The following is a 56,577-nucleotide window of genomic DNA, read 5'->3' on the forward strand; positions in this document are numbered from 1 at the left end:
TCCGGCAACTGGAGGATCGGCGTCTCGGACGTCAGGGGCGCGGTGAGGTCGACGACCTCGATCGCGCCGTTGCGCACACTGTCCACGAAGCTCTGCAACACCGACATGGCATCCTCCTTGGTGGGCTGAGCGCATCCTCCTACGCCCGGATGACCAGTGCAAACGGCTCAGCCTTTGAGCCCGCTGAAACTCATCGTGGCCACGAAATGGCGCTGCGCCAGGACGAAGGCGGCCACGAGGGGCAGCACGGCGACGACGTTCCCGGCCATCAGCGCCGACCACTCCGTGTGCCGGGCTCCGGCGAACGTGGCCAGGCCGAGCTGCAGCGTGTAGCTGCCTTCGGAGGAGATGGCGATGAGCGGCCAGATGAGGTCGTTCCAGGAGCCGAGCAGCGTGAACACCACCAGGGTCGCCAGCGCGGGCCTGGCCAGCGGCAGCACCACCCTGAAGAACACGCCGAGCCGGGAGCAGCCGTCGATGGTGGCGGCCTCCTCCAGCTCCTTGGGCAGGGACAGGAAGAACTGCCGCATGAGGAAGACGCCGAACGCCGACGCCAGCCACGGCACGATGGCCGCGCCCAGCGTGTCGATCAGCCCCATGTTCTTGAACAGCAGGAACGTGGGGATCATGAGCACCTGGGCGGGCACCATGATGGTGGCCATGACCGCGGCGAAGGCCACGGCGCGCCCGCGGAAGCGCAGCCGGGCGAAGCCGTACCCGGCCAGGGAGCAGAGCACGACGTGGCCGAGGACGGCGGCGCCGGCCACGATCAGCGTGTTCGCCAGCCAGAGGGGATAGTCGTCCTCGGTGAGGATGCGGGTGAAGCCGGCGAGACTGACGTGCTCGGGCCAGAGTTTGGGCGGGTAGGTGTTGATGTCGCGGTCCGGCATGAACGCGGTCAGCACCATCCACACCAGCGGCGCCACGAACAGCAGCGCGGCCGGCATCAGGACCAGGTGGGCGAGGTGACGGCGCTTCATCCGGCGCTCCCGGACGAGATCACGCGGCACCCGCGCGAGAGCGACGCCGGCCGGCGTCTCAGTGAGAGCGAGGTCATCTGGCGCTCCTCCACAGGACGGCGCCCGACACGGCGAGCGTCACCAGGAACAGGACGTAGGCGATGGCCGTGCCGTAGCCGGAGTGGAAGAGCTGGAAGGCCTGCCGGTAGAGGTAGAACACGATCGTCGTCGTCGAGTCCAGCGGCTGGCCCTTCGTGGTGGTGTAGACGAGGTCGAAGAGCTGCAGCGCGGTGATCGTCTGCCAGATCAGCAGGAACACCGTGGCGGGCCGCAGTTGCGGCAGCACGACGTGGCGCAGCACGTGCCGGCCCGCGCCGCCGTCCACCTTGGCCGCCTCGACCAGCTCGCGCGGGATGTCCTGCACCGCGGCCAGGTACACCACGGCGGGCATGCCCACGCCGCCCCAGAGCGAGATCAGGACCAGCGTGAGCATCGCCTGGCCGGGGTCCTGCAGGAATCCCATGGCGGGCAGGCCGAGCACCTTGAGCCCGGCGTTGACGATGCCGAAGTCGGGGTCGAAGACGAAGTTGGCCAGGATGCCGGTGGCGGCGGCGGAGACGACGTACGGGACGAAGAAGCAGGTGCGGTAGAACCCGATGAGCCGGATCCGCAGGTTCAGCGCCAGGGCGAGGACCAGCCCGAGCGCCACCGAGCCGGGCACGAAGAGCACGCTGTAGAGCAGCGTGTGCCCGGCCGCCGCGGCCAGCTCGGTGTCGCCGAGCAGGTCGGCGTAGTTGCCCAGGCCGACGAAGTCGCCGCCGGTGAGCAGGTCGCCGTCCCGCAGCGAGAGCAGCAGCGCCCAGACCGCGGGAAAGAGGCTCAGTCCGACGATCACCAGCGTCGCGGGCAGGACGAAGCCCCACCCGGTCAGCTCGATCAGCCGGCGCCGCCGCGCCGGCGGGCGGCCCACCCGGGCCGCCGCCAGGGTCATCGCGCGCGCCCGAGGACGGTGTCCGCATCGGTGGCGGCCTTGGCCAGGGCCTCCCCCGCGGGTGTGCCGCCGACCATGGCCTGCCCGATCGCGTTGCCGACCTTCTCCGAGAACTCCGGGTAGGCGGGCACGTGCGGCCTGGCCTGCTTGGCGTTGTCCAGGTTCGCGGTGAAGACGTCGATGCCGGGGATGTCCTTGACGAACTTCTGGTACGCCGGCAGCGCGGTCGTCGCCTTGCGGATCGGCAGGTTCCCCAGGCCGAGCGTCCACCGGGCGTCCTGTTCGGGCCGGGTGAGCCAGGTGAGGAAGCCGGCGGCGGCCTTGGCCCGGCGCGAGCCGTTGTCGAAGACGACCCAGTTGTCCGGCCCGGCGATGGTCTCGTGGTTGCCTTGGTAGCCGGGCAGCACCTGCACGCCGTACGTCACCTTGTGGGCGATGATGTCCAGCAGCGCGTACGGCCCGGCGACGATCATGCCGATCTTGCCGCTCTGGAACAGGGGCAGGAACTTCTCCCCGTTCTGATCCAGATAGACGGATTTATCCTGACGAGCCATGGCGCTCCACAGGTCGAGCGCCTGCGTCGCCTGCGGCGTGTTGAAGGCCGACTTCTTGCCGTCGGCCGTCAGGATCGAGCCGCCCTGCTGCCAGATCATCGGCCAGAACCGCCAGACGGTGTCCTCGGTGCCGGTCACCGGGTACGCGGTGCCGTACACGCCGTCCTTGGTCAGCTTCGCCGCCGCCGCCCGGAAGTCGTCCCAGGTCCAGTCCTCGGCCGGGTAGGCCAGCCCCACGTCGTCGAACAACTTCTTGTTGTAGATCACGGCCAGGTTGTCGACCAGGGCCGGGATGCCGACGACCTTGCCGTTCACCTCGGACACGGCCCGCTCCGACGGCCAGAAGTCGTCCCAGCCGAACTCCGGGGCCCGCACGGTGGCGGTCAGGTCGTAGACCTTCGGGTTCTGGGCCAGATGCGGCATCCACGTGCCGTACATGTAGGCGATGTCGGGCGCCTTGCCGCCGGCCAGGACCGCCTGCACCTTCTGCAGCATGTCGTCCACGTTCGTGGTGCCGACGGCGGGCACGATCTTCACATCGGGGTGGGCCTTGCCGTACTCGGCGGCCAGCTCCTCGATGACCTTGGCCTGGGTCTCGACCTGGCCGTGCCACCAGGTGACCTCGACCGGGCCGCTCGCGGGCTCCTCCGAGGAGCCGCAGGCGGTCAGCAGGCCCGCGACCAGGAGCAGCGCCACCGCGCGGTGCGTCCTCACGGCCGCCTCCTCGCGCCGCCCGGGCTGCGCAGGGAGACGGGGAGCAGGTCGCCGTGAGCCTCGAAGAGGGCGTCGCACAGGGCGTCGATCCGCTCCACGGTGAGGCTGGCGGCGGTGTTCGGGTCGGCCATCATCGCGTGCCGCACGTGCTCGGGGCGGCCTTCGGTGACGGCGCGGACGGTGAGCTCGTTGACGCCCACGTAGGCGCGGTTGAGCGCCGCGCACTGCGCGGGCAGGTCGTCGACCGCCAGGGGGCGGACGCCGAGCGCGTCGGCGACGCACGGCACCTCCACCACGCAGCCCTCGGGCAGGTTGCCGATCAGGCCGCTGTTGCGGACGTTGCCGTAGACGACCCGGCTCGTGCCGGTGGCGATGCTGTGGATGATCTGCGGGGCGTACTCCATCGTGCCCTCCACGGTGATCGGCTCGCCCGCTCTCAGTGCGTCGCGGGTGGCCTCGTACTGACGGACGTTCTCCTCGCTGATGCCGAGGTAGGCGCCGACGGGGATCCGCAGGCGCTCGATCTCGGCCTCGTCGTGCAGGTACCAGGGCACGTACTCGGAGGAGTGCTCGCTGGTCTCGGTCGGGTAGTAGCCGAGCCTGCGGTACATGTCCACGCGTACCCGGCGCAGCAGGCCGGGATCGCGGGCGATGGCCTCGTCCAGGCGCGGGTACAGGTCCTCGCCGCCGGCCTCGAACCGCAACATCCAGGACTGGTGGTTGACGCCCGCCGCGAGGTACGACACCTCCTCCTGCGGCACTCCGACCAGCTCGGCCAGGTCGTGGGCGGTCCAGTAGACGGAGTGGCAGAGCCCGACGACGTTGCGCACGGGGGTGGCCGCGGCCAGGTACCAGACGTTCATGGCCATCGGGTTGGTGTAGTTGAGCAGCCACGCCTCCGGGCACACCTCGGCCATGGCCCGCCCGATGCGGTCCAGGGCCGGGAACGTGCGCAGCGCGCGGAAGATGCCGCCGACCCCGATGGTGTCGGCGATGGTCTGGCGCAGCCCGAAGCGGGCGGGCACCTCGAAGTCGACGCGGGTGGCGTCGATCATGCCGACCTGGATCATGTTGATCGCGAAGTCCGCCCCTTCGAGGGCGCGGCGCAGGCCGGGGTGGGCGGAGACGGTGACCTTGCGGCCGGCGGCGATGACGTGGGCGGCGGCTTCCGCCGTGGCGAGCCGTTCCGGGTGGATGTCGTGCAGCGCCACCTCGAACGGCCCCAGGCCGGGCAGGGCGACCAGGTCGGCCAGCAGGCCCTGGGTGAACTCGACGCTGCCCGCGCCGAGGAAGACGATTTTCATAGCTCCTTCCACGTGGGTTGGGCGGCGGTGCCGCCGCCCGCCTGGGTCGAGCGGGATCCGCAGGTCACGGCCACGCGCAGGCATTCGGCCAGGCTCAGGCCGCGCAGCCGGGCGGCGATGAGGCCGGCGTTGAAGCCGTCACCGGCGCCGACCGTGTCGACGGGCCGCACGGCCTCGGCCGCGTTCGGGAGGAACACGTCCACCTCGGGCAGCCCGGCGGCGAGCGCCGGCTACAGGAAGGAGGCGTGGGCGGGGGCATGAGTGCGGCTGGACGCATGGACACTCCTCGCGAACGGATTAAGTTCGGATTTGTGGCGATGCGCGCTGTTCCGCACTCTCCGCTTGGCGCCCGCGCCAGGGACGCCGGAGTGGCGTGGCCCATAACCGCAGGGCCTCACGCCAGCACGCTCAGGCGTGCCTCCCTTCCTTGCCGCATACAATTGCGCGCTTCTGCTCCGTTGTCCAGACTTTGACGCACGAAAAGATCACGCTTTACCCCATTCCGCGCATCCGGCGGTCAGGAACGCCTTGTCCGTGCTCGCGATCGTGACCGTGGCGGCCCCCGTCGGCATGCCCGTGGCGATCTCACCACCGGTGACGGACCGCAGCCGGGCCCAGTAACAGGCAGGAGAGTTGTCGATGGGACCGGCCGTGCGGTAGGTGCCCGGCTGGATGTCCGTGCCGACGATCAGCGTGCGCATCGAGGCCAGGTTGATGCTGGGGAAACCACTGGGGACACCGCCGACCGCCCCGGTCTGACCTGGCGGGGTCTGCGTAGGCGCACCCTGGCCGGGCGGGCTCTGGACGGGCGCGCTCTGACCCGGCGGAGTCTGCACGGGCGCCGACGCGGCGGGGCCCGACTGGGTGGGCCCCGTCTGCGAAGGCCCCGTCTCCGCGGGCACGGCGGACTGCGCGGGCCCGGTCTCCTCGATCGTCACCGTGGTTCTGGGCGCGGCCTCCTCCGGCGTGGTCGTGCCCGCCCCGAAGCCCACGAACACGCCCAGGAGGAACCCGAGCAGCGCCGCGAGCCCGGAGACGAGCAGGATGATCGTCGGACTGCTCGTCGCGCGCGGAAACTCAGGAGCACGCGGATAGTCAGGTGGTGGCCCGTACATCACGGACCAAGCGTCCCATCACTGTCAACGGTGGAGGTAGTCGACGAGCGACGCCTTCTCCGTCTCCAGCTCTCCGATCGCGCTCTTGACCACGTCGCCGATGCTGACGATGCCCACGAGCCGGCCGTTCTCGACCACGGGCATGTGCCGGAACCGGTGTGTGGTCATGATCTGCCGCAGCGCGTCGACGTTCTCCGCCGGCCCGGCCGTGCGGACCTCGGTGGTCATGATCGCGGACACCGGGTCGTCGAGGACGGCGGCGCCGCGGTCGTGCAGGCGGCGCACCACGTCACGCTCGGAGACGATGCCCTGAATCGTGACGCCGTCGGTGGAGACCACCACGGCACCGATGTTGTGCTCCGCAAGCTCGGCCAGCAGCTCCCGCACGGTCGCCTCCGGCGCCACGGTCGTCACGTCGCTGCCCTTGTTGCGAAGGATCGTCCCGATGAGCATATGCACCACCTCTGCCCTCAGTCTTCCAGGCCACGTGTTCCGGCAAACAACCCTAGCGGGACGTAGTCGGCCGGTCCCGTAGGCTGCTTGCGGTACGGGATCCCGTACATACCCCAAAATGGCACAGGATGCATTGATGACCGAGTCGCTCAACACCGGAAGCCACGATCTGCCCATCACCGGCGAGCTGGCCGCGTTCATGCGGACCGGATGGGCGGGCACCCGCGCGACCGAGGTGAGCGCGCGGCCGATCGCGCCGTGGGCGGCCAAGCGCCGGGCCGCGCTGGCGGCCAGGTTCCCCGGTGAGCGGCTGGTGATCCCGTCGGGACGGCTCAAGGTGCGCAGCAACGACAGCGACTACCGGTTCAGGCCGCACAGCGCGTACTCGTATCTGACCGGGGCCGCCGAGTCGGACGACGTGCTGGTCATCGAGCCGTCCGGCGAGGCGGTGCTGTACGTCAGGCCGCGCGCGCCGCGCACCGAGGGCCAGGAGTTCTACCGCGACCGCCGCTACGGCGAGTTCTGGGCGGGGGCCCGGCCGGATCTGGCGGAGGCGGAGGAGCTGTACCAGGTGCGGTGCGCGCACATCCGCGACCTCGATCTCAAGGGCCCGGCGCGGGTGCTGCGCGGGGTGGACGCCGCGGTGGACGCGCGGGTGCCGCTGGGCGAGGGGGACGCCGGGCTGGAGACGTTCCTGGCCGAGATGCGGCTGGTCAAGGACGAGTGGGAGGTCGGCGAGCTGCAGTCGGCCGTGGACGCCACCGTGCGCGGCTTCGAGGACGTCGTGCGGGCGCTGCCCCAGGCGTTCGGGCAGCCGCGCGGCGAGCGGTATCTGGAGGGCGTGTTCGGGTTGCGCTCGCGGCTGGAGGGCAACGCGGCCGGCTACGACAGCATCGTGGCCTCCGGGGCGCACGCCTGCGTCCTGCACTGGATCCGCAACGACGGCGCCCTGAACCCCGATGATCTGCTGCTGCTGGACGCGGGCGTGGAGTCGGACACGCTCTACACCGCCGACGTCACGCGTACCTTCCCGCTGTCGGGGCGGTTCAGCGCCGTGCAGCGGCAGGCGTACGAGCTGGTCTACGAGGCCCAGACGGCGGCCATCGCCGCCCTGAGGCCGGGCGCCCGCTTCCGCGACTTCCACCAGACCGCCATGCGCGTCATCTGTGACGGCCTGCGCGACTGGGGCCTGCTGACGGACTCGACCGACACGCTCATGGAGACGGGCCTGTACCGGCGCTACACGCTGTGCAGCAGCGGCCACATGCTCGGCCTGGACGTGCACGACTGCGCGAAGTCGCGGTCGGAGGTCTACCTGGACGGCGTCCTGGAGGAGGGCCACGTCCTGACCGTGGAGCCGGGGCTCTACTTCCAGCCCGACGACCTGACGCTGCCCGAGGAGCTGCGCGGCATCGGCATCCGCATCGAGGACGACCTGGTCGTCACCGCCGACGGCGCCCGCCTGCTCTCCGCCGGGCTGCCCCGTCACCCGGACGAGATCGAGTCCTGGATGGGCGCTCTGGCGTAACGGCGCGGCCACGTTTCGTACCGGGCTGACAAGGTGTGACGGGCGTCTCATCCCTTTCGCGCAAATTCCCACCGAAGCGTCGACTACTGGACAGGCCGTCAGTAGGGTGACTCATCCGTAGGCGGCGGAGGTGGTCAGCTCATGGCCTGGTCCGGATACGTCGGACGCAGGGCCGGGTCGATGCTCGGTCAGGTCGGTGATCTGTTCGTCATCGTCCTGGAGGGGTTACGCCGGAGCTGGGACGTCAGGCACTGGTGGTGGGAGTTCGTCGGCCAGTGCTGGTTTCTCGCCCGCGTCACCAGCGTGCCCGTCCTGCTCGTCTCCCTGCCGCTCGGCGCGACCGTGGCGCTGCAGGTGGGCGAGCTGGCCTGGCAGCTCGGCGCCGGCTCGGCCACCGGCAGCGCGGTCTTCGTCGGCCTCATCCGCGAGGTGGCGCCGCTGGCCAGCGCGCTGCTGATCGCCGGGGCCGGCGGCAGCGCGATGACCTCCGACATCGGCGCGCGCCACATCCGCGACGAGCTGAGCGCGATGGAGGTCATGTCGGTCAACCCGATCCATCGCCTGGTCACGCCGCGCATGTGGGCGGCCAGCACGATCGCGGTGTGCCTGTGCCCGCTGGTCATCCTGGCGGGCGCGAGCGGCGGTTACTTCTTCAACGTGGTCGTCCAGGGCGTCACGCCCGGCGCGTACTTCGACGGGGCGCTGTCCCTGGTCGTCTCCTCCGACCTGTACGTCACGCTCTTCAAGGCCTGGATCTTCGGGTTCATCGCGGCGGCGGTCGCCTGCTACAAGGGCATGACCTGCGCGACCAGCCCCGTCGGCGTCGGACGGGCGGTCAACCAGGCGACCGTGGTGACGTTCATGCTGGTGTTCACCTTCAACTACGTGATCTCGGCCGTCTACTTCCTCGCCTATCCGCCGAGGTCGCTGTGATGGTGACGCGGACGGCCGGTCTCCGGCTCGCCCTGCGGGGGCGGGACGTCGCCGAGCGGTTCGCGACGCTGGCGGACTGGCCGCTGTTCGTGTGGAAGGTGCTGTTCTACTCCGTCCGCGACGTCGTGCTCAGGCTGCGCTACCTCAAGGTCGTGCTGCGGCAGGTCAGCGACGTCGTGGTGGGCGTCGGTGCGACGGTCATCGGCGGCGGCATGATCTTCGTGGTGTTCACGATGGCGTTCGTCGTCGGGGCGACCGTGGGCCTGCAGGGCTACCAGGGGCTGCAGGCGATCGGCGCGGAGTCGTTCATGGGGCTGGTGGGCAGCTTCGCCAACGTCCGCGAGATCACCCCGATCATCGCGGCCACGGCGCTGGCCGCGCAGGTCGGCTCGTCGTTCACGGCGGAGCTCGGCGCGATGCGCATCTCCGAGGAGATCGACGCGCTGGAGGTGATGGGCATCAACGCCTTCACCTACCTGATCTGCACCCGGGTGGTGGCGGCGCTGCTGGCGCTGATGCCGATCTACCTGATCGCGCTGTTCGCCAGTTTCTTCGCCACCCGGCTGATGTGCACGGTGCTGTTCGGCCTGGCGCCCGGCGTCTACGACTACTACTTCTACCTCTACCTGCCGATCAGCGACATCCTGTTCAGCGTCGCCAAGGTCGGCGTCTTCGCCTTCGCCGTCATCGTGATCCACTGCTACCACGGCTTCCACGCCACCGGCGGGCCGGTGGGCGTGGGCGTGGCGGCCGGGCGGGCCATCCGGCAGTCGATCGTCACGATCGTGCTGCTCAACCTGCTGCTGTCGTACCTGTTCTGGGGCGGCGGGGGCAACATCCACCTGGCGGTGTGAGCTGTGGCCCGATTCGAGCTCCCTCTCGCCGCCCGGGTCGGCATCGCGTTCGCCGTGCTCGCGGTGTTCGCGGCGGCGACGGTCTTCGTCGTACGCACGGCGAACGAGATCCGCGGCACCCGGATCGACGCGGTGTTCGGCCGGGCCGGGCAGGGCATGGACACCAACTCCCCGGTCAAGATCCGCGGCATCACGGTCGGCGACGTGACGAACGTGTCGCTCGACGCCAAGGGCCGGGCCGTGGTCACCATGCACATCGACCCCGGTGTCAGGGTGCCGCGCTCGGCGTCCGCCGTGGTCGAGCCGGCGTCGGTGTTCGGCCCCAAGTTCGTCAACCTGGAGCCCGGCTCCGGCGAGGCCACCGGCCCCTACCTGAGCAGCGGCGCCGTCATCACCGACACCAAGGATCCGCTCGACCTGTCCGACACGCTCGGCGACGCCTACCGGGGTCTGGACGCCGTCGACCCGCGCGAGGTCACGGTCATCGTGCACACCCTGGCCAAGGGGCTGGACGGCCAGGGTGAGACCCTGCGCGAGCTGATCGGCGACGCCGGGACCGTCGCCGGCGTGGCGCACCGCCGGCGGGGGCGGGCCCGGCAGTTCCTGCACGACGCCGCCCTGCTCGGCACGGCGTTGTCGGACAAGGGCGACGAGCTCGTCTCGGTCGCGTCCGACGTCAACGTCATCACCCCTGACCTGCTGAAACGCGCGGACAAGGTGCGCGTCCTGCTTCAGGAGATCACCTCGGTCTCCGGGCAGACCGCGCACGGCCTGGCCGCGCACCGGCGGGATCTGCGGGCGGGCGTGCACTCCGGCGAGCGGGTGGCCGCCCTCATCTACGCCCAGCTCGGCCTGGCCGGCGACGGCGTACGCGGCCTGAGCCGGCTGGTGAACCTGCTCAACGAGCTCATCGAGGCGCAGGGTCCGGGCGGCACCCGCCAGCTCCAGGTCGAGGCGTTCGTCGCGACCGACGTCTGCGAGCTGATCGTCGGCGCCTGCGGCCCCACCGACGGGAGGCGCTGACATGCGGCACGGATGGACCTTCGTGCGGGTCGCGCTCTTCGTCGGCCTGACCGTGACGCTGATCGTGGTGATCGCCGTGCAGGTCGCCCGGGTCGGCGCGGGGGGCGGCTACCGCCTCGTGGCCCGGTTCGACGACGTGTCGGGGCTGGTCGAGGGCGACCATGTGAAGATCGCCGGTGCGCCCGTCGGCCAGGTGGAGACGATCAGGGTCGTGGCCGGCCGGGCGGAGGTCACCCTGGAGGTACGGGAGGCGGTCCGGGTGCCGGCCGACACCGAGGCCGCGATCCGCTGGCGCAACGCGGTCGGCCAGCGGGTGGTCTACCTGCTGCCCGGCACCGCGCCCGGCCTGCTGCCGCCCGGGGCGCGCATCGAGCGCACCTCCTCCGTCGTCGACATCGGCGAGCTGGTCGGCGATCTCGGCCCGCTGACCAGGAGCCTGGACCCCGACCAGATCAACCAGCTCCTCACCGCCGCCGCCAAGTCGCTCAAGGGCAACGACCGCAACATCCCGAGGCTGCTCGACAACGTCAACGCCATCACCACCACGGTCGCCGAGCGCAGGCAGACCATCGAGCGGCTCCTGAAGGACTACGCCACCGTCACCGGCGTGGTCGCCAAGCGCGACAAGCAGCTTGAACAGCTCGTCGACAACCTCGTCACGCTGTCGGAGGCGTTCGCCGACAACCGGAAGCTCGTCGACGAGGCGCTGGTGGAGCTGTCGGCCACGTTCCGCACCTCCAACGAGGTGCTCGGCAAGAACGCCGGGGAGCTCGGCGCCCTGGTGGACAACCTGTCGGGGCTGACCGGCGGCATCAGGCGGCGGGTGAGCTCGATCGACAAGACGGTCAGCACCTTCCAGCCGCTGCTCGCCCGCGCCTACTCCTCGGTCAACCGCGGCCACTACTTCATCACCGCGGTGCCCTGCGTGGCCCTGGGCCCCCCGCCCTGCCCGTACGGCATGCAGGTGCCGCCGCCGCTGCGCAACACCAGGGTGCAGAGCACCGAGGACCTGCGCAAGCTCATGGTGGGCCGGTGATGGCGCTCAAATCCTTCCGCGACCGCAACAAGATCGCCGTCGGCCTGGTGTCGATGGCCGTGCTCGCCGCGATCCTCGCCACCACCTTCCTGGTCGGCAACCTGGGCCTGCTGGAGGGCGGCTACACCGTGTCCGGCGTCTTCGCGGACTCCGGCGGCCTGCGCACCGGCAACGACGTCAGGGTCGCCGGGGTGCGCGTCGGCGAGGTGACCGAGGTGCGGGCCGACTACGCGCAGGGCCACGTGGTCGTCACCTGGAGGGTGGCGGACGACGTGCGCCTGGGCCGCGGCACCCGGGCCGACGTCGCCCTGTCGAACCTGCTCGGCGGCCGCTACCTCAAGCTCACCGGCGCCGTGTCGGCCCCCTACCTGGACCAGCTTCCCGAGGCCCAGCGGCACATCCCCGTCGCGCGGACCGGTGTGCCGACCCTCGTCAACGACGCCGTCAAGGACGCGACCCGCCTGGTCGAGCGGCTGGACACCGGCGCGGTCGACGATCTGCTCACCGAGGCCGGCAAGATCGACCTCTCCCAGCGCGGCCGGGTCACCAGGCTGCTGAAGAACATCGGCGACCTGTCCGACACGATCAGCAAGAGCGAGCCGCAACTTCAGAAGCTGCTCGCCAACGGCACCAAGATCATGGACGTCCTGGAGAAGAAGGACCAGCAGCTCACCCGGCTCATCGACGCCATCGAGGTGATGCTGAGCGAGCTGCGCAGGCGCAGGACGGAGTTGCGCACCCTGCTCGGCGACGGCAGCGACCTGGTGCGGAGCACCACCCGGCTGATCAACGAGCACGAGAGGTCACTGGTCAGGGTGCTCGACGACACCTCGGCCATCACCACCCGGCTCAGCGGCAGCAACGGTGAGCTCAACTCCCTCCTGGCGTGGGCGGGGCCGACGTTCTCCGGGTTGTCCACGATGGGCGGCCAGGGCCCGTGGCTGGAGGCCATCGCCACGGGCCTTGGACCCATCAACCCCGAGGTGCTGGCGGCCATCGCCAAGGACACGGCGGACCGGAAGGAGGACCGATGAGGCGGCTTGTGGCGGTTCTGCTGGTCTGGGCGTCGCTGGCGTCGGGGTGCTCGGTGGTGGGGGCGGAGCCGTACCGGCTGGTCGCGTTCTTCAGCAAGGCGCCGTCCTTGTACGAGGAGGCGCGGATCAAGGTGATGGGGCTGGACGCCGGATATGTCTCAAATATCAGCATTGATGGTGACAAAGTGCGCGTTGACCTGCTGGTGGATCGGCAGGTGCCGCTGCCGGACGACGTACGGGCCGTGGTCGCGCCGCAGAACACGCTCGGCGAGCGGAACGTCGTCCTCTATCCCCCGTGGCAGCCGGGCCGGCGGCGGATCGCCCCCGGAACGACCATCCCGCTGGAGCGGACCGACCTGCCCGTGGAGATCGACGACGCGCTCGACGCGTTCACCAAGCTGACCGACGCGCTCGACGACGACAAGCTCGGCGACATGGCGGGCGACCTGGCCGACGGCGTCAGGGGACGCGGCAAGACGATCAACAACGCGATCGCGGACACCTCCGAGCTCACCGGCACCCTGGCCAAGCAGGATCAGCAGCTCATCGACCTGGCCCAGGGGCTGAACAAGCTGGCCACCCGCCTCAACGGCCGCGAGCGCCAGGTGAAGGAGACGATCGACGCCTTCTCCGAGGCGAGCGCGGTGCTGGCGGAGGAGCGGCAGCGGCTGCGCGGCTTCATCTCCGGCATGGCGGACTTCGTGCGGCGCGGCGACGTGCTCATCGAGCAGTACGCCGAACGGCTCCCCCAGGCCACGGCCACACTGGCCGAGCTGGTGCTGACGCTGCGGGCCAACAGCGACTCCGTCGCGCGGGCGGTCAAGGGCGCGGCCGACTTCGCGGACGTGATCGTCGACGCCTGGGACCGCAAGCAGCACGTGCTGAAGATCCGCGTGGTGCTGAACGCGATGACGCGGGCCTGGCTGACCCCGCTGTTCGACTCGCTGGGCCTGGGCCGGGTCCCGTGCCTGCCGGGCGGGCTGAGCAACTGCCCCTTCGAGCAGCAGGGACGGCGGCGATGAGGCCCCGCGCGCTGGCCGCGCTGCTCGCGCTGGGCGTCACCGCGTCGTGCTCGCTGCAGACGCTCGGCTCCACCACCGGCGACATGACGCTGTACGCGGTCTTCGACGACGTCCAGAGCCTGGTGGCCGGGCACAGCGTGCAGATCTCCGACGTACGGGTGGGCAGCGTCACCGGCATCCGGCTGGAGGGCTACCGGGCCCGGGTGACGATGTCGCTCCCGTCCGAGCACCGCCTGCCCGAGGGCACGTCGGCCACCGTGGCCAAGACGTCGGTCCTGGGCGAGAACTATGTGCTGCTCACCCCGCCCCCGGGCAAGGACCTGTCGGCGGGGCCGTACCTGAACAACGGCGCCACCATCGCCGAGACGTCGGTCGAGGCCGACATCGAGCAGGTCACCGCGAAGGCGGGGCCGCTGATCGAGGCGCTCGGCGCGCAGGACGTCAACGCCATCCTCGACGCGGCCTCGACCGCGTTCGCCGGGCAGGGCGACGACGTCAACAAGCTGATCAGGCAGACGGCCGAGGTCACCGACGCCTACAGCGCGGCCAGGCGGGATCTGGGCGCCAGCATCGACGCGCTGGCCAGGCTGGGCGACGACCTCGCCGAGGGCGGCGCCGAGCTGGACCGGCTGCCCGGCACGCTGGCGGCGGCCACCGCGCGGATCGCGCACGGGCGGGGGCACGTCAAGAAGGCCGTCGTGGCGCTGACGAGGCTGGCCAAGGAGGCCAACCTGACCGTCTACCCGAGGCACGCCGCCCGGCTGCGCACGCTGCTGCGCGAGCTGTCGGCGATCTCGACGGCGATGCGGCGGGGCAAGGAGGACCTCAAGCGCCTGGTGGCGGACATCCAGGCGTTCATCGACACGCCGCCGATCACCGTCAACGGGCAGGTGCTGATCTACGTGTGGCTCAAGGGCGTGCTGCTGCCCCAGCGGGCGGACACCCCGTCGCCGAACCGGGCGGAGGACTTCCGCATGTTGCTGGAGCCGCCGCGATGAGAAACCGCATCCCGCTGAACCTGGGCTTCTTCGCCGTCCTGGGCATCGCCATGACGATCTGGGCGTTCAGCACGATCATCAAGCTCGACGTGATCGAACGGCCGTACCGGGTGTCGGCGGAGTTCGTCTCCTCCCCCGGCCTGATCCCCGGGTTCGACGTGGCCTACCTGGGCGTCCGGGTCGGCAAGGTCGGCGACGTGCGGCTGGCCCCCGGCAAGATCGTGGTGGGGCTGGACCTCGACAGAGGGGTGCGGCTGCCGAAGGGCAGCACGGCCGAGGTGCGCCGCAAGTCGGCGGTCGGGGAGCCGTACGTCGAGCTCTCACCGCCCGCCACCGGCGTCACCGGGCCCTCGCTCGCGGCCGGCGACACGATCCCGCTGGCCAGGACGACCGTGCCGCTGGACTACAAGAAGCTCTTCGAGGGCGTCGGCAAGCTGCTGAACGCGGTGCCGCCCCAGGACGCCAGGACGATCACCCACGAGCTGGCGGCCGGGCTGGACGGGCGGGCCCCGGCGATCAGGAACATCATCGACGACGCCCACGACCTGACCGGCACGCTGGCCGACAACGCCGAGCTGCTCGACGACCTGTCGGTGCAGCTCACCCGGCTCACCCACACCCTGGCAGGCAAGCGCGGCGAGCTGGCCGCCGGGATCACGGACCTGAGCACGGTGACGGGAGCGCTGCGGGCCTCGCGCACCGACCTGAACGCCTTCCTCGACCAGGGGCCGGGGGTGTTCGGGCAGATCGACGACCTCGTCAGGACGTCCAGGCCGGGCTTCTCGTGCCTGCTGACGGCGGCCGGGCTGCCGCACCGGCCGGCCTTCTCGGCGGCGACCGAGCGGAACGCGCACCACCTGCTGAGCGTCATGCCGACCGCGCTGAGCCTGGCCGGCGACATCAGCGACCGGCGTGACGGCACCGTCTACGGCAAGGCGGCGTTCGTCTTCAGCGTGCCGGGCGGGCCTGGGCCCGCCGAGGAGTACGCGGGGCCGATCGGCCCGCCGGTCGTGCCCGAAGTACGCGCCTGTCCCGACCGCGCGCCCGCCCGCGACACCTCCTCCTCCGACGAGGGTGGCGACGGCCGTGGCGGCCGGGAAGCGGACGCCGCAGGGCAGCCGGAGAAGTCCGGGCGGCCGGTCGCGACCGGCACCGGGCAACCCGAGAAGAACCAGGAGGTCACCGAGTCGCCCAGTGACGCGGCAGCCACCGGCGCCGCGTCCCGTACCCCGGTGAACACCACGCCGCTGATTGTCGCGATTTTCCTCGCCGTAGTGGCAAGTGGTGGCATCGTGGGCTGGACCGCTGCGGGCCGGGCCGCCCGCCGCCGTGAGGAGTCACCATGACCGCCAAGCAGGAGCTCGCCGAGGAGACCCGCACCGAGAAGGCCCATCCGGCGGCCGTCTCCGACCCGGCCACCCCAGACACAGACATCCCGGACACGGGCACCCCAGACCCGGCCACCCCAGACCCGGCCACCCCGAACACGGCCACCACCCCCGGAACCTCGGAGACCTCTCCCGAGGCCGCCGCCACCGGGAGCGTCGCCGCCCAAGACACCGCCATTGAGGATGCCGCCGGGGACGAGCGGTCGTCTGCGGAGGGCAAGGGCGGGCGGGTCACCCGGTCCCGGATCGTGGGCACGCTGGCGGCGATGCTCGTGGCCACGATCGCCGCCACCGCCGTACTCCAGTGGATCTCCGCCGCTCAGGCCCAGGACACCGCCGCCAGACTGGAGACCGAGCGCGCCCTGCGCCTGGAGGTGTCGGGTGCGGCCACCGCGTTCAGCAAGGCGCTGCTCAGCTACGACTACCAGAGTCTCCAGGCCACCCGCGCCACCGTGGCCGGCCAGGCCACGGGCGACTTCCTGGCGACCTACGACACGGCCTTCACCGGCGCGATGGCGCAGGTCATCGTCAAGCTCAAGGCCACCTCGCTGGCCACGGTACGCGAGGTCTACCTGGCCGACGTGGACGAGGCCACCGCGCACGCCATCGTCGTCGTCGATCAGCAGGTGAACACTTCGGAAGCGATCCGCTCCGTCCAGGATTCGCACCTTAAGATCAGTCTGGTGAAGGAGAAGGGCACCTGGAAGGTCCACGACGTGACCGTGCTGGGCGCGGCCTCCGAGGACCAGTACGACCTCAACGGCGACGACGAGAAGAAGGACTGACGATCGGCCCTCTGGCGATGGGCGGCCACCCCGACGAGGTGCGCGCCCCGGAAGACTGGCTCACCGAGGTGGAGCGGGAGCGGGCAGGGCGGTTCAGGTTCGAAGCCGACCGCGCCTGCTTCGTCGCCGCCCACCTCCTCGTCCGGCTGTGCGCCGCCGCCGTCCTGGACGCGGAGCCGGGCGAGCTGACGCTCCTGCAACACTGCGACCTGCACGGCCCCGGCCACGGCAGGCCGTCCATCAAGGAGGCCCCCGGCCTCGGCGTCAGCTTCAGCCACACGCGCGGCTACGTGTGCGCGGCGGCCGGGCCCGGCAAGGTCGGCGTGGACGCCGAGCACGTGCCGCCGGGACCGCTGGACACGATGCTGGCCGACCGGGTGCTCACCGCGCGCGAACGCGCCATGGTCACCGGCAACGACGAGCTGATGCGGCACTGGACGCGCAAGGAGGCGCTGATCAAGCGCGGCGAGCTGACGCTCGACAAGCTGGGCTCCGGGGGCGACGACCTGACCGGCCGCCATCTGCTGGAGTGGAGCGCGGGCCCGGACATCAGAGTGGCCGTCGTCACGGACACCCCCGCCAGCAGGGCGCCCCTTCCCGGATAAAATGAACTCATGTTCTACCGGAAGTCCGTCGAAGAGCGCATCGCCGACCGCGTGGCCCAGCGCAAGCCGCTCGAAGAGGGCAAGACCTTCGAGCATGGACCGGCCAAGTTCGTCTTCCTGTCCCTGCTCGTCGCCGTCGTGCTGATGCACGTGGTCGGGCTCGCCATCGTCATGCACTTCTCCTGAGGCTAGCGACGGGTCGTGGGGGTGGGATCGAGGAAGACCTGGCGCACGCCGGGGAACCGCTCGCGCAACCGGCGGTCCACCTCCTCGCAGGCGATCTCGACCCCCGCCGCGCTCGCCTCGTCCCTGAAGTCGATCTTCGCGGCGACCAGGATCTCGCCGGGCCCGAGCATCATGGTGAGCAGCTCGACCACGTCCTCGACCTCAGGCTGCGCCACCAGCACCGCCCGGATGCCGGTCTCGATCTGCTGGGGCGCGGCCTGCCCGATGAGCAGCGACAGGTTCGACCGGATCAGGATGAGCGCGACGACCAGCAGGAGCAGGCCGATCGCGACCGACGCGGCGCCGTCCCAGAACGCGGAGCCGGTGAGCTGCGAGCCGGCCAGCCCGAGGCCCGCGATGAGCAGGCCCACCAGGGCGGCCGCGTCCTCGAACAGCACGGCCTTCAACGCGGTGTCGGACGTCATCCGCACCAGGCGCACCGGATTGACCCGGTATTTCGCGGCCTGGCCGCGCAACTGCGACAACGCCTTCCCGAACGAGACGGCCTCGATGACGAAGGACACGGCCAGCACGATGTAGGACGGGGTGAGGTTCGCCAGCTCCTCCCCGTGGCTGATCTCGTGCACGCCGTGGGTGATCGAGAACCCGGCCCCGCCCACCAGCGTCGCGACCGCCGCCATCATCGCCCAGAAGAACCCGGACTTGCCATGCCCGAAGGGATGGCGCCGGTCGGCGGGCCGGCCGGAGCGGCGGACGGCGACCAGCAGCAGGAGCTCGGTCACGGTGTCGGCGGCCGAGTGCGCCGCCTCCGACAACATCGCGGCCGAGCCGCCGATCACGCCCGCGACGAGCTTGGCCAGTGCGATGATCAGGTTCGCGGCACCGGCCACGAGCACCGTGCCGAGGCTCTCCCCCGACTTCTCCTCCATACCGGATCACTCTATGGCGGGCCGGCGTCAGCGCTCCGTCATGGGTCGTGGAGTCCGGGCCTCCGTGCGCTAGATTGGAGATCATGAGCGCGCCTCGCTGGCTTTCACCCGCCGAACAGCGTGCCTGGCGCACGCATCTGGCGCTGCACAAGCTGCTCATGCACCGGCTCGACCGCGAGCTGCAGGAGCATCAGCTCTCGTTGAACGACTACGAGATCCTGGTCAACCTCTCGGAGAGCCCGGAGCGCCGGATGCGGATGAGCGACCTGGCCGACGCCACCATCCAGTCGCGCAGCCGCCTGTCGCACCAGATCTCCCGGATGGAGGCCAAGGGCCTGGTCACCAGGGAGGACTGCCGGGATGACCGGCGGGGCACGTTCGCGGTGCTGACCGACGACGGCTGGGAGACGATCCAGCGGGTGGCGCCGTTCCACGTGGCCGGCGTGCGCGAGCACTTCGTCGACAAGCTGACCGACGATCAGCTCGACGCGATCGAGGCGGCGTACGCGCCGCTGGTGGAGCAGCTCAAGAAGCTGCGCTGACACCCAACCGATATCGGCGACGGCTCACGGACGTCCCAGGCGCTCGCTACCATCCGCACATGCTCAGAAAGCTACTGATCGTGGCCGCGCTCACGCTGGCGTCGGCGTGCTCGTCCGGTGGCGGGGACGCGTTGCCGGCGGGGCCCGGCCTGATGAAGAAGGCCGCCGAAGCGATGAAGGGCGTCACCTCGGCCTCCTTCTCGATCTCCACCGAGGGCAAGCCGCAGGTGCCGGTGAAGAAGGCCGACGGCCGGCTCACCGCCGGGGGCGACGCCGACGGCACGATCACGCTCGACGTGCTGGGCACCCTGCAGGAGATCACGTTCGCCGTGGTCGGCGAGACCGTGCACTTCAAGGGGCCCACCGGCGGCTTCCAGACGATGACCCGTGACCAGCTCGCGCAGTTCTACGACCCGTCGGTGATCCTGGAGCCGACCAAGGGCGTCGCGCAGTTGCTCTCCTCGGCCACCGACCCCAAGGTCGAAGCGGTGGAAAGCGGCTCCTACCGGGTCGCCACCACCTTCTCCGGCCAGGTCGTCGGCCAGATCATCCCCGGTGTCACGCAGGGCGTGAACGGCAAGGTCTGGATCGACCAGGCCACCAGCCGGCTCACCAAGGCCAGCCTGCCGCTGAAGGACGGCACCGTGACGGTGTCCATCAGCGACTACGACGCCCCGGTCACGATCACGCCGCCCGCCGCCGGATGAGCCGCGCCCGCCGGGTCGCGCTCGGCGCGGGGGGCGCGGTGGTGCTGCTGGCCGCGCTCGACGCGTACGTGGTGGTGACCGTCCTCATCGACGTCGCCGAGGACGTCGACATCCCCCTCAACCACCTGGAGCGGGCCACCCCGATCGTCACCGGGTTCCTGCTGGGCTACATCGCCGCCATGCCACTGCTCGGGCAGCTCTCCGACCGGTACGGCCGGCGGCCGCTGATCCACGTGTGCCTGGCGGCGTTCGCGGCCGGGTCCGTGCTGACGGCGCTGGCGGGCGGCGTGGTGATGGTGGTCGCGGGCCGTACCCTGCAGGGCGTGGCCGGCGGGGCGCTGCTGCCGATCACGATGGCGCTCATCGGCGACCTCTGGGACGAACGCGAGCGCCCGCTCGCCCTGGGCGCCGTGGGGGCGGCGCAGGAGCTGGGCAGCGCGCTCGGGCCGCTGTACGGCGGGCTGCTGGCGCTGATCCCCCGCACCACCGTGGCGGGAGTGGAGCTCGGGGGCTGGCACGCCATCTTCTGGATCAACCTTCCCCTGGCCGCGCTGGCGGCGGTGGCCGTCCAGCTCACCGTCCCCGGCCGCACCGGCACCGGCACCAGCACCAGCGGCGGCGGCGGCGGCGGCACACTACGGCGGATCGACGTCGTCGGGGGCGGCCTGCTGGCCCTGGCGCTCGCGCTTCTGGTCGTGGGCCTCTACAACCCCGACCCGGCGGCGGCGATCCTGCCGCCGTGGGGCCTGCCCGTGCTGGCGGCCGGCGTGGTGGTGGCCGCGATCTTCGTCTGGTGGGAGATCCGCTCCCCCGTCCGCCTCCTCGACCTCTCCGGCACCCGCAGGGGCCCGCTGCTCGCCACCTTGGCCGTGAGCCTCCTGGCCGGGGCGGCGCTGCTGGTGACCATGGTGTTCGTCCAGTTCACCGCCCAGACGCTGCTGGGCCAGGACGCGCTGGGGGCCTCGCTGACGCTGGCCAGGTTCCTGGCGGCGCTGACCGCAGGCGCCCTGCTCGGCGGCCTTCTGGCGCGCCGGCTCGGCGACCGGGTGGTGGCGGTGGCGGGCATGGCGGTGGCGGCGGCCGGCTACTGGCTGATGAGCCGCTGGCCGCTGGCCCTGGCCGAGGCGGGGCTCGTGGTGGACGTCGACCTGGTCGTCGCCGGTCTGGGCCTCGGCCTGGTCATCGCCCCCGTGTCGTCGGCGGTGCTGCGCGTGGTCCCGGCGGCCCAGCACGGCGTGGCGTCGGCCGCGGTCGTGGTGGCCAGGATGATGGGCATGCTGATCGGCATCGCGGCCGTGTCGGCGTGGGGTTTCTACCGGTTCCAGTCGTTGACGGCCGAGCTGGACACACCGCTTCCCTTCGGGGTGGATCCGGTGATCTACCAGAAGCGGCTGGCCGACTACACGGCGCAGGTGCAGGCGGCGTTGCACACCGAGTACACGGAGATGTTCCTGGTCACCGCGGGCATCTGCGTCCTGGGCACGGCGGCGGCACTGCTCATGCCGCGCCGCGCCCAGACAGCTTGAACACCGTCATGCGCGCTCAAGAGGTCCGCACCGCTCTGCGGGCCTGAGCGGGCGGTGCGCCGTTACGGTGACAGGCGGTGCAGGTCGCGGGGGAAGGCGGTGGTCTGGCGGATGTTGGCGGCGCCGGTCAGCCGCGCCGTCCACCGCTCCAGCCCCAGCGCGAACCCGCCGTGCGGCGGCATCCCGTACCGGAAGGCCTGCAGATACCCCTCGTACGCCGCCGCCCCCTCACCACGCTCGGCCAGCGCCCGCAGGTAGTCGTCGTACCGGTGCAGCCGCTGCCCGCCGGTCACCAACTCCAGCCCGCGGAACAGCAGGTCGAACCCGTTGGTGTAGCCGGGGCGGGCGGGGTCGGGATGGGTGTAGAACGGCCGCTTCACCATCGGGTAGCCGGTGACGAAGAGGAACTCCGAGCAGTGCTCCCGCATCGCCCAGTCCGACAACCACCGCTCCTGCGCGGGCGACAGGTCGGGCTCCGACTCCCCGGTCAGCCGCTGGGCCTCGGTGAAGTGCACGGCCGGGATCTCGGCGGGTACCTCGGGCAGCACGGCGCCGAGGAGTTCGACGGCGGAGGCGGCGCGCCGCCGTACCGACTCCAGCATGCCCGCCACGGCCTCCCGCAACACCGCCATCACGTCCCGGTGGTCGCGGATGAAGCCCAGCTCGGCGTCGAGGCTGGTGTACTGGGCCAGATGCCGCACGGTGTCGTGCGGCTCGGCGCGGAAGACCGGCCCCACCTCGTAGACGCGCTCGAACACCCCGACCATCGCCTGTTTGTAGAACTGCGGCGACTGCGCGAGGTAGGCGGGACGGCCGAAGTAGTCGATGCCGAAGACGTTCGCGCCCGACTCGGTGGCCGAGGCGACGATCTTCGGGGTGTGGATCTCGGTGAAGCCGAGCCGGTCCAGCGCCTCACGGAACCCGGCCACGCTCGCCGCCGAGATCTCCAGCGGCGCCTTGAGCAGCGGGTGCCGCAGCGTGACCGGCGCGTGGTCGAGGATCGTCGGCAGCGACGCCGGGATCACCGGCCGATAGAGGTCGAACGGCGGCGCGGAGCCGGGCGCGGCGAGCACCTCGATCTCCGGCTCGACCAGCTCGAACCCGCCTGGAGCCTGCGCGCCGGGCGTCACGGTGCCGGTGACCTGGACGACGCTCTCCTCTCCCGGCAGGCCGGGCGCGGCCACCACCACCTGGGCGAGGCCGGCGCGGTCCCTGACGACGAGGAAGGACACGGATTTCAGTTGCCGCCGGCGATGGACCCAACCGGCGATCGTCACTCGTTGGCCGGCGTGCTCAGCGAGCTCCGCCGACAAGACACGAGAGATCATCACAGCTCCTCAGGAGGAAATGCATGACCCCTTGGAAGTGCGGGGGAGAAGGGAGCTCCCGGTGCCACCGCACTTTTGCCACCCCGCTGGGACGGCCTCGGCGACCCGATGACGGGGGTCAGGCCGGCGGGGCATTTCCTCCCCGCACTCGGGAGTGTCTTCACCACCGGGGCACGGGACCGCCTTCACAACTTCCGGCGGCTCTCTCGGCCCGTGCGGGCCTGGTGGCTACTCGTCTCCGTCTACGTGTTGCCGTAGATCATAGAGCCGGGCCCGCCGGAACGCCAAGGCGTTTGCCGCCCGCCCACTGATCGTGGGCGGGCGGGGACGCGGTTACTTGTCCTTCTTGGCGCCGCGCTTCTCGCGGATCTTCATCGTCACCTCGATCGGCGACCCGGCGAAGCCGAACTCCTCCCGGATGCGCCGTTCGATGAAGCGCCGGTAGGTGTCCTCCAGCCAGCCGGAGGTGAACAACACGAACTTGGGCGGTTCCACCGACGCCTGCGTGGCGAAGAGGATCTTGGGCTGCTTGCCGCCCCGCACCGGCGGCGGCGTCTGCTGCACCAGCTCGGTCAGGAACGCGTTGAGCCGGGCCGTCGGCACCCGCGTGGACCACGAGTCGAGCGCCTTCTCCAGCGCCGGGACCAGCCGGTCGACGTGCCGCCCCGTCTTGGCGGAGATGTTGACCCGCAGCGCCCACGGAGTGCGGACGAGCTGCCGGTCGATCTCCTTCTCCAGGTAGTAGCGGCGATCCTCGTCGACCAGGTCCCACTTGTTGAAAGCGACCACCATGGCCCGCCCCGACTCGATGACCAGCCCGATGATGCGCAGGTCCTGCTCGGTGAGCGGCTCGCCCGCGTCGATCAGCACGACCGCGACCTCGGTGCGCTCCAGCGCGGCCCGGGTGCGCACGGAGGCGTAGAAGTCGGCCCCCTGCAGCTCGCGGTCACGCCGCCGGATGCCGGCCGTGTCGACGAAGCGCCAGGTGCGCCCGCCCAGCTCGATCAGCTCGTCGACCGGGTCGCGCGTGGTGCCCGCCATGGGGTCGACCAGCACCCGCTCCTCCCCCGCCAGCTTGTTGAGCAGGGAGGACTTGCCGACGTTGGGCTTGCCGAGCAGGGCCACGCGCGCGGGCCCGCGCTCGCCGCCGAACGTGACCGCCGGCGTCTCCGGCAGCGCGTCGAGCACCACGTCGAGCAGGTCGCCGCTGGAGCGCCCGTGGAGCGCCGAGACGGGGTAGGGCTCGCCGAGCCCGAGCGACCACAGCCCGGCGGCCTCCAGCTCCACCTGCTGGTTGTCGGCCTTGTTGGCGGTCAGGATGACCGGCTTGCCCGACTGCCGCAACACCGCGCCCACGACCTCGTCGGCGTCGGTGGCGCCCACGGTGGCGTCCACGACGAACACGATCACGTCGGCCAGCTCGACGGCGACCTGGGCCTGCTCGGCGATGCGCAGGTTCATGCCGGTGGCCTCGGGGTCCCAGCCGCCGGTGTCGACGACGGTGAAGCGGCGGCCGCGCCAGTTGGCGTCGTAGGTGACGCGGTCACGGGTGACGCCCGGCACATCCTCCACGACCGCCTCCCGGCGGCCGATGATGCGGTTGACCAGCGTGGACTTGCCCACGTTGGGCCGGCCCACGATGGCGACGACCGGCAGCGGCGTGGTGTCGCCGTGCTCGGTGATCTCAAGCTCGTCGAGGCTTGCCTCGACCCAATCCCCCGTTGACACGATATTTCGTCCTTAGTGTGAGTACCGCACCGTCAGGTGCGCTCTTTGACCAGCCTCAGCACCTCGGCGATGACCTCGTCGAGGCTCAGCGCTGTGGTGTCGAGCTCGACGGCGCCATCCGCCATCGAGAGTGGGTCCGTCTTACGTGTTGAGTCCAGCTTGTCACGCGTGGCCATGGAGGCTTGCTGCGCCTCCACCGTCGAGCCGGCCACCTCGGCGCTGCGCCGACGGGCACGGGCCTCCGCGCTGGCCGTCAGGTAGATCTTGAGGGCGGCGGACGGCCAGACCACGGTGCCGATGTCGCGGCCCTCGACCACGATGTCACCGGCGCCGATGATCTCCCGCTGGAGCGCGACCAGGCGCGCCCTGACCTCGGGAACGGCGGCGACCGCGGAGACCGCGCCGGTGACCCTGGCCTCCCTGATCGGCCCCGCCACGTCGACGCCGTCGACGTGGATCGCGGGGCCGTCGGGGTCGGTGCCGGACTCGAGGCGCGGCTCGGCGCAGCGGGCCGCGACCACGGCGGGATCGGCCACGTCGACGCCCTGATGGAGCATCCACCAGGTCATCGCGCGGTACATCGCTCCGGTGTCGAGATAACGCAGGCCCAGCGCGCGGGCCGCTCCGCGCGACACGCTCGACTTGCCCGACCCCGAAGGACCGTCCATCGCGACGACCAGACCGGTCACGGTCTCTCCCTCTTCACGTGTGCTACCCCAACCTGAAGAGGCTACCGCGTCGTACTCAGTCGGCGATCCAGCTCCCGTGGAAGCCCAGCGGCACCCTGGCGGGCAGGTGCACGGTGGCGACCGGCTCGCCGGTGAAATCCTGCCCCGGCAGGATGACCAGATCGGCGGCGCCTCTGTCCGGATTGTTGACGTAGCAGAGCACGTAGCCGTCGTCCTCGGCCTCCCCGGAGCCGACGAAGACCGGCTCGCCGACGTAGGCGCCCCGCCCGAACTGCCGCGACTCCTGTGTGCCGCGCTCCAGGTCGTGCTTGATCAGGGTGTTGTCGAACGCCTCATCCGGCAGGTCCTCCAGCTCGGTGTCAGCGGGGTAGACGACGTCCAGCAGGTCGCGGGCGGCGGCGGTGTAGCCGTAACGGTAGGGCAGGCCGGTGCGGCGCTCGTCCATGCGCGGGAACTCCTGCGCCCGGTCGTCCAGCCGCGTCTGGGTCACCCGGCCCGTGGTCAGGTCGATCCGCCACCGGTCGAGCGTGGGCATGCCGCCGAGGTCGAGGCGCGCGTCCACGAACCGCTGGGGGTAGCGGACCGCGTCCACGACCACCTCGTCGCCCTCCTCGTAGGCGTTGAGCGTGTGGAAGATCCAGCACGGCTCCACCTCCACCCAGCGCACCTCGCCGCTCGTCCGCGACATGAGGCCGATCCTGGCGCCGTGGGCGTCGTTCCACGCGTACGGCAGATTGTGCCCCCGCTCGGCGTGGGCCAGGCTGAACGTCACGGGCAGGTCGTAGATCACCACGAATCGCTCGGTGAGCGCGAAGTCGTGCACCATCGGGGCGTCGGCGATGGCGATGTCCCTGGTCTGCGTGACCGTGCCCTTGGGGTCGATGACGATGTGCTGGTGGTGGTCCCAGCCGAAGAAGTAGGCCAGCGCGTGCAGGTCGCCGCTGACCGGGTCGACGTGGCTGTGCGCGGCGAACCCGCCCGGCAGCCCGCCGTCGAAGTCGCACGAGCCGATGGTGTCGAGCTCGTAGCCCAGCTCGTACGGGAGCGCTCCCGCCTCCACGGTGGCGAACGTGCGCCCGGCCAGCCCGATGATGTGGGTGTTGGCCGCGAAGTCCATATTGGCGTGCACGGGCCCCGGCCTGGCCGGCTCGCCCAGCCGCTCGGCGACGGCGGCGCTGCGTACCCAGCGGTTGCGGTACCACTCGGCGCGGCCCTCACGCAGCCGCACGCCGTGCACCATGCCCTCGCCGAAGAACAGGTGGGAGGCGGAGGGGTCGTCGAGGCTGAGCGGGTTGGGGCCGTTACGCAGGTAGCGGCCGTTGAGCTCGGCCGGGATACGGCCGGTGACCTCCAGGTCGAAGGCGGTGATCTCCTCGGTGGCCGGCGTGAAACCGCCGGTGTACGGGCTGGTCATGATGCGTTCCCTCCGTCGGAGGCCAAAAATGGCGTGAGCACCGAGGTGTAGAGCAGCCGATAACGCTCCGCCGCCCCGGCCTGAACGAAATAGCCCGAAATTTCAAGACTTACCGCGCCGTGGACGGCCATCCACAACACGTCCGCGATCTCCTCGGCGGCGGCCCCGCGCAGCACACCCGCCTCCAAGCAGCGCTCCACCACCCGCACCAGCAGGTTGAGCGTGCGCCTGGCTGCCGTCACGGCCTCCGCGTCCGGCCGGAACCCGGGCACCGCTCCTTGGAACATGACCCGGTAGTAGTCGCGCTCGGCCAGCGCGTACTCACGGTAGGTTTCCAGGCCCGCGCGAAGATCGGCCAGCGGATCGGCCAGGCGCGGCATCGCCAGCAACCGCCGCTCGAACCTGGCGAACCCCTCCAGCCACAACGCCTCGATGAGGCCGTCCTTCCCGCCGAAGAGCGTGTAGATCACCTTGGTGGAACAGCCCGCCTCGCCGGAGATCCGCCGCACGGTCAGCACCGCGGGGCCTTCGGTGACGAGCAGGTGGGTGGCGGCGTCGAGGATCGCGGCCCTGACGACGCTCTGGCCCTCCTGCTGGGCCTGCTGATACGCGGTGACCAAGGTAACGCCGTTTCTGGTAGGTAACGTTGTTACCGCATTTGTACGCTTTTGCCGGGCCGCCGTCAACGGGCGGAGGAATAAGAACCGCCCGCACGGTAAGTGGCCTGGTGTGACAGAGGTCGGCGGAGCGCGGGTCACGGTCGTGGTGGCCAGCAGGGACAGGCTGCGCGCGCTGGCGCGGTCGCTGCCCCTCCACCCGCGCCCGGTGATCCTCGTCGACAACGGCTCATCCGACGGGACGGCCGGCTTCGTCCGCCGCCACTTCCCCGACGTCCGTCTGATCGAGCCGGGCGCGAACCTGGGCGCGCCCGGCCGCAACCTCGGCGTCGAGGCGGCCGGGACACCGTACGTGGCCTTCGCCGACGACGACTCCTGGTGGGCGCCCGGAGCCCTGGAACGCGCCGCCGACGTGCTCGACGCCCATCCGCGCCTGGCCCTGCTGGGGGCACGGGTGCTGGTGGGGCCGGGCCGGCGGCTGGACACGGTGTCGGAGCGGATGCGCGACTCGCCGCTCGGCGTGGAACGGGACCTGCCGGGGCCGAGCGTGCTGGGGTTCCTGGCGTGCGGCGCCGTGGTGCGCAGGCAGGCGTTCCTGGAGGCGGGCGGGTTCGACGACGTGATCTTCTTCTTCGGCGAGGAGGAGCGACTGGCCGTGGACCTGGCCGCGCGGGGATGGGGGCTGGCCTACGTGGACGACGTCGTGGCCCACCACCACCCGGCGCCCGTCAGGGACCCGCGCGGACGCCGGGTGCTGGCCGCGCGCAACGCCGTGCTGACGGCGGTGCTGCGCCGCCCGTGGGGGGTGGTGGCGCGGCGGTCGCTGGACGCGCTGCGCGGCGGGCCGGCGGGCTGGGAGGGGCTGCGCGCCGCCGTACGGCGGCTGCCGCGGGCGCTGGCCGAGCGGCGGGGGCTGCCGGTGGCGGTGGAGCGGGCGCGGCGCAGGCTGGACCGGGGCGGTGGCTGATCCCCGCGTGAGAGCCGCCCCGATCACCTGAAGCCGGCGGAAGGCCCGCCTGGGCCCGCCGCCGCTTGTCACGAGCGCGTGGGGCGCGGCGGGTGGGGTCGCGGCCCCGCCCGCCGTGTGCGTCCTCAGGCGCGCCCGGCGGTCAGCGCGAAGGCCCACACGGGCACCAGGCCCCGCTTGAGCAGCCGGTACGTCTGGATCGGGCTGCCGCTCACCACTTCCTTGTACACGACGGCCGCCCGGCCCTTCAGATACCACCGGCGCGGGCTGTCGTCGGGCCGGGTGAACTGGATGACCGCGTCCCGGCGCCCCAGGCTGACGGGCTGATGCACGTAGCCGAACCTGAACGGCTTCGGCTCCCCGCCGCGCAACGTGGCGACGAGGGAGTCGGCGGCGTGCAGGCCCGTCGGGATGCCGCCCTGGCAGGTGCCGTGCAGCACCCCGAAGGGCTGGGTGACCGCGGCGGCGTCGCCGACGGCGTACACGTCGGGGTGCGACACCGAGCGCAGCGCGGCGTCCACGACGATCCGGCCGCCGGCGTCCACGCTCAGCCCGGATGCGGCCGCCAGGGGCAGGCCGCGGGTTCCTGAGGTCCAGAGCGTGGCGTCGGACTGGACGAACTCGCCGCCGGCCGTCTCGACCCCGTCCGGCAGGACCTTGGTGATCTCCACGCCGGCGCGTACCTCGACGCCCAGGCGGGCCAGCGCCGCGTCGAGGTGGGCGCGAGCCTGCTCACCCATCAGCGCGCCGGGCCGGCTCCTGGTCAGGAGCACGACACGCAGGTCCGGGCGGGCCTCGGCGATCTCCGTGGCCGACTCGACGCCGGTCAGCCCGCCGCCGGCCACGACGACCGTGCCGCCGGCCAGGGTGTCCAGGTGCGTACGCAGCCGTACGGTGCCGGCGTAGTCGTCGTAGACGTGGGCGTGCTCGGCGACCCCTGGCACCGAGACGTCGGTGCGGGCGCCGAGCGCGTAGATCAGCTTGTCGTAGCCGAGCACGCGCCCGTCGTCGAGCCGCACCTCGCGGCGGCCGGCGTCGATCGCGGCCACCCGGCCCTGGACGAAGCCGACGCCCGTTCCGGCGAGCACCTCGGCCAGCGGATGATCGGCCAGCTTCGCGCCCGCCGCGGTCTGGTGCAGGCGCAGGCGCTCGGTGAACCTCGGCGAGGCGTTCACCAACGTCACCCTGCCGCCCGTGCGGCGAGTCCTGACGGCGGTCCTGATGGCCGCCGCGACGCCGGTGTAGCCCGCACCCAAGATCAGAATGTCGGTCATTTCCTGCCTCCTCGATTCGCTCTGAAGACGGATCGAGGAGGCCCGGATGTGACATCGGCCGGCTAGGGAACCTGCCAGCCGCGTTCGCGCAGGGCCTCGGTGAACTTGAGGGCCGCGTCAGGCTGCACCGACAACTCGGCGATGCCCAGGGGCAGCCCGGGGGCGTGCTCCAGGCGCACGTCCTCGACGTTGACCCCGACCTCGTCGCACACCTGGAACAACCGGGCGAGCTGCCCGGGACGGTCGCCGATGACGACCTGGACGACGGCGTAGGAGGAGGCCGGGCCGCCGTGTTTGCCGGGGATGCGGTCGTGGCCGGCCACGCCGCGCTTGAGCAACTGGGTGATCTCGTGGGTGGCGGTGCCGTCGCCGTCCGCCAGCGCGCGCAGCGCGCTCGCGGCGTCGGCCAGGTCGTGGGCCACGGCCTCGAGCACCTCGGCGACCGGGGAGGCGTTGCCCGACAGGATGCCGAGCCACAGGCCGGGGTCGCTGCCGGCGATCCGCGTGACGTCGCGCACGCCCTGCCCGGCCAGCCCGAGCGCGACATCCGTGGCGTCGGCCAGGCGGGCGGCCACGGCGGAGGCGGCCACGTGGGGGGCGTGCGAGACCACCGCGACCGCGCGGTCGTGGTCGGACGCGCTCACCTCGACCGGGTTGGCCCCGCACAACTCGATCAGCCGCAGCACGCTGGCCTTGGCCTCGGGCCCGGACTCGTCGGTCGGGCACAGCGCCCACGGCCGGCCCAGGAACAGGTCCTCGCGCGCCGCGCCGGGCCCGGACTTCTCACGACCGGCCAGCGGATGGGAGGCGACGTAGGAGGCCAGATCGCAGCCGAGCTGCGCGGCCCGGTGGATGGGCTCGGCCTTGACGCTGGCGACGTCGGTGTAGAACCGGGCCGCGCCGTGCCGCTGCAGGTGCAGCAGCTCGGTCGCCACATGGGCCGGGGGCACCGCGATGATCGCCAGGTCCACCTCGCCCTGGGACGCGTCGCCCGGCACCCACTCGGTGCCCGCGCCGAGCTCCCGTGCCAGCCGGACGGCGCCCGCGTCGCGGTCCGCGAGCAGCACGCGCACGCCGCGCTTGCGCAGCGCCAGCGCCGCTGAGGTGCCGATGAGACCGGTGCCGACGACCAGCACGGTACGAAGTTCCATCTCGATGTCCTGATCTAGCGGGCCATTGGGAGTGCGATTGTCTCGTGACGCGCTTGCCAGGCGCTTGCCCCACGCTCTCTACTGCCTCTGCGAGGCGATGTCCTGCCGCAGCACCGCCCTCTACTGGGCGATGTCCTGCCGCAGCGCCACCGCGCCACGCAGATAGACGTGCTGAATCTCGGAGCGGGGACGGTCGACCTCGGCGTGGGCCAGGAGACGCACGACACGCGGCAGCGCGCCCGGCACGTCGATCTCGACACAGCAGATCAGCGGCACGTCGTGGAAGCCCAGCTTGCGCGCCGCCAGCGCGGGAAACTCGGCCGTCAGGTCGGGTGTGGCCGTGAACAGCACGCTGATCACGTCGTCCGTCGTGAGCTCGTTGCGCTCCATGAGGGCGCTGACCAGCTCCGTCGTGCCCCCGATGATCGCGTCGCGGTCGTTGGCGTCCACTTGGATCGCCCCGCGGATCGCCCGCACCATGCGGCTTGTCCCCTTCTGATAAGCGGGAGAGCCCGTGCGTAGATGCGCACGGGCTCCTGCGTCCGGCCAGATTACAGCTTCACGGCGGCGTAAAGTTCACCGACCTCTTTCAGCGACAGCGTCCGGATGGTTCCCGCCTTCGTCCGGCCCAGCTTCACCGGCCCGAACTCGATCCTGGCCAGGTCGATCACCCGGTGACCGGCCTCTTCCAGCATGCGCCTGACGACGTGCTTGCGCCCCTCGTGCAGCACCACCTCGACCAGCGCCTGCTGGCCGTGCTCCTGCACGATGGCGAAGCTGTCGGCCTTGGCGAGGCCGTCCTCCAGCTCGATGCCCTGCTTGAGCCGGCGACCGAGGTCACGCGGGATCGGCCCCGGCACCTTGGCCCAGTATTTCTTCTGCACGCCGTAGCTCGGGTGCGTCAGCCTGTTGGCCAGCTCGCCGTCGTTGGTGAGCAGCAGCAGGCCCTCGGTCTCGGTGTCGAGCCTGCCCACGTGGAACAGCCTCGGCGCCAGCTCCTCGACGTAGTCGGCCAGGCACGGGCGGCCCTGCGGGTCGTCCATGGTGGACACGACGCCGATCGGCTTGTTCATGGCGTAGTAGACCAGGTCGGGAGCGGTCGGGATACGCTTGCCGTCCACGTGGATGACCTGCGCCGCCGGGTCGACCTTGGCGCCGAACCTCCGTACGACCTGGTTGTTCACCGTGACCCGGCCCTCGCCGATCATCTCCTCGCAGGCCCTGCGGCTGGCCACGCCCGCCTGCGCGAGCACCTTCTGCAGCCGTATGCCACCGGGGACCTCGGTGGTGTCGCGCTCGTCGGTGTAGCCCTCGGGATAGAAGGCGTGGTCACGAAGGGGCTGGCGGGCCGCCTTGACGCGGTCGTTCTGCGGGCTGCCCGGGGTCACGCGCCGCCCGGTGCCGCCCACCGTCTGCACGTCGTCCCGCCTCGGGGCGCGCGCGGGACGGGCGTCGCCGTCGCGCTTGCCGTACCGGGAACGAGTCGAGGACGTGGCGCCCTTGGGAGCGGCGTCCTCCCTGCGCCCGCTACGGCCGGCGCGCAATCCGCCACGGTCGCCACCCTCACGGGAGCCCTGGTAGCCACCCTCGCGAGAGCCACCCTGGTAACCGCCCTCACGGGAGCGGGAGCCCTGGTAACCGCCCTCGCGAGAGCCACCCTGGTAACCGCCCTCACGGGAGCGGGAGCCCTGGTAACCACCCTCACGAGAGCCACCCTGGTAACCGCCCTCACGGGAGCGGGAGCCCTGGTAGCCGCCCTCACGGGAGCCGCCCTGGTAACCGCCGCGGGAGTTTCCACCCTCACGGCCACCGCCCTGGTAACCGCCCTGGCCACCGCGCGAGTATCCGCCCTCACGGTCGCCGCGCTGGAAGCCCCCCTCGCGGTCACCGCGAGGGGACCGCTCGTCACGGGCGGGGCGTTCATCGCTGGCGGGGCCGCGCGAGTAACGGCCTTCGCGGTCGCCGTCGCGTCCGCCGCTGTAGCGGGCACGGGCTCCGCCGCTGCCGGCGCGCAGAGAGTCACGGGCGGACCCCCCGCTCACCGGGCCGCGCCCGAACCCACGGTCACCGCCACGATCGTCGCGGCGCGCGTCACTGCGGAAGCCGCCGTCACGCGATTCACCACGGGAACCCCGGTCACGGGATTCACTACGGGGTCCGCTGTCGCGGGATCCGCCACGGAAACCACCCTCACGGGGGCCACCGTCACGGGTACCGCCGTCACGCGATCCCCCACGGAAACCACCCTCGCGGGAGCCCCCACGGAAGCCGCCCTCACGGGGGCCACCGTCACGGGAACCACCCTCGCGGGAGCCCCCGCGGAAACCACCCTCACGGGGGCCGCTGTCACGGGCACCGCCGCGGAAGCCGCCATCGCTGGAGCCGCCACGGGGACCACCTTCGCGGGAACCGCCACGGAAACCACCCTCACGGGGGCCACCCTCGCGCGATCCGCCACGGAAACCACTGTCGCGGGAACCACTGTCACGGGGACCGCCGCGGGAAGCACCCTCGCGGGAACCGCCACGGAAGCCGCCCTCACGGGGGCCGCTGTCACGGGCACCGCCGCGGAAGCCGCCGTCGCTGGAGCCGCTGCTACGCGACTCTCCACGATCACGGTCGGACCTGCCGCGGGAGTCGCCATCGCGGCTCGATCCGCCGCGGGTGTCGTCGGAGCGGAAGGCGGGACGCCCGCCGCGGCCGGAGCCGCCGGTACGTCCACCACCGCGTCCATCACCGGACGGGGTGCTGCGCCTGTTGATCACTTTGTTGTCTCCTCGAGATTTTCCACGTCGTCGGGGAGGAGGGGAGCGAGCTCGGGGAGTTCGCTGAGATCCCGCATTCCCAGACGTTCAAGGAAGTATGAGCTTGTCCGGTAGAGCACCGCTTGGCTCTCCGGGTCGGTGCCGGCCTCTTCGACCAGCCCCCTGGCGACGAGCGTCCGCATGACGCCGTCGCTGTTCACACCGCGCACGGCGGCGACGCGGGCCCGGCTCACCGGTTGCCGGTAAGCCACGACCGCGAGTGTCTCCAGCGCGGCCTGGGTCAGCCGCGTCTGCTGGCCGTCGCGGACGAACCGCTCGACCAGGGACGCGCAGTCGGCACGCGTGTAAAACCGCCAGCCGCCCGCGACCTCTCGCAGATCAAAACCCCGCCCGGCGGCGGTATATTCCGCCGCCAGCCCCCGCAATGCCGCGGTGACCTCATGGGTGGGCCGTTCCAGAACCTGCGCCAAGGTGATCTCGGCGACGGGTTCGTCTACGACAAGAAGGATAGCCTCCAACGCCGCCTCAAGCGTCGGCCCCCGGGTTTCCGTGGGTTGCGCACTCGGCTCAGGGTCAGGACCCGCCCCGTGCTCGCCAGACACGCCCTGCGCGCTCTCCGGCGCGTCCTGCGCCTCCGCAGCAGCGCTCTGCCCCTCCACGGGCCCCTGCTCTGCCACGGACGCGCCCCGCGCCTCACCCGCCGGCACCTCGGCCGCCGAAGCAGCGTCGGGCAGTGTGCGCTCGCCCAGAGCATCATCGACCGAAGCCACACCCACCGGCACCACCGGCATCACCGGCCCCTCCGACGCCACCGGCTCCTCCGGCCCCTCCGACACCACCGGTGTCAGAGGGTTCGGCGCCGGTGCGTCGTCAGCGCTCTCGTCGGCCGCGTCCTCGACCGCCGGCGCCCCAGGCTGAGCGAGAGAGCCGGGCAGCGTCATCCAGGCAGGCAACACGGCCGGCTCGGAGTCCGGGGACTGGCGAGGGGTGGGCAACGGGTTGGGCTTGTCAGTCATTGGGTGCTTTCTCCGCGGATTCCTCGTAGTCGTCCCCCACCGCGACGTCGCCGTCGTCGGAGCCGGTCCAGGTGACGTGCAGGTCTCCCAGCGGCTCGATCTGCTCGAAAGTCACCGCCGACTCCCGGAACAGCTCCAGCACCGCCAGAAACCGGGCGATGACCTCGATCGTCCCGTCACAGTCGGCCACCAGCGCGCGGAAGGTGGCCCGCCGCATCCGGCGCAGGTGCATGACGAGGATGGCCGCCTGCTCCTTGACGCTCGCCAGCGGCTGGTAGACGTGCCCCAGGTTGACGGTGGGCGGGAGCTTGGGGGTGAAGGCCTTGGCGGCGATCCTGGCGAGCTGCTCGGGCCCGATCCCGAGGATGAGCTCCGGCAGCAGGTTGGCGAACTGCTCCTCCATCGGCGCCAGACGCGGGAAGCGCAGCGCCTCCGCCGCCATCCGCCCGGCGAAGATCTTCGCCACCTCTTTGTACGCCTTGTACTGCAGCAACCGCGCGAACAGCAGGTCCCTGGCCTCCAGCAGCGCCAGGTCCTCCTCGTCCTCCACCTCGCCCGAGGGCAGCAGCCGGGCCGCCTTCAGATCGAGCAGGGTCGCCGCAACCAGCAGGAAGTGGCTGGTCTGGTCGAGGTCCCACTCGGGACCCTTGGAGCGGATGTAGGAGATGAACTCGTCGGTCACCTGGGAGAGCGAGACCTCGGTGATGTCCAGCTTGTGTTTGGCGATGAGGCCGAGGAGCAGGTCGAAGGGGCCCTCGAAGACGTCCAGATGGACCTGGAAGCCCTGAGGCTCGGTCTGCTCCGCGGTCACCTGGCCATTGTGGCAGGCGCCGGCCAGCGCGAGAGCACTTCGCGGGCCAGCTCACGGTAAGCGTTGGCGCCGAGGGAGGACGGGTCGAACGTGGTGATCGGCTCGCCGGCGACGGTCGCGTCGGGGAAGCGCACCGTGCGGTTGATGACCGTGTGGAACACCTTGTCGCCGAACGCCTCCACCACCCGGGCCAGCACCTCGCGCCCGTGCAGGGTACGCGCGTCGTACATGGTGGCGAGCAGCCCTTCGATCTCCAGGTCCTCGTTGAGCCGCTCCTGGACCTTGGAGATCGTGTCCATGAGCAGCGCCACACCGCGCAGGGCGAAGAACTCGCACTCCAGCGGCACCATCACCCCGTGGGCGCAGGTCAGCGCGTTGATGGTGAGCAGGCCCAGCGACGGCTGGCAGTCGATGAGGCACACGTCGTAGTGCGGCAGCAGCGGCTTGATCACGCGGCCGAGCACCTGCTCGCGGGCGACCTCGGTGACGAGCTGCACTTCGGCCGCCGACAGGTCGATGTTGCTGGGCAGCAGGTCGAGGCCATCGACGCCGGTCTCCAGCAGCACGTCCTCGGCGGTGACGTTGCGCTCCATCAGCAGGTTGTAGACGGTCAGGTCGAGCTGCAGCGGGTTGATGCCCAGCCCGACGGAGAGCGCGCCCTGCGGGTCGAAGTCGACGAGCAGGACCTTCAGCCCGCACTCGACGAGCGCCGCGCCCAGGTTGATGGTGGTCGTCGTCTTGCCGACGCCGCCCTTCTGGTTGACCATCGCGACGACGCGCGCCGGGCCGTGGACCTCGGGGGCCACCGGCTCGGGGAACGTGGGCCGGGGCCGCCGGGTGGGGCCCAGGTTGACGCCGTTGGGAGGCGCGTTGGTCTTCGTGTCGCCCCAGGGGTTGTCGGGGGTCCCCGGGGTCGAACCCTTGGTCGTGACAGTCACCAGCTCGAACCTCCCTGACGATCCCGAACCGGACCGTCCGGACGGACACTATGGCGTCACCACTTAACGCGGCAAGGCGGCACGCCGAGGGCGGCGCACACCGCAAAGACTATAGATCACTGCCGGGCACGGGGATGTGCGGCGGCATAGACCTCGCGAAGCTTGTCGACCGTGACCAGGGTGTAGACCTGCGTCGTCGTCACCGAGGCGTGGCCGAGCAATTCCTGGACCACCCTAACGTCAGCGCCGCCGTCCACGAGATGAGTTGCGAAGGAATGCCGGAGTACATGCGGACTTATCCGGGCAAGTCCAGCGCGTACGGCCGCCGCCTGAAGCACCTCCCAGGCCCCCTGCCTGGTCAAACGGCCGCCCCTGGCGTTCAGAAAGACGCCGGGGGTGCCGCGCCCGTGGGCGAGCAGGCCGGGCCGGGCCCGCACCAGGTAGGCGTCGAGCGCGGAGCGGGCGTAGCGGCCCAGGGGCACGACCCGGGTACGGCCGCCCTTGCCGCGCAGGCGTACCTGGTCGGCTTCGAGGTCGTCCACGGCCAGGCCGACGGCTTCGGAGATGCGGGCGCCGGTGCCGTACAGGACCTCCAGCAGGGCGCGGTTGCGCAGCGTGAGGGGCGCCCCGTCGGGGCCCGACGCGGCGATGAGCCGCTCGACCTCGTCCACGGCGATGGCCTTGGGGAGCCTGCGCAGCTGGCGGGGCGGGCGTACCTCGTGGGCGGGGTCGTGGGCCGTCACGCCTTCGCGCAGGGCGAAACGGTGCAGCCCGCGCACGGCGGAGACGGCCCGCGCGGCCGAGCTGGCGACGAGGGCGGGGTGGTCGCGGTCGCCCTCGCGCAACGCGGCGAGGAAGGCCTGGACGTCGGCCTCCCCCACCTCGTCGAGCCGCAACCGCCCGCGTGCCTGCAGATGCTCGAAGTATCGGCGCAGGTCACGACGGTAGGACACGAGCGTGTTGGCAGCCAGGCCCCGCTCCACCGCGAGATGGGCGAGGTAACTGGAGAGCACCGCCTCCACGAATGGGTCCTTCCGTCACGCCTCAGGGGCATCGGCGGGGCGCAACAGGGCGAACCCCTCGACCGAAGCCGCATATGCGGCGAGGATACCGGCCACGGCCGGGGAATTGTGGATCATTCCCATGAGCGCCTTCTCGACCGCGTCGGTCAGCGGGACCCATTCGACCGGCATGTCGATCTCCTCGTGCCGGTGGACGAAGCCGTTCTCCTCGTCGGGGATCCTGGTCAGGTCGCGGGCGAGGAACACCCGGATGCGCTCGTCGCTCATGCCGGGCGAGGAGCGCAGGTCGGTGAGCGTGTGCCAGGTGCCGGCGCGGTATCCGGCCTCCTCGGCGAGCTCGCGGGCGGCGCCGGCGACGAGGGGTTCGCCGGGCACGTCGCGGAGGCCGGCCGGCAGCTCCCACATGAGCTGCCGGACCGGATGGCGGTACTGCCGGATCAGCAGGACCCGGTCGCGGTCGTCCAGCGCGAGCACGGCGACGGATCCGGGATGCACCACGTAGTCGCGGTCGGCGACCTCGTCGCGGGGCATCTTGACGGTGTCGGTGACCACCCGGATGACGTGGCCGCGGAACCGCTCGCTGGACTCGGCGACCTCCCACGCCTCGGGCGTGTCTTCGATCTTCACTTGCCCACCTTGTCACCGACGCGGCCGTCCGCGAACGCCAGGGACGCGGTGACCAGGCCCTTGAACATCGGGTTGGCCCTGGTGGGGCGGGAGCGGAACTCGGGGTGCGCCTGGGTGCCGATGAAGAACGGGTGCACGTCGGCGGGCAGCTCGGTGTACTCGACCAGGCGGCCGTCGGGCGACAGGCCCGAGAAGACCAGGCCGACCTTCTCCAGCGCGTCACGGTAGGCGTTGTTGACCTCGTAGCGGTGGCGGTGCCGCTCGTCGGCCTTGGCCTTGCCGTAGAGCTGCCTGGCCAGGGTGCCCTCGCCGAGCTTGGCGGTGTAGCTGCCCAGGCGCATGGTGCCGCCCATGTCGCGCTCGCCGGCGACGACGTCCTCCTGGTCGGCCATGGTGGAGATGACCGGGTGCTTGGTGTCGGGGTCGAACTCGGCGGAGTTGGCGTCCTCGATGCCGGCCATGTTGCGGGCGGCCTCGATGACCATGCCCTGCATGCCGAGGCAGATGCCGAGCAGCGGGATCTTGCCCTCGCGGGCGTGGCGGATGGCGCCGATCTTGCCCTCGATGCCGCGCACGCCGAACCCGCCGGGGATCAGCACGCCGTCGACGCCGTCGAGCTCGCGCTCGGCGCCCTCGGGGGTCTCGCAGTCGTCGCTCTTGACCCAGCGGATGTTGACGCGGGCGTCGTTGGCGAACCCGCCGGCGCGCAGCGCCTCGGTGACGGACAGGTAGGCGTCGGGCAGGTCGATGTACTTGCCGACCAGGGCGATGGTGACCTCCTTCGCCGGCCGGTGCACCCGGCGCAGGAGCTGCTCCCACTCCTTCCAGTCGACGTCGCGGAAGGGCAGGCCGAGGCGGCGCACGACGTAGGCGTCGAGACCCTCCGAGTGCAGCACCTTCGGGATGTCGTAGATCGAGGCCGCGTCCACGCAGGAGACGACGGCGTCCTCGTCCACGTCGCACATCAGGCTGATCTTGCGCTTGATCGCCGTCTGCACGGGGCGGTCGGAGCGCAGCACGATGGCGTCCGGCTGGATGCCGATGCTGCGCAGCGCCGCCACGCTGTGCTGCGTCGGCTTGGTCTTCAGCTCCCCGGAGGGGCCGATGTACGGCAGCAGCGACACGTGCAGGAAGAACACGTTGTCGCGCCCGACCTCGTGCCTGATCTGCCGCACGGCCTCCAGGAACGGCAACGACTCGATGTCGCCCACCGTGCCGCCGACCTCGGTGATGACCACGTCCACGTCAGGACCGGCCATGCCCCGGATGCGGTCCTTGATCTCGTTGGTGATGTGCGGGATGACCTGGACGGTGTCGCCCAGGTATTCGCCCCGCCGTTCCTTGGCGATGACGTTGGAGTAGACCTGGCCGGTGGTCACGTTGGCCGAGCCGTGCAGGTGGGTGTCGAGGAACCGCTCATAGTGGCCGACGTCAAGATCGGTCTCGGCGCCGTCCTCGGTGACGAAGACCTCGCCGTGCTGGAACGGGTTCATGGTGCCGGGGTCGACATTGAGGTAAGGGTCGAGCTTCTGCATGGTGACCCGGAGTCCGCGCGCCTTGAGCAGGCGGCCGAGGCTGGACGCTGTGAGCCCCTTGCCGAGACTGGAGGCGACACCGCCGGTGACGAACAGATGCTTGGTTTGCGATGCGCTGCGCAAAGGGGCTCCCGTGGCTCGAGGTGTGGTCTAAGTGTCCACGGGCTCTCAGAATATCAAACAACGCCCCTCACATGCCCGAACGGCATGACCTAACGGTAACTTTGGGCCCTATGTCACTTGTACGGCGGGCAATCGGCACGCTGATTCACCGTGCCTACACGGCGATCCGGCAGGCCGGTGCGATCTCCCCCGCGTCGCCGGCCGGCCATCGGTTCGGCCGGTTGGGCGACGGCGTCAGCATCGCCTTCCCCCCGGGAGCGATCTTCGGCGAGCGGTGGATCGAGATCGGCGACCACACGCTGATCGGCGAACGCGTGTCGATCTCGTGCGGCATGGGCCCCGGCCTGGACCTCGGCCCCGGCTCGATCCTGCGTGTCGGGCGCGGCTGCTCGATCGGGCGGGGCAGCCACATCGTGGCCCACCAGTCGATCGACATCGGCGACGACGTCTTCACCGGCCCGTACGTGTACATCACCGACCAGAACCACGTCTACGACGACCCCGACGTCCCGATCGGCAGGCAGTGGCCGCGCAACAGTCCGGTCTCGATCGGCTCGGGCTCGTGGCTGGGCGCGGGCGCGATCATCTTGCCCGGGACCACGCTGGGCCGGCAGTGCGTGGTGGCGGGCGGGGCGGTGGTGCGGGGCGAGTTCCCCGACCACAGCGTGGTCGCCGGGGTGCCGGCCAGGCGGGTCCGCGGCTACACGCCGGAGCTCGGCTGGCACAGCCCGCTGACGCTGGACCCCGCCTCCTGAAGCGCCGACGCCGGCGGGGACCGGGCCACCCCGGCGCAAGCGGCTGAGAAAGGAGCCTTCCCGACGCGGGCGGCTGAGAAAGGGCCTTCCCGATGGGGGCCGCGGGGGATGGACCGAGCGGCGTTCTGACGGATAGCGTCGGGTCATGCGGACCGGCATCTGTGAGCGTCTGGGCATCGAGTTCCCGCTGTTCGCCTTCAGCCACTGCCGCGATGTGGTGGCCGCCGTCACGAACGCGGGCGGGCTCGGGGTGCTGGGCGCCATCGCGTACTCCCCCGAACAGCTCGACGCCGAGCTCACCTGGATCGACGAGCGGGTGGGCGGCCGGCCGTACGGCGTGGACGTGCTCGTCCCCGGCAAGGTCGACGTCTCCGCGCTGGACCAGCGGGCGCATCTGATGGACCACATCCCGGACCGGCATCGCGACTTCGTCGCGCACCTGCTGGCCAAGTACGGCGTGACCACGCCGGCGCAGCCGCTGACGGCGGTGGCCGACGAGTTCGGCCGGCGGGTGACGGCGGCGGGGGCGTCCGGGCTGATCGACGTGGCGCTCAAGCATCCGATCGGCCTGATCGCCAGCGCCCTGGGGCCGCCGCCGCCGGAGATGGTGGCCCGCGCCAGGGAGGCGGGCGTGCCGGTGGCGGCGCTGGTCGGCACGGTGGAGCACGCCCGCAGGCAGGTGGCGGCGGGCGCGGACCTCATCGTGGCGCAGGGCACCGAGGCGGGCGGGCACACCGGCGAGATCGCCACGATGGTGCTCGTGCCGCAGGTCGTGGACGCGGTCGCGCCGGTGCCGGTGCTGGCGGCCGGCGGGATCGCGTCGGGGCGGCAGATGGCGGCGGCCATGGCGCTCGGCGCGGAGGGCGTGTGGTGCGGCTCGGTCTGGCTGACCACCGAGGAGGCCGAGACGGCGCCCGCGGTCAAGCGCAAGCTGCTGGCCGCGTCGTCGCTGGACACGGTCAGGTCCAGGTCCCGCACGGGCAAGCCGGCCCGGCAGCTCAAGTCGGCCTGGACGGAGGAGTGGGACTCCGCCACCGAGAGCCCGGGCCCGCTCGGGATGCCGCTGCAGATGCTGGTGGCCGAGGGCGCGATGGCCCGGATCGGGGCGGCGGCCGAGAAGGGCGAGCCCGGGGCCGTGGAGCTGGTCAACTACTACGTCGGGCAGGTCGTGGGCCAGCTCGACCAGGTGCGCCCCGCGCGTGAGGTGGTCTACGACATGGTCAGCGAGTTCGGCGACGCGGTGGAGCGCCTGGCCCGGCTGTCCGGGTGACCGGTCATGCGCCTGGCCCGGCTGTCCGGGTGACCGGTCATGCGCCTGGCCCGGCTGTCCAGTGAGCGGTCAGGCGCCCGTCCTGGCGGGGGTGGCGGTGAAGACGTACAGGTAGGGGTGGCGCGCCTGGATCGTCCCGTTCACGATGGTCTGGGCCAGAGCCAGCGCGCCGTCGTCTACCGGCTGGCCTTCAACGAGCGCGCTGGCCCACCCAGGGCGCGATCAAGGGGTAACGCCGGGCTACGATGCGCGTGTGGTAGGGACACCGCCGGCGCTGGAGCGTGGCACGGGAGTTCCCGCGCACGTGCAGATCGAGCGGTGGCTGGTCGAGTCGATCGCCGGCGGCGAGCTGACGCCGGGCGACCGGCTGCCCGGCGAGCGCGTGCTGGCGGGGCGGCTCGGCGTGAGCAGGATGACGCTCCGCCAGGCCCTGGCGACCCTGGAGCGCGACGGCGTGCTGATCCGGGTCCCCGGCAGGGCCGGCGGCGCGTTCGTGGCCGAGCCGCGCATCGCGTGCGACCTGACGGGGCTGACCGGGTTCACCGAGCGGATGCGGCGGGCGCACCTGCGGGCCGAGGCGCGGATCCTGGTGGCCGCGACGGTGCCCGCGCCGGGCTCGGTGGCCACGGCGCTGCGGGTCGAAGCGGGCTCGGCGGTGCACGAGGTGTCCCGGGTGCGCTCGGCGGGCGGGTCGCCGATGGCGCTCGAACGTTCCTACTTCCCCTGCCTGCCCGGCCTGCTCGACCAGGATCTCACCGGCTCCCTCTACGCCCTGCTGGCCGACTGCTACGACCTGGAGCCGCGTACGGCGGTCGAACACCTCGACCCGGTGCTCGCCAGGCCCGGCGAGGCCGCCGAGCTGGGCATCGAGCCCGGCGCGCCGCTCATGCTGATCGAGCGCACGGCCTACGCCGCCGACGGGACGCCGGTGGAGCACGCCCGCGACCTGTTCCGCCCCGACCGGATCCGGATCTCGGTACGCAGCGGCGTCACGGCACCAGGGGCGTCTTGACCACGGTCCCCGGCACCCACACCCCCTCGATCTCGATCTCCACCTCGGCGCCCGGCGCGACCGGCAGGTAGGCGTTCGCGATGGATGCGCCCACGGTGTAGCCGTAGCCGCCCGAGGTGACACGGGACACGACCTCGCCCGCCACGCGGACCGGCTCGTTGCCGAGCGCGACGGCCCGGGGCTCGCGCAGCGTCACGCAGCGCAGCCGCCGCTCCGGCGCTGGATCCAGGGCGTCCCTGCCGAGGAAGTCCTTGTCCTTGTTGACGCAGAACCCCAGCCCGGCCTCGTACGGCGTCGTCTCGGGACCGATGTCCGCCCCCCACACCCGGTAGCCCTTCTCCAGCCGGAGGCTGTCGATGGCCCGGTAGCCGCCCGCGACCAGCCCGTACGGCTCCCCCGCCCGCCACAACGCCTGCCACAGCGCGAGCCCGTACTCGCTGGAGCAGTACAGCTCCCAGCCGTGCTCCCCCACGAACGTCACCCGCAGCGCCAGCACCGGCACGTCGCCGACGGTCAGCTCCCGCGCCGACATGAAGGGGAAGTCCATCGCGTCGGGGGTCAGCCCGGCGATGACGTCGCGGGCGCGCGGCCCCCACAGGGCGAAGCAGGCGTACTGGCCGGTGACGTCGGCGATCCTGGCCTGGGCGCCGGTGCGCGCGGCCTGCTTGCGCAGCCAGCCGAGGTCGTGCGAGCCGAACGCGGTGCCGGTCACGATGAGGAACTCCGCCTCGCCGCGCCGGGTGACGGTGAAGTCGCACTCGATGCCGCCGCGCCGGTTGAGCGCCTGGGTGTAGGTGACGGCGCCGACGTCGCGGGCGACCCGGTTGCCGCACACCCATTCCAGCAGCTCGGCGGCGTCCGGCCCGGACACCTCGATCTTGGCGAACGAGCTCTCGTCGAACAGCCCGGCCGCACTCCTGGTGGCGCGGTGCTCGGCCCCGATGGCCGGCGACCACGTCCGGCCCGCCCAGCCGTCTGGCCGCTCGTCCGCTCCCCCGCCCGCGTTGGAGTCGTAGTAGTTGACCCGCTCCCAGCCCGACTTCTCCCCGAAGACGGCACCGTGGGCGGCGTGCCAGCCGTAGGCGGGCGAGACCCGCAGGGGCCGCCCCGCCGACCGCTCGTGGCCGGGGTAGCGGATGTCGTAGTACGTCTCGTAGTTCTCGACCGAGCGCTTGATCGTGTACGACGGCGACCGGTAGTGGCGGCCGAAGCGGCGCACATCCATGTGCCAGACGTCCATGCTGGGCTCGCCCTCGACGATCCACTCGGCCATGACCTTGCCGATGCCGCCCGCGCCCGCGATGCCGTGGGCGCAGAACCCGGCCGCGACGAAGAATCCGCCCACCTCCGTCTCGCCCAGGCAGAACTCGTTGTCGGGGGTGAACGCCTCGGGGCCGTTGATGAGCTTGCGGATGCCGACGTCGGCCATCGCGGGGACCCGAATCCTGGAGTTATCCGAAATTTCCTCGAATCTGGGCCAATCTTCGGGCAGGAGGCGGCCGTTGAAGTCGGGCGGGACCGCGTCGAAGGTGGCCGGACCGGCCGTCCAGGGGGCGCACGTGCGCTCGTAGCCGCCCATGACCAGGCCCTGCACCTCCTGCCGGTAGTAGACGAGCAGGTCGGGGTCGCGCAGCGTGGGCAGCGCGGGGTGGTCGTGGAAGGCGTCGGTCACCACGTACTGGTGCGACATGGGCACGATCGGGACCCGCACCCCGGCCATGCGGCCGATCTCGGCGGCGAACATGCCGCCGCAGTTGACCACGATCTCGCAGTCGATGTCGCCCTGGTCGGTGCGCACGCGGGTGACGCGGCCGCGCTCGGTGTCGATGCCGAGCACCCGGGTGCGGGTCCTGATCACCGCGCCGCCCGCGCGGGCCCGCGCGGCCAGGGCGTAGCAGAGCTGGGAGGGGTCGATCTGCCCGTCCGTGGGCAGGTACGCCGCGCCGACGACCCCCTTCGGGTCCATCAGCGGGAACAACTCCACCGCCTCGGCCACCGAGATCTCCTCCAGCGGCAGCCCGAACGTGCGCGCCCAGCCGATCTGCCGGCGGATCTCGGCCATCCGCTCGGGCGTGGCGGCCAGCTTGATCCCCCCGCACTCGCTCCAGCCGGCATCGAGGCCGCGGTAGAGCTCGACGGAGTACTGGTTCATCCGGGTCAGCGTGGGGTCGGCGCGCAGTTGCCCGACCAGGCCCGCCGAGTGGAACGTGGAGCCGCTGGTCAGCTCGTCGCGCTCCAGCAGGACGACGTCGCGTTCGCCGAGCTGGGTGAGGTGGTAGGCGACGGACGCGCCGCCTGCTCCGCCGCCGATGATCACGATGCGGGCCGAGTCGCTCATGGTCGCGAGGCTAGCCGCCGCACCGTAAAAGGTCTAGACCGTTTAGGGCGGCGGAGCTAGCATCGACCATGGCCGTGACCGAGGTCCTCGATCGCATCCCCCTGCTCGCCGGCGTCCCGCGCTCCGTGGAGGAGCTGCCGGGCGGGCTCACCAACCACAATTACAAGGTCACCACCCCTTCCGGCGTGTACGTCGTGCGCGTGTCGGCCGGCGATGGGGCGTTGCTGGCGATCGACAGGGACGCCGAGCACCTGAACTCGGCGGCGGCGGCGACCGCCGGGGTGGGCGCGCCGGTGCACGACTACCTGCCCGAGCTGGGGGTGCTGGTGGTGGGGTTCGTGCCGGCGCGGACGTTCACCGAAGCCGATCTGCGGGATCCGGCGAATCTGCGGCGGGTGGCGGCGGCCTGCCGGCTGCTGCACGCCGGGCCCCGGTTCGTGCGTGACTTCGACATGTTCGAGGTGCAGGCGCGATATCTGGAGATCGTACGGGAGCGCGGCTTCCGGCTGCCGCCGGGGTACGTGGACTTCATGCCCCAGGTCGCCCAGATACGGAAATGTCTGGAAATAAGGGCAGAAAGCACCGTTCCGTGTAACAACGACCTGCTGCCGGGGAACATCCTCGACGACGGCTCGCGCCTGTGGCTGATCGACTACGAGTACGCCGGCAACAACGACCCCTGCTTCGAGCTCGGCAACATCTGGAGCGAGTCCGACCTGCCCCCCGGGCACCTGGAGGAACTCGTCACCGCCTACTACGGCCGCCGCCTGCGCCACAGGATCGCCCGCGCCCGGCTGCTGGGCCTCATGTCCAAGTACGGCTGGACGTTGTGGGCCTCCATCCAGGACGGCGCCAACGACACCATCGACTTCGACTTCTGGTCGTGGGGCATGGAGAAGTACGAGCGGGCGGTGACCGAGTTCACCGGAACCGGCCTGGTGAGCCTCATGGACGAGGCGGCTCGCACGGATTAGCGCATGATCGCTTCAGGGCGGGCAGACTGGGGGGCATGCTCGCCGCACTGACCGGACTGGGCCTGTCCACGGCCGCCGGGCTCAACGCCTACATCCCGCTCTTGGTCGTGGGCGTGCTCGCCAACCTGACCGACGCCGTGAAACTGCCGGACGGCTACTCCTGGTTGTCCAACTGGGGCGTGCTCGCGATCATCGCGGTCCTGCTCGCTGCCGAGATGATCCTGGACAAGGTGCCGGCCGTCGACAGCGTCAACGACATCATCCAGACCGTGATCCGGCCCGCGTCGGGCGGCGTGGTCTTCTCCGCCACCAGCGCCGCCGCCGAGCTCGACCACTCCACCTGGATGGCCGAGCACCCCTGGGCGGGCTGGCTGCTGGGCATCGTGATGGCCCTCACCGTGCACACGATCAAGGCGGCCGCCCGGCCGGTGATCAACGCGGGCACGGCGGGCGTCGGCGCGCCGGTGGTGAGCACCGCCGAGGACGCCGGGGCACTGGGCATGAGCCTGGTCGCCGTGTTCACGCCCGTGCTGGTGATCGTCGCGCTGCTGCTGCTCGCCGTGCTGGCCTGGTGGCTGATCAGGCGCGTACGCCGCTTCCGTGCCCGCAGGAGGGCGGCCCGGAGTCACCCGCCAGGCTGACGCCCGCTCATCCGGCGGGCTGACGCGCCACCGGGCGCGCCCCTCGTACGGTGATCACCGGTAGCGAACAACCGTGAGCGTGACGCGGCCCCCGCCCTGGCAGGCTCACACCGGGCCCGGCGGCGGCATCCGCGCCGCCGGGCCCTCACACGAACTCGCCGTCCCCCTGCGGACACCGGTGCAGCCGGGGCGGCCCTCACACGGACGCGCCGTCCCTCTGCGACTTCCGCAGTCGCCGCAACCATTGCTCCAGCACGTGCACGAACTCGGCGGGGCGCTCCTCGTGCAGCCGGTGGCTGGAGCCCTCCCAGCACATGACCTTCGAGACGGGGTCCTTCAGCAGGCCCGCCTCCCAGCCCGCCCGCTCGGGATCGGCCCAGATCGACAACACCGGGCAGCGTCTGCGGGCGAGGTAGTCGTCGCTGGCCGGCCGTACTCCGATGGCGCCGGGTGCGGTGAACATGGCCTCGAACGCCTCCGCGAGCACGTGCGGCGGCATGCCGTGCAGGCGGCGTTTGTGCCAGCGCCTGATGACGGCGGGGGTGGCGGCGTTCGTGCACCACTCGTCGATCTGCTCGGCCACGACGTTGGCCCGCTCGCCACGCAGGCCCGCGATCATCTGCGGAAAGCCCTGGGCGATCGCGGCCGTCATGCCGTAGCCGGGATCGAGGGTGACCAGGCCGCGCACGCGGTCCGGATGCTCGACGGCGAGGATCGACACGACCTGGCCGCCCATCGAGTGCCCGACCGCGATCACCTGCGGGATGGCGAGGTGGTCGAGGAGGCCGCACAGGTCGGCGGCCATCATGCGGGGCGTGTTGCCCGTCTGGGGCACCGACGAGTAGCCGTGCCCGCGCAGGTCGGGGGCGAGCACGCGGTGGCCGGCGGCGAGCGCGTCGAGGTGCCAGGACCACTGGTGCGAGTCGGTGCCCCAGCCGTGCACGAGGAGCAGCGGGGGGCCGTCGCCGGTCCCGTCGTCGGTGTAGAAGAGCCGGACGTCCCCGGCCGTCTCGGCGTACGGCATCTAGCCGCCCCCCTGCTGCTCCAGCCGGGGCAGGAGGGCGCTCTCCCCCGCCGTCCAGCCGCCGTCCACGGCCAGCTCCGCACCCGTGACGTACGAGGCGGCGTCCGACAGCAGGAACGCGATGGCCTCCGCGACCTCCTCCGGCTCCCCCCAGCGCCCGGCGGGGGCCAGCGGGAACGTGCCCTCCCCCGCCACCCCGCCGAACGGGGCCGTCATCGGGGTGAGGATCATCCCGGGGTGCACCGAGTTGACCCGGATGCGATCCCGGCCGAACTCCATCGCCGCGATCTTGGTGAGCCCGCGCACGCCCCACTTGGACGCGCCGTACCCGCCGGTCCCCGGCAGGGCGAAGAGGCCGGCCACCGACGACAGGTTCACGATGGCGCCGCCGCCGGCCGCCCGCATGGCCCCGACGACGGCCTTGAGGCCGAGGAAGACGCCGACCAGGTTCACCTGGAGCACGCGCTCGAACTCCTCGACCGGCTGCTGCTCGATCGGCAGCATGGTGGCGATGCCCGCGTTGTTCACCAGGCCGTCGAGCCGCCCGTGCTCCGCCACGGTGGTCTCGACCGCCGCCGCCCACTGCTCCTGGTCCGTCACGTCATGCTGGACGAACCGGGCTCCGAGCTCCTTGGCCGTCGCGGTGCCCTCCTCGACCAGCACGTCGGTGAGCACCACTCGCGCACCTCCCGCGACGCAGCGGCGCGCGACGGCCGCGCCCATGCCTCTGGCGCCGCCGGTGACGATCACAACCTTGCCGTCAAGCACGCGCTCCGCCCCTTCTGCCGGCAATCTGGAATCATGTGAACTCAAACACAGCCCTTCTGTCCGATCAAGGGCTTGCTTGGTGCCGCGTGCCGGCCCCGCTCCGGCGGACTATCCTTCAGAACAGCAACACCAACAGGAGGTGGCGGAGATCAGCGAGTTTCTTGTCGTCATACTGGTGATCCTGGCGTTCCTCCTGCTGCTCGGCGGCGTCGGCATCTTCCTGCTCGTCAAGCTGGGCAAGAAGGCGGCCGTCAAGGCCAAGCAGGCCACGGCCCGGCTCACCACACACGTCAACGCGATGGGCGCGGGCGACGCAGCCGAGGTCGAGCGCCTCCGCCTCGACCTGCGCCGCGAGGTGTCCCTCACCCGCCAGGCCGTCGACCACGCCCAGCGCGAAGGCTGGGGCCTCGGCGACCTGCCCCGGCTCCTGGCCGACCTGACGGCGCAGGCCGACGTCCACGACGGGCAGCTCGGGATGTACGCCCAGCAGCGCCGCGTGTCCCCCTACGTCGACCACGCCACCCTCAACCGGCTCCGGGAGCACCAGGCCAAGCTGACGGCGATGTGCGCCCGCATCCGCGCCGACCTCCTCGGCGACCAGATCCACCACACCTCGGCGGGCATCGCCGACCTCAGCTCCCGCACGGACCTGGAGATCGAGGCCCGCCGCCGCGCCCCCGACCCCCTCGACCAGATCGACGAGCTCTACCGCCGCACCATGCAGGACCGCAAAGACCTCCCCTGACGGCACCCCCAAGCCACCAAACCGGCCCGCACTCCGTATCTACGCAACCGACGTAAGCACTCACGGCGTGTAATGATTAGCTGGCTCCAGAGCGCCCCCGGCGTTCGATCAATGGCAGGACTCCTCCGCCAGAACGTGCCCGCGCAAATCCTCCAGTTCCCGCCTCATGGCACGCGGCCCAACGAGCATCAAGGCATGTACCGCGCTCACCTGCCGAGCGGATGTCCAAACGCCGGATGTGGGGGTCTGGAACGGGAGTACCTCGATCGAATGAACCCGGAAGGCAGCTGGGTCCAGGTATCGCATGCCCCCGGTCCCGCACAGATAGGCTTTCCCACCAGTCAGCCAGGTAAGATCGGCCAGCCTCTGCGACCGTGCTCCCCGCGCGAGCAGATCACTGCTGTACAGGATGCACCCCGGCCACCCGACTTCCTCCAGAAGCAGGCGTGTGGACAGCTCCGTCACGTCCGCCAGCCGATCCGTACTCTCGAACGCGGCAAGCACGGGTTCAAGCCGTTGCTTGAATGCCGGCCAGTAGGCGCTGTGCCGGTAGTGGTCGGCCAGAAGCTGAACTACACGGCGTCGACAGCGGGCGGGATCGGCCAGCCGCGCACCGCGGATGGACGTTGAGCGGCCGTGGGGCAGATGGGTGGCGATGGAGAGCCACTGAGGCTCCCGCGAGCCGTCGAGCGAGGTGAGGCGGGCCCGGTGCTGGTAGTCCCTGCGGGCGAACTGCACGTCGTCCAGGACGATCCAGTAGTCGGCGGTGAACAGCTTGGCCAGGGTCGCCAGCCGGGGGAAGAGGTTGGGCTGGTGGATCGCGCACACCTCGCCGTACGGCAGATCAGGACGACAGAAGCCTGCTGTCGAATCCGGCACGGAGAAGAGCCTGGTAGGCGTCATGTACCTCTCCTGGGACGGGCTGCTCGATGGCGTAGCCGAGTTTGGGGTACTCGATCACGCGCTGGAGGTCGCCGACGAGCATGTCGATGACCAGTTTCGGATCGCCGATCGAGCTGACGTAGTCGTCCAGCTCCAGCGGCTCGGAGGCACACACCACCTCGACGTCCGGCCACACCTTCCGCGCCGTGGCGTACGCCCGACGCTCCATGTACGGCTTGGAGATCAGGAGCACCGAACCGGGCTGGACGGCCGCGTCGACCAGCACCTGGCGCGACAGTGCGATGTTCTGGCCGGTGTTGGTGGCGTTCGGCTCCAGCAGGATCGCTTCATCGGGCACGCCGAGTTCGAGCGCATGCTCGCGGTAGTGGACGGCCTCGCCACGGGGGAATCGGGCCGCGGTGGTGGGGCTGGTGGCGCCGGAGAAGACGAACAGCGGGAACCATCCGGCTCGGTACAGTTCGGCTGCCGCGCGCGCGACCCCTAGGTCATGGCTGCCCAGGCCGATGGCCACGTCGCACCGGCGCAGGTCGTGGTGCATCTGGTGGTAGTCCCAGATCGTGCGGGCGTGCCGCCACTGCTCGTCGGTGATGACCTGCTGCTTGACGCTCACTCGGCTGCTCCCTGATCGCCGTGGGAGAGGAAGGCGGTGGTTCTCCCCTGGATGGACCGCTGGATGCCCTCGATGCTGCGCAGTTGGTGCGCGAGCCCGTGCTGTGCGGCCTCGCGCGCGGCACGGTCGAGGATCATCAGCCCATCATCCACGGTTGCCCAGTCGGAAAGCAGGATGTGCCCGTAAGCCGTCTCCAGCCGTACTCGTTGCATGGGGACATCTGTAACGGCCGTGGCGCGGGCGAGGTCGATCAGGCGCAGCGCCTCCGAGAGGTTTCCTGCGCCACGGTGGGCCAGGGCCAGTTTCTGGTGCGCGACGGACCAATCCTCAGGCTCGCCGAGGTTCTCGAACTCGCGGATGGCGGTCGTCATCAGGCGGGCGGCGTAGTCGTTCTGGTCGTTCTTGCTCAAGGCGGTGCCGACCCACAACCGGGCACGCGTCCGGTCGCGAGGTGAGAGGCGGTCGTCCACCGCCAGCACCTCATACTCCTTGGCGGCTTCGTCCAATCGGCCCGACATCTCGGCGACGACCGCCAGCGACAGGTCGAGCTGGGCGATGCGGCGGGGTATGTCGAGCTGGCTGTAGATCGAGCGCGCGCTGAGGTAGGAGCGGCGAGCGGACAGAGGGCCGGCCACTGCGCCTTGGTCGCGTTGGAGGTCACCGAGCAGCGTCGTCGATCGGGCGAACAGGTACAGGCCCTTGTCGTCGAGAGCGTGGGGATCGTAGCGGGTGAGCCATCGGTTCAACAGGTCGGTGGCGTAGCTGAAGCTCTGGCGGCTGAGGGCGACCACACTGCGGTCGAGGTCGTCGGTCCACGTCTCGTAGTCCCAGGCCCGTGGGCCCACGCGGGTGACTCGTAGGCCTTGGCCGGTGTTCTGACCGAGTTCCAGGAGCAGGGTCTCGAACCGCAGGTGGGTCGCCGAGTCCGTGCGGGCGAGCGCGGTGTCCAGGATGGCCTGGGTGTCAGGGCGGGGCCGGGTTGCGGAGCCGAGATGGTCCCACTTCGCCACGGTGCGGGGAGCCACACCGAGGTGCTGAGCGAACACTCGCACGCTCATCCGCAGCGCAAGACGAAGTGCACGCGCTTCAAGGCCAGTCCACTCATGCACGGTCGTCACGTCGCTGCTCCCTTCCACGGCCATGGAAGCACGCAGAGGCATCGAGGGACTACAGAAGTGCAACGGAAGTGCGACAGCGGGTCGTATCCAGCCGGACCGGAGCTGGCCATGCTCGAAGAGCGGGCCAAGAACCCCGACCACGGTAAGGACGGCTACCTTGTGGACACTCACCGAACAACACGATGTGGATCGCCCAATCGTCTACGGGTACCTGTGGCTACACCGCTCGACGCCCGAGCGGCAGGCAGCGCTGACGGTGACCCTCTCCCAATACTGCGACCAGCACGAAATGCGGCTCTGCGGAATCTTCACCGATCAAGGACCCGCGTCAGTGAACGCCCCGGCATTCGCCGGCCTGCTGGACGTCCTGCTCCTGTCGAGCGCCTACGGGGTGGTCCTGCCCTCCGCACACCACATGGGCGGGAAGCACGTCGCCGCTCGGCGGCGGGAACAGCTCAACGCGATTGGAGCACGGCTGCTGTTCGTACGTGGCCCTCTCCGTACGGCCACCTCCACGGCCGGCTGGAACATCCACAGCCCGGACGCCATTCATTACCGCGTTGAGGAGACGTCAGACCTGGCCGACGTCCCCCGGAGCGGCTGAACGCGGCATAGCAGCAGCCACAGCCGCGGAGCTACAAGCCCGACGCGCTGTGCTGCCACGCCGAATGCGAGCGGCCCGGTGTAGTCGTCCCCGCCGTATCGCGCCTTCGGCGCAGGCCGAGGGGTTGCTTCGGTCGGCCTGCGCCATCAGAACGTCCCTGTTACCAAGGAGGAGCCCATGCTGGCTGGTGAGGCCGAACCCGCCGCTGACGCGACAGCGAGGAGGCAGATAGCAGACCTTCAGCGCCGCGCCCGCAGCTGGTTCCTCCTGATGTACTCCCTCTACTGGCGCCACTACATCGCCATCTACATGGGGGAATCCGATCACAGCATCATTCTCCAGGCAGATGACCCAGACGAGCTTTGGCAGCTCATGGATGACGTGGCGCCGCCTGATTGGCAGGCGGACGGTCTACCGCATCTTGTTGTGGGGCCGCGCTCCGAGAGCGGCAGTGTTCAAGATTCGCTTCCCGGGTTCAGAGGGGGCTCGGGTGACAAGACGAGACGTGGACGCCGCCTCACCGGGCGCCGTTGAGTAACCGGCCGGGAACGAGGGAGGCGGTTCTGGGCGACCATCTGGCCGCCTCCCTCACTCCCTCTGGGCGTACAACACCGAGACTTACCACGGGAAGGACACGCCATGGGCGCCGGTACGCCCTTCCCGTCCTCGCCCTCACGACCCGTCCTGCGTCCGCGGGCGGCACCTTCGACGTCTACATCGCCCTTGCCGAGGCGCACCGCGCCGAGCACGTTCGCCGCGAGGAACGGCCGGAGCCCGACACGTTCCTCCCGTGAGACACGGGACGGCGGGGCTACCCCGCGTAGCAGCCGACCAGCAGCCACCATCGACCAGTTGCTCACCATGACCAACCACGAGGGGACCTACCCGTGACCACCGACAACGACGCCGCGTTCCGTGATGTCATGGCCATCGCAGATGTGGAACAACCCGCTCATGGGGATCCCGGGAAGCAGGCGGCGGTCCTGCGTGACGCCCTGGTCGAGAAGATCGCGGCTCGCCATCGGATGCTGGGTTTGGTGTTGCCGTCTGAGGTCGAGCGAGCGCTGCGCACGGTGCCCCGTCACCTGTTCACGGGCGACACCGATCTGCAAGCCGCTTACGAGGACACCGCGATCGTCACCAAGCGCAACGAGCGCGGCACCTCCATGAGCTCGGTGTCGGCGCCCTGGCTTCAGGCGATGATGCTGGGTCAGGCCGACCTCAAGCCCGGTGACCGGGTATTGGAGGTTGGGTCGGGCGGTTACAACGCGGCATTGATCCGCGAGGTCGTCGGACCGACGGGTTCCGTGACCACGGTCGACATTGACCCTGAAGTCACCGACCGTGCCCAGCGGTTCCTGGCGGATGCGGGGCACGGCGACGTGGAGGTGATCTGCGCGGACGCCGAGTTCGAGGTCGAGCCAGGCCGCACGTTCGATGCGATCATCGTCACGGTCGGCTCGTGGGACGTGCCCCCGGCCTGGCCCGCGCAGCTCGCCGAGGGCGGCAGGCTCGTCGTCCCGCTGCGCACCTGGGGCATCACTAGGTCCTGGAGCCTGGAACATCAGGGCGGCGCCCTTGTTAGCCACGATCACCAGACGTGCGGCTTCGTCGCGATGCAAGGCGCGGGGACCCACCAGGGCACTGCGACCCCGCTGCTCGGCACCGGTGGTGATCACGCGGTCGGCCTGTGGCGGGACGAGCAGGACGCTATCGACGCGGCGGCCTTGTCCGGTGTCTTGGATCTGCCCTGCGTGGAGGTGTGGACCGGCATCACAGTGGACGCCGGAACCCGCTACAGCAATCAGGATCTATGGCTGGCCGCCACCCTGCCCGGCTTCAGCTTGATCACCGCGTCGCAGCAGGCGCTCGACGACGGCATCGTGGCGCTGCCGTGGCGGTACGGCACACCGGCGTTCGTGGACGGCCCTAATCTCGCCTACCGCCCCAAGCCCCGCCCCCTAGACGGTGATGTCTTCGAGTTCGGCGCGTTCGCGCACGGCCCGCGGGCTGAGCAAGTCGCGCGGCGGCTGGCCAGCGAGATCGCCGCATGGGATTCGGCCGGGCGGCTGAGTCCTCGCCTGTCAGTTCACCCAGCGGGCACACCGGATGCCGAGCTACCCGGCGGGCACGTCCTGGAGAAGAAGCACACCCGTCTCGTGATCTCCTGGCTGCCGGCCAGGTAACCCCTCCGTTCCCCATCGGAAGGATCGTCATGGACCCGAACGACTTCAACCTCAACATCCGCTTCCTGAAGGTCGAACTTCAGAACGCCAGACCCGACAGCGAGGACTGCACCAGCGACGGCTGTGGCGACACCCCCGGCAGCGCCGGCATCGCCAACTGCTAACCCTTCCGAGCGTTCCCGGCCGCTCCTTGCGGCCGGGAACACACTCCCTCCAGAACGGAGGAACGGCCAGATGCATCGCTTTCGAGCCGTGGACGCCGCCGTCATTCGCGTCGCCGCCTACCCGGAAGACCTGGTTCTGCCACCATGGCCCGATCTCACCGACGACGATGCTCACGGTGCTGCCGACTGGATCCGTGAAGTCTGGCCATTGCTGAAGGTGCGCGAGGCCGTTACGCTCGCCAGCCCTGATCTGGCTCGCGTCCTCACCGCGATATGCGATGACCCGACCGCGTTCCGGCCGCGTCAAATCCGTCGCGGGGCCGAGGCGCTGATGCGCTATCTCCTGCGCTGGACGAGCCGCGCCACACCGTTCGGCCTGTTCGCCGGTATTGCCCCGGTCACCATGGCCGACACCGCCTCGATCGTGTTCGGCGACCGACATTGCGCCGTACATCGGCCGGATTCCCAGTGGCTCACCGAAACGATCAGCGCGCTGGAGGAGCAGCCAGCCGTGCTGCGCACGCTGGCGGTGCAGGCGAACAACCTGGGATTCGCACGGGACGCCGACTGGGTGCTATCCCATCAGCCCAGCGCTGACGGGACGGTGTCAGAGGTGGCCGTACGCTACACGGCGGCGGTCCGCATGGCCTTGAAGGAGGCCGCCGCCCCGGTCATCTTCGATGATCTCCTGGCGAACCTGGCCGCCGAGTTTCCCAAGGCACCGGCCACAGCCATCGAAGGCATGCTCACCGAGCTGGTGCGGTTGCGGATCCTGCTCACCAGCGTGCAAGTCCCGATGACCGTCACCGACCCCCTCACCCACATCGCCGCCCAAGTGAACGACGCGGAAATCGGCACCACCGCCCTGGACCCGGGCGCGCGAGTGGCGGTCGGTCTGCGGCTTGACTGCTCGATCAGCCTGCCTCCCCGCGTGATCGACGAGGTCGAGGAGGCCGCTGCGGTCCTGGTCCGGGTGTCCCCCAGACGGTCCGCGTGGCAGGCGTACCATGCCGCGTTCGTCGACCGTTACGGTCCCGGAGCTCTGGTGGGGATCCGGGAACTCCTGAATCCGGATCGGGGATTGGGCTACCCCGCCGGGTTCCGCAGCTCGCTCGCCACCCATGACGCCGCACCGACCCGGAGAGATATCACCTTGGCGGCCCTGGCTCACCAGGTCGCCCTCAACGGGAGCGCCGAGCTGGTCCTCACCGAGGACATGGTGGCTGAGCTGGCGACGTGCGGTTCTGGGCCGGCCCCGCACACCGAGGTGCGGTTCAGCATCGGTGCTCCGACGCCTGCCGCGTTGGACTCCGAGGACTTCACCCTCACCGTCGTGTGCGCGTCGCGGCACGCCGGTACCTCGGTGGGCCGGTTCCTGCACCTTCTCCCCGAGCCGAACCGCAGGCGGATCATCGAAGCGTACCGATGGCTTCCGACCAGCACTGATGGCGCGATGGTCGTACAGCTGTCGATCCCGCCGCTGCGCGCCCGCACCGACGGCCTAGCCCGCACTGTGCAGGTCCTGCCGGTACTGTCACTGGGCGAACACCGTCACCCAAGAGAGTCGGCGGTCGATCTCGACGACCTGGCGGTCACCGCCGACGCCCGCAGCCTGATCCTGGTCTCGCTCACCCAGAGCCGCGCCGTGGAACCGTTGATGCTGAACGCGACCAACCTGCGTCACGCGGCCCACCCACTGGCCCGGTTCCTGTGCGAAGTCAGCACCGCGACCTCCACACCCTGCACCACTTTCGCCTGGGGTCGCATCGCCGACCAGTTCGCCTTCCTTCCGCGCGTCCGCTACGGCCGGACGATCCTCAGCCCGGCCAGGTGGACCCTCACCGCCACGGACCTGCCCGAGGCCGCTGCGACCACCGGGGAATGGGTCGAACGGTTCCAGGAGCACCGGCACGCCCGCCATATCCCGAACCTGGTGCGGTTCGGCGACGATGATGTCCTGATCCGACTCGACCTGACCCAGGCCGCGCACCTGGCGCTGCTGCGCCGCCACCTGAACCGCACCGGCAGCGCCAGGCTGATCGAGGACGCAAGCGACAACGGCTGGCTCGGCGGGCGCCCCCACGAGATCGTCGTCCCCCTCGCCTCCACCACCCCACCACGCCCCTTGCCGCGACCCGTGCGACGCGAGCGGATCCACCATGGTCCCGGGCACCTGCCCGGAGATTCACCGTGGCTGTACGCGAAACTGTTCAGCCACCCAGAACGACAAACCGACCTGCTCACGACCCATCTGCCGAACCTGCTCGCCGGCTG

57 protein-coding genes (2 of these 57 cut by a window edge) are annotated in these 56,577 nt (G+C 70.9%); 27 read left to right on the forward strand and 30 right to left on the reverse strand.

What is annotated here, in order from left to right; genetic code table 11:
- From ACWD0F_RS07000 to ACWD0F_RS07035, 8 genes are all read right to left on the reverse strand, one after another.
- A protein-coding gene (locus ACWD0F_RS07000) for a cyclase family protein (protein WP_449872995.1) crosses the window boundary here: on the reverse strand, positions 1-107 show its start. Its footprint begins 667 nt before the window's first position; only the first 107 of its 774 coding nucleotides appear in the window; it begins with the start codon at positions 105-107; its stop codon lies beyond the left edge, outside the window.
- 60 nt (positions 108-167) lie between these two features.
- The gene (locus tag ACWD0F_RS07005; RefSeq protein ID WP_449872996.1) at positions 168-980 is read right to left on the reverse strand and encodes a carbohydrate ABC transporter permease; all 813 of its coding nucleotides are present in this window, start codon (positions 978-980) and stop codon (positions 168-170) included.
- A 73-nt stretch (positions 981-1,053) separates the two neighbouring features.
- Positions 1,054-1,950 carry a carbohydrate ABC transporter permease gene (locus tag ACWD0F_RS07010; RefSeq protein WP_449872997.1) on the reverse strand — a complete coding sequence of 299 codons (897 nt, stop codon included), beginning with the start codon at positions 1,948-1,950 and terminating at the stop codon, positions 1,054-1,056.
- A complete protein-coding gene (locus ACWD0F_RS07015; protein WP_449872998.1) occupies positions 1,947-3,218 on the reverse strand; it encodes an ABC transporter substrate-binding protein in 1,272 nt (423 codons plus the stop codon). Before ACWD0F_RS07015 ends, ACWD0F_RS07010 begins: the two co-directional genes overlap by 4 nt.
- Positions 3,215-4,522: an alpha-galactosidase gene (gene melA / locus ACWD0F_RS07020; RefSeq protein ID WP_449872999.1), complete on the reverse strand. Its 1,308-nt coding sequence runs from the start codon at positions 4,520-4,522 to the stop codon at positions 3,215-3,217. Before melA ends, ACWD0F_RS07015 begins: the two co-directional genes overlap by 4 nt.
- A complete protein-coding gene (locus ACWD0F_RS07025; RefSeq protein ID WP_449873000.1) occupies positions 4,519-4,725 on the reverse strand; it encodes a carbohydrate kinase family protein in 207 nt (68 codons plus the stop codon). The genes melA and ACWD0F_RS07025 overlap by 4 nt, the downstream gene beginning before the upstream one ends.
- 282 nt (positions 4,726-5,007) lie before the next feature.
- On the reverse strand, positions 5,008-5,640 hold the full coding sequence (locus ACWD0F_RS07030; RefSeq protein ID WP_449873001.1) for a hypothetical protein: 633 nt from the start codon (positions 5,638-5,640) through the stop codon (positions 5,008-5,010).
- Positions 5,641-5,661: 21 nt separating this feature from the next.
- Positions 5,662-6,090, reverse strand: coding sequence for a CBS domain-containing protein (locus ACWD0F_RS07035; protein ID WP_449873002.1), 429 nt, complete (start codon positions 6,088-6,090; stop codon positions 5,662-5,664).
- Between the two features lie 136 nt (positions 6,091-6,226).
- Between ACWD0F_RS07035 and ACWD0F_RS07040 the strand changes: the two genes are divergently transcribed.
- The 12 genes from ACWD0F_RS07040 to ACWD0F_RS07095 all read left to right on the forward strand — a co-directional run bounded on the left by ACWD0F_RS07040 (position 6,227) and on the right by ACWD0F_RS07095 (position 17,482).
- Positions 6,227-7,618: an aminopeptidase P family protein gene (locus tag ACWD0F_RS07040; protein WP_449873003.1), complete on the forward strand. Its 1,392-nt coding sequence runs from the start codon at positions 6,227-6,229 to the stop codon at positions 7,616-7,618.
- Positions 7,619-7,759: 141 nt separating this feature from the next.
- Complete coding sequence (locus tag ACWD0F_RS07045) at positions 7,760-8,551, forward strand: MlaE family ABC transporter permease (protein WP_449873004.1); 792 nt, start codon at positions 7,760-7,762, stop codon at positions 8,549-8,551.
- Positions 8,551-9,405, forward strand: coding sequence for an ABC transporter permease (locus tag ACWD0F_RS07050; protein ID WP_449873005.1), 855 nt, complete (start codon positions 8,551-8,553; stop codon positions 9,403-9,405). Before ACWD0F_RS07045 ends, ACWD0F_RS07050 begins: the two co-directional genes overlap by 1 nt.
- A gap of 3 nt (positions 9,406-9,408) precedes the next feature.
- On the forward strand, positions 9,409-10,428 hold the full coding sequence (locus tag ACWD0F_RS07055; RefSeq protein WP_449873006.1) for an MCE family protein: 1,020 nt from the start codon (positions 9,409-9,411) through the stop codon (positions 10,426-10,428).
- 1 nt (position 10,429) lies between these two features.
- Positions 10,430-11,464, forward strand: a complete 1,035-nt coding sequence (locus tag ACWD0F_RS07060; RefSeq protein WP_449873007.1) for an MCE family protein — start codon at positions 10,430-10,432, stop codon at positions 11,462-11,464.
- On the forward strand, positions 11,464-12,498 hold the full coding sequence (locus ACWD0F_RS07065; protein WP_449873008.1) for an MlaD family protein: 1,035 nt from the start codon (positions 11,464-11,466) through the stop codon (positions 12,496-12,498). Before ACWD0F_RS07060 ends, ACWD0F_RS07065 begins: the two co-directional genes overlap by 1 nt.
- Positions 12,495-13,520, forward strand: a complete 1,026-nt coding sequence (locus ACWD0F_RS07070; RefSeq protein WP_449873009.1) for an MCE family protein — start codon at positions 12,495-12,497, stop codon at positions 13,518-13,520. The genes ACWD0F_RS07065 and ACWD0F_RS07070 overlap by 4 nt, the downstream gene beginning before the upstream one ends.
- Positions 13,517-14,518 (forward strand): MCE family protein, encoded by a 1,002-nt coding sequence (locus ACWD0F_RS07075; RefSeq protein WP_449873010.1) that lies wholly within the window; start codon positions 13,517-13,519, stop codon positions 14,516-14,518. The genes ACWD0F_RS07070 and ACWD0F_RS07075 overlap by 4 nt, the downstream gene beginning before the upstream one ends.
- Entirely contained in the window at positions 14,515-15,864 is a 1,350-nt protein-coding gene (locus tag ACWD0F_RS07080) for an MCE family protein (RefSeq protein WP_449873011.1), read from the forward strand. Before ACWD0F_RS07075 ends, ACWD0F_RS07080 begins: the two co-directional genes overlap by 4 nt.
- Entirely contained in the window at positions 15,861-16,691 is an 831-nt protein-coding gene (locus ACWD0F_RS07085; protein WP_449873012.1) for a hypothetical protein, read from the forward strand. Before ACWD0F_RS07080 ends, ACWD0F_RS07085 begins: the two co-directional genes overlap by 4 nt.
- 17 nt (positions 16,692-16,708) lie before the next feature.
- Entirely contained in the window at positions 16,709-17,296 is a 588-nt protein-coding gene (locus tag ACWD0F_RS07090) for a 4'-phosphopantetheinyl transferase family protein (protein WP_449873013.1), read from the forward strand.
- A 9-nt stretch (positions 17,297-17,305) separates the two neighbouring features.
- Positions 17,306-17,482 carry a hypothetical protein gene (locus tag ACWD0F_RS07095; protein ID WP_449873014.1) on the forward strand — a complete coding sequence of 59 codons (177 nt, stop codon included), beginning with the start codon at positions 17,306-17,308 and terminating at the stop codon, positions 17,480-17,482.
- A gap of 2 nt (positions 17,483-17,484) precedes the next feature.
- Here the strand turns inward: ACWD0F_RS07095 and ACWD0F_RS07100 are convergent, their stop codons facing one another.
- Positions 17,485-18,411, reverse strand: coding sequence for a cation diffusion facilitator family transporter (locus ACWD0F_RS07100; RefSeq protein WP_449873015.1), 927 nt, complete (start codon positions 18,409-18,411; stop codon positions 17,485-17,487).
- Between the two features lie 83 nt (positions 18,412-18,494).
- Between ACWD0F_RS07100 and ACWD0F_RS07105 the strand changes: the two genes are divergently transcribed.
- The 3 genes from ACWD0F_RS07105 to ACWD0F_RS07115 are packed head-to-tail and all read left to right on the forward strand — an operon-like array spanning position 18,495 to position 21,186.
- Positions 18,495-18,953, forward strand: coding sequence for a MarR family winged helix-turn-helix transcriptional regulator (locus ACWD0F_RS07105; protein ID WP_449873016.1), 459 nt, complete (start codon positions 18,495-18,497; stop codon positions 18,951-18,953).
- 59 nt (positions 18,954-19,012) lie between these two features.
- Entirely contained in the window at positions 19,013-19,660 is a 648-nt protein-coding gene (locus tag ACWD0F_RS07110; RefSeq protein ID WP_449873017.1) for an LppX_LprAFG lipoprotein, read from the forward strand.
- On the forward strand, positions 19,657-21,186 hold the full coding sequence (locus ACWD0F_RS07115; protein WP_449873018.1) for an MFS transporter: 1,530 nt from the start codon (positions 19,657-19,659) through the stop codon (positions 21,184-21,186). Before ACWD0F_RS07110 ends, ACWD0F_RS07115 begins: the two co-directional genes overlap by 4 nt.
- 62 nt (positions 21,187-21,248) lie before the next feature.
- Here the strand turns inward: ACWD0F_RS07115 and aspS are convergent, their stop codons facing one another.
- The 5 genes from aspS to ACWD0F_RS07140 all read right to left on the reverse strand — a co-directional run bounded on the left by aspS (position 21,249) and on the right by ACWD0F_RS07140 (position 26,965).
- Positions 21,249-22,514: an aspartate--tRNA(Asn) ligase gene (aspS, locus tag ACWD0F_RS07120; RefSeq protein ID WP_449873019.1), complete on the reverse strand. Its 1,266-nt coding sequence runs from the start codon at positions 22,512-22,514 to the stop codon at positions 21,249-21,251.
- Positions 22,515-22,847: 333 nt separating this feature from the next.
- Complete coding sequence (gene der, locus ACWD0F_RS07125; RefSeq protein WP_449873020.1) at positions 22,848-24,242, reverse strand: ribosome biogenesis GTPase Der; 1,395 nt, start codon at positions 24,240-24,242, stop codon at positions 22,848-22,850.
- 32 nt (positions 24,243-24,274) lie between these two features.
- A complete protein-coding gene (cmk, locus tag ACWD0F_RS07130) occupies positions 24,275-24,931 on the reverse strand; it encodes a (d)CMP kinase (protein WP_449873021.1) in 657 nt (218 codons plus the stop codon).
- Between the two features lie 55 nt (positions 24,932-24,986).
- Positions 24,987-26,345, reverse strand: a complete 1,359-nt coding sequence (locus ACWD0F_RS07135; RefSeq protein ID WP_449873022.1) for a carotenoid oxygenase family protein — start codon at positions 26,343-26,345, stop codon at positions 24,987-24,989.
- Positions 26,342-26,965 (reverse strand): TetR/AcrR family transcriptional regulator, encoded by a 624-nt coding sequence (locus tag ACWD0F_RS07140; RefSeq protein ID WP_449873023.1) that lies wholly within the window; start codon positions 26,963-26,965, stop codon positions 26,342-26,344. Before ACWD0F_RS07140 ends, ACWD0F_RS07135 begins: the two co-directional genes overlap by 4 nt.
- Positions 26,966-27,074: 109 nt before the next feature.
- Here ACWD0F_RS07140 and ACWD0F_RS07145 point away from each other — a divergent pair, with 109 nt between their 5' ends.
- Positions 27,075-27,929 (forward strand): glycosyltransferase family 2 protein, encoded by an 855-nt coding sequence (locus tag ACWD0F_RS07145; protein WP_449873024.1) that lies wholly within the window; start codon positions 27,075-27,077, stop codon positions 27,927-27,929.
- Between the two features lie 125 nt (positions 27,930-28,054).
- Here ACWD0F_RS07145 and ACWD0F_RS07150 read toward each other — a convergent pair whose 3' ends face one another.
- The 10 genes from ACWD0F_RS07150 to ACWD0F_RS07195 form a co-directional block, all read right to left on the reverse strand.
- On the reverse strand, positions 28,055-29,203 hold the full coding sequence (locus ACWD0F_RS07150) for an NAD(P)/FAD-dependent oxidoreductase (RefSeq protein WP_449873025.1): 1,149 nt from the start codon (positions 29,201-29,203) through the stop codon (positions 28,055-28,057).
- A 62-nt stretch (positions 29,204-29,265) separates the two neighbouring features.
- Entirely contained in the window at positions 29,266-30,354 is a 1,089-nt protein-coding gene (locus ACWD0F_RS07155) for a prephenate dehydrogenase (RefSeq protein WP_449873026.1), read from the reverse strand.
- Positions 30,355-30,474: 120 nt separating this feature from the next.
- Positions 30,475-30,834, reverse strand: coding sequence for a chorismate mutase (gene aroH / locus ACWD0F_RS07160; RefSeq protein WP_449873027.1), 360 nt, complete (start codon positions 30,832-30,834; stop codon positions 30,475-30,477).
- A gap of 71 nt (positions 30,835-30,905) precedes the next feature.
- A complete protein-coding gene (locus ACWD0F_RS07165; RefSeq protein ID WP_449873028.1) occupies positions 30,906-32,396 on the reverse strand; it encodes a pseudouridine synthase in 1,491 nt (496 codons plus the stop codon).
- Positions 32,397-33,115: 719 nt separating this feature from the next.
- Positions 33,116-33,637 (reverse strand): SMC-Scp complex subunit ScpB, encoded by a 522-nt coding sequence (scpB, locus tag ACWD0F_RS07170; RefSeq protein ID WP_449873558.1) that lies wholly within the window; start codon positions 33,635-33,637, stop codon positions 33,116-33,118.
- 490 nt (positions 33,638-34,127) lie between these two features.
- Positions 34,128-34,946, reverse strand: a complete 819-nt coding sequence (locus ACWD0F_RS07175; RefSeq protein ID WP_449873029.1) for a segregation and condensation protein A — start codon at positions 34,944-34,946, stop codon at positions 34,128-34,130.
- The gene (locus ACWD0F_RS07180) at positions 34,943-35,884 is read right to left on the reverse strand and encodes a ParA family protein (RefSeq protein ID WP_449873030.1); all 942 of its coding nucleotides are present in this window, start codon (positions 35,882-35,884) and stop codon (positions 34,943-34,945) included. The genes ACWD0F_RS07175 and ACWD0F_RS07180 overlap by 4 nt, the downstream gene beginning before the upstream one ends.
- A 116-nt stretch (positions 35,885-36,000) precedes the next feature.
- Positions 36,001-36,906: a site-specific tyrosine recombinase XerD gene (locus tag ACWD0F_RS07185; RefSeq protein WP_449873031.1), complete on the reverse strand. Its 906-nt coding sequence runs from the start codon at positions 36,904-36,906 to the stop codon at positions 36,001-36,003.
- Between the two features lie 15 nt (positions 36,907-36,921).
- Positions 36,922-37,533 carry an NUDIX domain-containing protein gene (locus tag ACWD0F_RS07190; protein ID WP_449873032.1) on the reverse strand — a complete coding sequence of 204 codons (612 nt, stop codon included), beginning with the start codon at positions 37,531-37,533 and terminating at the stop codon, positions 36,922-36,924.
- On the reverse strand, positions 37,530-39,191 hold the full coding sequence (locus ACWD0F_RS07195) for a CTP synthase (RefSeq protein WP_449873033.1): 1,662 nt from the start codon (positions 39,189-39,191) through the stop codon (positions 37,530-37,532). Before ACWD0F_RS07195 ends, ACWD0F_RS07190 begins: the two co-directional genes overlap by 4 nt.
- 110 nt (positions 39,192-39,301) lie before the next feature.
- Here ACWD0F_RS07195 and ACWD0F_RS07200 point away from each other — a divergent pair, with 110 nt between their 5' ends.
- The 3 genes from ACWD0F_RS07200 (at position 39,302) to ACWD0F_RS07210 (ending at position 42,228) form a co-directional block, all read left to right on the forward strand.
- Positions 39,302-39,946, forward strand: a complete 645-nt coding sequence (locus ACWD0F_RS07200; RefSeq protein WP_449873034.1) for an acyltransferase — start codon at positions 39,302-39,304, stop codon at positions 39,944-39,946.
- Between the two features lie 145 nt (positions 39,947-40,091).
- Positions 40,092-41,216: an NAD(P)H-dependent flavin oxidoreductase gene (locus ACWD0F_RS07205; RefSeq protein WP_449873035.1), complete on the forward strand. Its 1,125-nt coding sequence runs from the start codon at positions 40,092-40,094 to the stop codon at positions 41,214-41,216.
- 253 nt (positions 41,217-41,469) lie between these two features.
- Positions 41,470-42,228, forward strand: coding sequence for a GntR family transcriptional regulator (locus tag ACWD0F_RS07210; RefSeq protein ID WP_449873036.1), 759 nt, complete (start codon positions 41,470-41,472; stop codon positions 42,226-42,228).
- On the opposite strand, the gene ACWD0F_RS07215 is transcribed toward ACWD0F_RS07210, so the two are convergent.
- A complete protein-coding gene (locus ACWD0F_RS07215) occupies positions 42,206-44,566 on the reverse strand; it encodes a GcvT family protein (protein WP_449873037.1) in 2,361 nt (786 codons plus the stop codon). The two genes, ACWD0F_RS07210 and ACWD0F_RS07215, sit on opposite strands and share 23 nt — an antisense overlap.
- Positions 44,567-44,634: 68 nt before the next feature.
- Between ACWD0F_RS07215 and ACWD0F_RS07220 the strand changes: the two genes are divergently transcribed.
- Together ACWD0F_RS07220 and ACWD0F_RS07225 are read left to right on the forward strand one after the other, a co-directional pair.
- Complete coding sequence (locus ACWD0F_RS07220; protein ID WP_449873038.1) at positions 44,635-45,540, forward strand: phosphotransferase; 906 nt, start codon at positions 44,635-44,637, stop codon at positions 45,538-45,540.
- Positions 45,541-45,575: 35 nt separating this feature from the next.
- Positions 45,576-46,181 carry a DUF4126 domain-containing protein gene (locus tag ACWD0F_RS07225; RefSeq protein WP_449873039.1) on the forward strand — a complete coding sequence of 202 codons (606 nt, stop codon included), beginning with the start codon at positions 45,576-45,578 and terminating at the stop codon, positions 46,179-46,181.
- A gap of 196 nt (positions 46,182-46,377) precedes the next feature.
- Here ACWD0F_RS07225 and ACWD0F_RS07230 read toward each other — a convergent pair whose 3' ends face one another.
- Entirely contained in the window at positions 46,378-47,205 is an 828-nt protein-coding gene (locus tag ACWD0F_RS07230; RefSeq protein ID WP_449873040.1) for an alpha/beta fold hydrolase, read from the reverse strand.
- On the reverse strand, positions 47,206-47,973 hold the full coding sequence (locus tag ACWD0F_RS07235) for a glucose 1-dehydrogenase (protein ID WP_449873041.1): 768 nt from the start codon (positions 47,971-47,973) through the stop codon (positions 47,206-47,208).
- Between the two features lie 139 nt (positions 47,974-48,112).
- Here ACWD0F_RS07235 and ACWD0F_RS07240 point away from each other — a divergent pair, with 139 nt between their 5' ends.
- Positions 48,113-48,718: a hypothetical protein gene (locus tag ACWD0F_RS07240; protein ID WP_449873042.1), complete on the forward strand. Its 606-nt coding sequence runs from the start codon at positions 48,113-48,115 to the stop codon at positions 48,716-48,718.
- A gap of 108 nt (positions 48,719-48,826) precedes the next feature.
- On the opposite strand, the gene ACWD0F_RS07245 is transcribed toward ACWD0F_RS07240, so the two are convergent.
- From ACWD0F_RS07245 to ACWD0F_RS07255, 3 genes are read right to left on the reverse strand one after another with little or no spacing between them, the layout of a single operon-like run.
- A complete protein-coding gene (locus ACWD0F_RS07245; protein WP_449873043.1) occupies positions 48,827-49,621 on the reverse strand; it encodes a WbqC family protein in 795 nt (264 codons plus the stop codon).
- Complete coding sequence (locus ACWD0F_RS07250; protein WP_449873044.1) at positions 49,563-50,231, reverse strand: YdcF family protein; 669 nt, start codon at positions 50,229-50,231, stop codon at positions 49,563-49,565. The genes ACWD0F_RS07245 and ACWD0F_RS07250 overlap by 59 nt, the downstream gene beginning before the upstream one ends.
- A complete protein-coding gene (locus ACWD0F_RS07255) occupies positions 50,228-51,349 on the reverse strand; it encodes a hypothetical protein (RefSeq protein ID WP_449873045.1) in 1,122 nt (373 codons plus the stop codon). The genes ACWD0F_RS07250 and ACWD0F_RS07255 overlap by 4 nt, the downstream gene beginning before the upstream one ends.
- Positions 51,350-51,680: 331 nt before the next feature.
- Between ACWD0F_RS07255 and ACWD0F_RS07260 the strand changes: the two genes are divergently transcribed.
- The 5 genes from ACWD0F_RS07260 to ACWD0F_RS07280 form a co-directional block, all read left to right on the forward strand.
- A complete protein-coding gene (locus tag ACWD0F_RS07260; RefSeq protein WP_449873046.1) occupies positions 51,681-51,953 on the forward strand; it encodes a hypothetical protein in 273 nt (90 codons plus the stop codon).
- Positions 51,954-52,130: 177 nt separating this feature from the next.
- Positions 52,131-52,487 (forward strand): hypothetical protein, encoded by a 357-nt coding sequence (locus tag ACWD0F_RS07265; RefSeq protein WP_449873047.1) that lies wholly within the window; start codon positions 52,131-52,133, stop codon positions 52,485-52,487.
- A gap of 353 nt (positions 52,488-52,840) precedes the next feature.
- Entirely contained in the window at positions 52,841-54,139 is a 1,299-nt protein-coding gene (gene fxlM / locus ACWD0F_RS07270; RefSeq protein ID WP_449873048.1) for a methyltransferase, FxLD system, read from the forward strand.
- A 29-nt stretch (positions 54,140-54,168) separates the two neighbouring features.
- Positions 54,169-54,303, forward strand: a complete 135-nt coding sequence (locus ACWD0F_RS07275) for a hypothetical protein (RefSeq protein WP_449873049.1) — start codon at positions 54,169-54,171, stop codon at positions 54,301-54,303.
- An 88-nt stretch (positions 54,304-54,391) separates the two neighbouring features.
- Positions 54,392-56,577: the 5' portion of a lantibiotic dehydratase gene (locus ACWD0F_RS07280; protein ID WP_449873050.1), read on the forward strand. It continues 685 nt past the right edge of the window; 2,186 of the gene's 2,871 nt are visible here — the first part of the coding sequence; it begins with the start codon at positions 54,392-54,394; its stop codon lies off the right edge, out of view.

This window comes from Nonomuraea sp. NPDC002799, from assembly GCF_053592075.1.

Bases quoted from the DNA above. Each gene is read 5' to 3' on its own strand.
- ACWD0F_RS07070 (WP_449873009.1), top strand. From the start codon at position 12,495: ATGAGGCGGCTTGTGGCGGTTCTGCTGGTCTGGGCGTCGCTGGCGTCG.
- ACWD0F_RS07135 (WP_449873022.1), bottom strand. From the start codon at position 26,345: ATGACCAGCCCGTACACCGGCGGTTTCACGCCGGCCACCGAGGAGATC.
- ACWD0F_RS07045 (WP_449873004.1), top strand. From the start codon at position 7,760: ATGGCCTGGTCCGGATACGTCGGACGCAGGGCCGGGTCGATGCTCGGT.
- ACWD0F_RS07035 (WP_449873002.1), bottom strand. From the start codon at position 6,090: ATGCTCATCGGGACGATCCTTCGCAACAAGGGCAGCGACGTGACGACC.
- ACWD0F_RS07065 (WP_449873008.1), top strand. From the start codon at position 11,464: ATGGCGCTCAAATCCTTCCGCGACCGCAACAAGATCGCCGTCGGCCTG.
- ACWD0F_RS07005 (WP_449872996.1), bottom strand. From the start codon at position 980: ATGAAGCGCCGTCACCTCGCCCACCTGGTCCTGATGCCGGCCGCGCTG.
- ACWD0F_RS07150 (WP_449873025.1), bottom strand. From the start codon at position 29,203: ATGACCGACATTCTGATCTTGGGTGCGGGCTACACCGGCGTCGCGGCG.
- ACWD0F_RS07095 (WP_449873014.1), top strand. From the start codon at position 17,306: ATGTTCTACCGGAAGTCCGTCGAAGAGCGCATCGCCGACCGCGTGGCC.
- ACWD0F_RS07215 (WP_449873037.1), bottom strand. From the start codon at position 44,566: ATGAGCGACTCGGCCCGCATCGTGATCATCGGCGGCGGAGCAGGCGGC.
- ACWD0F_RS07245 (WP_449873043.1), bottom strand. From the start codon at position 49,621: ATGACGCCTACCAGGCTCTTCTCCGTGCCGGATTCGACAGCAGGCTTC.
- ACWD0F_RS07100 (WP_449873015.1), bottom strand. From the start codon at position 18,411: ATGGAGGAGAAGTCGGGGGAGAGCCTCGGCACGGTGCTCGTGGCCGGT.
- ACWD0F_RS07040 (WP_449873003.1), top strand. From the start codon at position 6,227: ATGACCGAGTCGCTCAACACCGGAAGCCACGATCTGCCCATCACCGGC.
- ACWD0F_RS07075 (WP_449873010.1), top strand. From the start codon at position 13,517: ATGAGGCCCCGCGCGCTGGCCGCGCTGCTCGCGCTGGGCGTCACCGCG.
- ACWD0F_RS07080 (WP_449873011.1), top strand. From the start codon at position 14,515: ATGAGAAACCGCATCCCGCTGAACCTGGGCTTCTTCGCCGTCCTGGGC.
- ACWD0F_RS07105 (WP_449873016.1), top strand. From the start codon at position 18,495: ATGAGCGCGCCTCGCTGGCTTTCACCCGCCGAACAGCGTGCCTGGCGC.
- ACWD0F_RS07110 (WP_449873017.1), top strand. From the start codon at position 19,013: ATGCTCAGAAAGCTACTGATCGTGGCCGCGCTCACGCTGGCGTCGGCG.
- ACWD0F_RS07220 (WP_449873038.1), top strand. From the start codon at position 44,635: ATGGCCGTGACCGAGGTCCTCGATCGCATCCCCCTGCTCGCCGGCGTC.
- ACWD0F_RS07225 (WP_449873039.1), top strand. From the start codon at position 45,576: ATGCTCGCCGCACTGACCGGACTGGGCCTGTCCACGGCCGCCGGGCTC.
- ACWD0F_RS07205 (WP_449873035.1), top strand. From the start codon at position 40,092: ATGCGGACCGGCATCTGTGAGCGTCTGGGCATCGAGTTCCCGCTGTTC.
- ACWD0F_RS07200 (WP_449873034.1), top strand. From the start codon at position 39,302: ATGTCACTTGTACGGCGGGCAATCGGCACGCTGATTCACCGTGCCTAC.
- ACWD0F_RS07275 (WP_449873049.1), top strand. From the start codon at position 54,169: ATGGACCCGAACGACTTCAACCTCAACATCCGCTTCCTGAAGGTCGAA.
- ACWD0F_RS07010 (WP_449872997.1), bottom strand. From the start codon at position 1,950: ATGACCCTGGCGGCGGCCCGGGTGGGCCGCCCGCCGGCGCGGCGGCGC.
- ACWD0F_RS07265 (WP_449873047.1), top strand. From the start codon at position 52,131: ATGCTGGCTGGTGAGGCCGAACCCGCCGCTGACGCGACAGCGAGGAGG.
- aroH (WP_449873027.1), bottom strand. From the start codon at position 30,834: ATGGTGCGGGCGATCCGCGGGGCGATCCAAGTGGACGCCAACGACCGC.
- ACWD0F_RS07085 (WP_449873012.1), top strand. From the start codon at position 15,861: ATGACCGCCAAGCAGGAGCTCGCCGAGGAGACCCGCACCGAGAAGGCC.
- ACWD0F_RS07050 (WP_449873005.1), top strand. From the start codon at position 8,551: ATGGTGACGCGGACGGCCGGTCTCCGGCTCGCCCTGCGGGGGCGGGAC.
- aspS (WP_449873019.1), bottom strand. From the start codon at position 22,514: ATGATCTCTCGTGTCTTGTCGGCGGAGCTCGCTGAGCACGCCGGCCAA.
- ACWD0F_RS07090 (WP_449873013.1), top strand. From the start codon at position 16,709: ATGGGCGGCCACCCCGACGAGGTGCGCGCCCCGGAAGACTGGCTCACC.
- melA (WP_449872999.1), bottom strand. From the start codon at position 4,522: ATGAAAATCGTCTTCCTCGGCGCGGGCAGCGTCGAGTTCACCCAGGGC.
- ACWD0F_RS07155 (WP_449873026.1), bottom strand. From the start codon at position 30,354: ATGGAACTTCGTACCGTGCTGGTCGTCGGCACCGGTCTCATCGGCACC.
- ACWD0F_RS07115 (WP_449873018.1), top strand. From the start codon at position 19,657: ATGAGCCGCGCCCGCCGGGTCGCGCTCGGCGCGGGGGGCGCGGTGGTG.
- ACWD0F_RS07230 (WP_449873040.1), bottom strand. From the start codon at position 47,205: ATGCCGTACGCCGAGACGGCCGGGGACGTCCGGCTCTTCTACACCGAC.
- ACWD0F_RS07060 (WP_449873007.1), top strand. From the start codon at position 10,430: ATGCGGCACGGATGGACCTTCGTGCGGGTCGCGCTCTTCGTCGGCCTG.